The sequence below is a fragment of the Noviherbaspirillum malthae genome (assembly GCF_015352985.1).
In the GTDB taxonomy this organism is placed as follows: domain Bacteria; phylum Pseudomonadota; class Gammaproteobacteria; order Burkholderiales; family Burkholderiaceae_D; genus Noviherbaspirillum; species Noviherbaspirillum malthae.
In genome coordinates this window covers 1-50,922 of sequence record NZ_JACYXF010000044.1, presented here as the reverse complement: position 1 = coordinate 50,922, position 50,922 = coordinate 1, and the positions used below count along the sequence as shown (strand labels likewise).

The 50,922-nt window shown below is 56.5% G+C and carries 46 protein-coding genes, 1 rRNA gene, 2 pseudogenes and 1 riboswitch; of the genes and pseudogenes, 26 read left to right on the top strand and 23 right to left on the bottom strand.

What is annotated here, in order from left to right; translation table 11 throughout:
• Positions 1–117 (top strand): annotated as a pseudogene (locus IGW03_RS27620) (IS5/IS1182 family transposase); the annotation flags it as partial.
• Positions 118–918: 801 nt separating this feature from the next.
• The gene (locus tag IGW03_RS27615) at positions 919–1,212 is read left to right on the top strand and encodes a hypothetical protein (protein ID WP_194725736.1); all 294 of its coding nucleotides are present in this window, start codon (positions 919–921) and stop codon (positions 1,210–1,212) included.
• Positions 1,213–1,778: 566 nt separating this feature from the next.
• Here IGW03_RS27615 and IGW03_RS27610 read toward each other — a convergent pair.
• Positions 1,779–2,504, bottom strand: a complete 726-nt coding sequence (locus tag IGW03_RS27610; protein ID WP_194725735.1) for a Crp/Fnr family transcriptional regulator — start codon at positions 2,502–2,504, stop codon at positions 1,779–1,781.
• Positions 2,505–2,911: 407 nt separating this feature from the next.
• Between IGW03_RS27610 and IGW03_RS27605 the strand changes: the two genes are divergently transcribed.
• Positions 2,912–3,556 carry a Rossmann-fold NAD(P)-binding domain-containing protein gene (locus tag IGW03_RS27605; protein ID WP_194725734.1) on the top strand — a complete coding sequence of 215 codons (645 nt, stop codon included), beginning with the start codon at positions 2,912–2,914 and terminating at the stop codon, positions 3,554–3,556.
• Between the two features lie 14 nt (positions 3,557–3,570).
• Here the strand turns inward: IGW03_RS27605 and IGW03_RS27600 are convergent, their stop codons facing one another.
• Positions 3,571–3,822, bottom strand: a complete 252-nt coding sequence (locus tag IGW03_RS27600; protein ID WP_194725733.1) for a hypothetical protein — start codon at positions 3,820–3,822, stop codon at positions 3,571–3,573.
• A 110-nt stretch (positions 3,823–3,932) separates the two neighbouring features.
• Complete coding sequence (locus IGW03_RS27595) at positions 3,933–4,376, bottom strand: hypothetical protein (RefSeq protein WP_194725732.1); 444 nt, start codon at positions 4,374–4,376, stop codon at positions 3,933–3,935.
• Between the two features lie 575 nt (positions 4,377–4,951).
• Here IGW03_RS27595 and IGW03_RS39090 point away from each other — a divergent pair.
• The gene (locus IGW03_RS39090) at positions 4,952–5,107 is read left to right on the top strand and encodes a DUF4113 domain-containing protein (protein ID WP_194725731.1); all 156 of its coding nucleotides are present in this window, start codon (positions 4,952–4,954) and stop codon (positions 5,105–5,107) included.
• 692 nt (positions 5,108–5,799) lie between these two features.
• On the opposite strand, the gene IGW03_RS27580 is transcribed toward IGW03_RS39090, so the two are convergent.
• The 6 genes and pseudogenes from IGW03_RS27580 to IGW03_RS38340 all read right to left on the bottom strand — a co-directional run.
• Positions 5,800–6,435 carry a hypothetical protein gene (locus IGW03_RS27580; RefSeq protein ID WP_194725729.1) on the bottom strand — a complete coding sequence of 212 codons (636 nt, stop codon included), beginning with the start codon at positions 6,433–6,435 and terminating at the stop codon, positions 5,800–5,802.
• Between the two features lie 9 nt (positions 6,436–6,444).
• Positions 6,445–8,664: a hypothetical protein gene (locus tag IGW03_RS27575; RefSeq protein ID WP_194725728.1), complete on the bottom strand. Its 2,220-nt coding sequence runs from the start codon at positions 8,662–8,664 to the stop codon at positions 6,445–6,447.
• Positions 8,661–10,517 carry a phage integrase SAM-like domain-containing protein gene (locus IGW03_RS27570; RefSeq protein ID WP_194725727.1) on the bottom strand — a complete coding sequence of 619 codons (1,857 nt, stop codon included), beginning with the start codon at positions 10,515–10,517 and terminating at the stop codon, positions 8,661–8,663. The genes IGW03_RS27575 and IGW03_RS27570 overlap by 4 nt, the downstream gene beginning before the upstream one ends.
• The gene (locus IGW03_RS27565; RefSeq protein WP_228536133.1) at positions 10,489–11,652 is read right to left on the bottom strand and encodes a tyrosine-type recombinase/integrase; all 1,164 of its coding nucleotides are present in this window, start codon (positions 11,650–11,652) and stop codon (positions 10,489–10,491) included. Before IGW03_RS27565 ends, IGW03_RS27570 begins: the two co-directional genes overlap by 29 nt.
• Before the next feature lie 522 nt (positions 11,653–12,174).
• Complete coding sequence (locus IGW03_RS27560) at positions 12,175–12,465, bottom strand: hypothetical protein (protein WP_194725725.1); 291 nt, start codon at positions 12,463–12,465, stop codon at positions 12,175–12,177.
• A gap of 572 nt (positions 12,466–13,037) precedes the next feature.
• Positions 13,038–13,322: pseudogene (locus tag IGW03_RS38340) on the bottom strand (PA0069 family radical SAM protein); the annotation flags it as partial.
• 354 nt (positions 13,323–13,676) lie between these two features.
• Between IGW03_RS38340 and IGW03_RS27555 the strand changes: the two are divergent.
• The 3 genes from IGW03_RS27555 (at position 13,677) to IGW03_RS27545 (ending at position 18,129) form a co-directional block, all read left to right on the top strand.
• Positions 13,677–15,380: a YsnF/AvaK domain-containing protein gene (locus IGW03_RS27555; protein ID WP_228536132.1), complete on the top strand. Its 1,704-nt coding sequence runs from the start codon at positions 13,677–13,679 to the stop codon at positions 15,378–15,380.
• Positions 15,381–15,584: 204 nt separating this feature from the next.
• Positions 15,585–16,007 carry an NUDIX hydrolase gene (locus IGW03_RS27550; protein WP_194725724.1) on the top strand — a complete coding sequence of 141 codons (423 nt, stop codon included), beginning with the start codon at positions 15,585–15,587 and terminating at the stop codon, positions 16,005–16,007.
• Positions 16,008–16,380: 373 nt separating this feature from the next.
• A complete protein-coding gene (locus IGW03_RS27545) occupies positions 16,381–18,129 on the top strand; it encodes a methyl-accepting chemotaxis protein (protein ID WP_194725723.1) in 1,749 nt (582 codons plus the stop codon).
• A 124-nt stretch (positions 18,130–18,253) separates the two neighbouring features.
• Here the strand turns inward: IGW03_RS27545 and IGW03_RS27540 are convergent, their stop codons facing one another.
• Positions 18,254–18,622, bottom strand: coding sequence for a hypothetical protein (locus tag IGW03_RS27540; protein ID WP_194725722.1), 369 nt, complete (start codon positions 18,620–18,622; stop codon positions 18,254–18,256).
• Positions 18,623–18,775: 153 nt separating this feature from the next.
• On the opposite strand from IGW03_RS27540, the gene IGW03_RS27535 reads away from it, so the two are divergent.
• From IGW03_RS27535 to IGW03_RS27505, 7 genes are all read left to right on the top strand, one after another.
• A complete protein-coding gene (locus IGW03_RS27535) occupies positions 18,776–19,108 on the top strand; it encodes a thioredoxin family protein (RefSeq protein WP_194725721.1) in 333 nt (110 codons plus the stop codon).
• A gap of 247 nt (positions 19,109–19,355) precedes the next feature.
• Positions 19,356–20,669: a solute carrier family 23 protein gene (locus IGW03_RS27530; protein ID WP_194725720.1), complete on the top strand. Its 1,314-nt coding sequence runs from the start codon at positions 19,356–19,358 to the stop codon at positions 20,667–20,669.
• A gap of 84 nt (positions 20,670–20,753) precedes the next feature.
• The gene (locus IGW03_RS27525) at positions 20,754–21,782 is read left to right on the top strand and encodes a DUF2272 domain-containing protein (protein WP_194725719.1); all 1,029 of its coding nucleotides are present in this window, start codon (positions 20,754–20,756) and stop codon (positions 21,780–21,782) included.
• 91 nt (positions 21,783–21,873) lie between these two features.
• Positions 21,874–22,176 carry a hypothetical protein gene (locus tag IGW03_RS27520; protein ID WP_194725718.1) on the top strand — a complete coding sequence of 101 codons (303 nt, stop codon included), beginning with the start codon at positions 21,874–21,876 and terminating at the stop codon, positions 22,174–22,176.
• Between the two features lie 231 nt (positions 22,177–22,407).
• Positions 22,408–24,039 (top strand): carboxylesterase/lipase family protein, encoded by a 1,632-nt coding sequence (locus IGW03_RS27515; protein ID WP_194725717.1) that lies wholly within the window; start codon positions 22,408–22,410, stop codon positions 24,037–24,039.
• 86 nt (positions 24,040–24,125) lie between these two features.
• Positions 24,126–25,346 (top strand): ABC transporter substrate-binding protein, encoded by a 1,221-nt coding sequence (locus tag IGW03_RS27510; RefSeq protein ID WP_228536131.1) that lies wholly within the window; start codon positions 24,126–24,128, stop codon positions 25,344–25,346.
• Between the two features lie 3 nt (positions 25,347–25,349).
• Positions 25,350–28,226, top strand: a complete 2,877-nt coding sequence (locus tag IGW03_RS27505) for an ATP-binding protein (RefSeq protein ID WP_194725716.1) — start codon at positions 25,350–25,352, stop codon at positions 28,224–28,226.
• A gap of 56 nt (positions 28,227–28,282) precedes the next feature.
• Here the strand turns inward: IGW03_RS27505 and IGW03_RS27500 are convergent, their stop codons facing one another.
• On the bottom strand, positions 28,283–29,476 hold the full coding sequence (locus IGW03_RS27500) for a pyridoxal-phosphate-dependent aminotransferase family protein (RefSeq protein WP_194725715.1): 1,194 nt from the start codon (positions 29,474–29,476) through the stop codon (positions 28,283–28,285).
• A gap of 250 nt (positions 29,477–29,726) precedes the next feature.
• Between IGW03_RS27500 and IGW03_RS27495 the strand changes: the two genes are divergently transcribed.
• The 3 genes from IGW03_RS27495 (at position 29,727) to IGW03_RS27485 (ending at position 31,380) form a co-directional block, all read left to right on the top strand.
• Entirely contained in the window at positions 29,727–30,389 is a 663-nt protein-coding gene (locus tag IGW03_RS27495; protein ID WP_194725714.1) for a tRNA-uridine aminocarboxypropyltransferase, read from the top strand.
• Between the two features lie 120 nt (positions 30,390–30,509).
• The gene (locus IGW03_RS27490) at positions 30,510–30,737 is read left to right on the top strand and encodes a hypothetical protein (RefSeq protein ID WP_194725713.1); all 228 of its coding nucleotides are present in this window, start codon (positions 30,510–30,512) and stop codon (positions 30,735–30,737) included.
• Between the two features lie 94 nt (positions 30,738–30,831).
• Positions 30,832–31,380 (top strand): hypothetical protein, encoded by a 549-nt coding sequence (locus tag IGW03_RS27485; RefSeq protein ID WP_194725712.1) that lies wholly within the window; start codon positions 30,832–30,834, stop codon positions 31,378–31,380.
• 39 nt (positions 31,381–31,419) lie between these two features.
• Here IGW03_RS27485 and IGW03_RS27480 read toward each other — a convergent pair whose 3' ends face one another.
• Positions 31,420–31,689, bottom strand: a complete 270-nt coding sequence (locus IGW03_RS27480) for a hypothetical protein (protein ID WP_194725711.1) — start codon at positions 31,687–31,689, stop codon at positions 31,420–31,422.
• 275 nt (positions 31,690–31,964) lie between these two features.
• Here IGW03_RS27480 and IGW03_RS27475 point away from each other — a divergent pair, with 275 nt between their 5' ends.
• On the top strand, positions 31,965–32,243 hold the full coding sequence (locus IGW03_RS27475) for a hypothetical protein (RefSeq protein ID WP_194725710.1): 279 nt from the start codon (positions 31,965–31,967) through the stop codon (positions 32,241–32,243).
• A gap of 83 nt (positions 32,244–32,326) precedes the next feature.
• On the opposite strand, the gene IGW03_RS27470 is transcribed toward IGW03_RS27475, so the two are convergent.
• Complete coding sequence (locus tag IGW03_RS27470) at positions 32,327–34,042, bottom strand: MBL fold metallo-hydrolase (protein ID WP_194725709.1); 1,716 nt, start codon at positions 34,040–34,042, stop codon at positions 32,327–32,329.
• A 118-nt stretch (positions 34,043–34,160) separates the two neighbouring features.
• Here IGW03_RS27470 and IGW03_RS27465 point away from each other — a divergent pair, with 118 nt between their 5' ends.
• Positions 34,161–34,304, top strand: coding sequence for a hypothetical protein (locus tag IGW03_RS27465; protein WP_194725708.1), 144 nt, complete (start codon positions 34,161–34,163; stop codon positions 34,302–34,304).
• 50 nt (positions 34,305–34,354) lie between these two features.
• Here the strand turns inward: IGW03_RS27465 and IGW03_RS27460 are convergent, their stop codons facing one another.
• Both IGW03_RS27460 and upp read right to left on the bottom strand, forming a co-directional pair.
• On the bottom strand, positions 34,355–34,555 hold the full coding sequence (locus IGW03_RS27460) for a hypothetical protein (RefSeq protein ID WP_194725707.1): 201 nt from the start codon (positions 34,553–34,555) through the stop codon (positions 34,355–34,357).
• A gap of 125 nt (positions 34,556–34,680) precedes the next feature.
• A complete protein-coding gene (gene upp / locus IGW03_RS27455) occupies positions 34,681–35,331 on the bottom strand; it encodes a uracil phosphoribosyltransferase (RefSeq protein ID WP_194725706.1) in 651 nt (216 codons plus the stop codon).
• Positions 35,332–35,575: 244 nt separating this feature from the next.
• Positions 35,576–35,660, top strand: a riboswitch (cyclic di-GMP riboswitch).
• A gap of 415 nt (positions 35,661–36,075) precedes the next feature.
• Between upp and IGW03_RS27450 the strand changes: the two genes are divergently transcribed.
• The gene (locus tag IGW03_RS27450) at positions 36,076–36,567 is read left to right on the top strand and encodes a lytic transglycosylase domain-containing protein (RefSeq protein WP_194725705.1); all 492 of its coding nucleotides are present in this window, start codon (positions 36,076–36,078) and stop codon (positions 36,565–36,567) included.
• Here the strand turns inward: IGW03_RS27450 and IGW03_RS27445 are convergent.
• From IGW03_RS27445 to IGW03_RS27430, 4 genes are all read right to left on the bottom strand, one after another.
• On the bottom strand, positions 36,533–37,786 hold the full coding sequence (locus IGW03_RS27445; protein WP_228536130.1) for a YihY/virulence factor BrkB family protein: 1,254 nt from the start codon (positions 37,784–37,786) through the stop codon (positions 36,533–36,535). The genes IGW03_RS27450 and IGW03_RS27445 overlap by 35 nt on opposite strands.
• A gap of 492 nt (positions 37,787–38,278) precedes the next feature.
• Positions 38,279–38,710: a thrombospondin type 3 repeat-containing protein gene (locus IGW03_RS27440; protein ID WP_194725704.1), complete on the bottom strand. Its 432-nt coding sequence runs from the start codon at positions 38,708–38,710 to the stop codon at positions 38,279–38,281.
• 105 nt (positions 38,711–38,815) lie between these two features.
• Positions 38,816–42,106, bottom strand: a complete 3,291-nt coding sequence (locus IGW03_RS27435) for a DUF748 domain-containing protein (RefSeq protein ID WP_194725703.1) — start codon at positions 42,104–42,106, stop codon at positions 38,816–38,818.
• A 112-nt stretch (positions 42,107–42,218) separates the two neighbouring features.
• Positions 42,219–42,677, bottom strand: a complete 459-nt coding sequence (locus tag IGW03_RS27430) for a response regulator (RefSeq protein ID WP_194725702.1) — start codon at positions 42,675–42,677, stop codon at positions 42,219–42,221.
• 224 nt (positions 42,678–42,901) lie between these two features.
• On the opposite strand from IGW03_RS27430, the gene IGW03_RS27425 reads away from it, so the two are divergent.
• The gene (locus IGW03_RS27425; RefSeq protein WP_194725701.1) at positions 42,902–43,234 is read left to right on the top strand and encodes an ArsR/SmtB family transcription factor; all 333 of its coding nucleotides are present in this window, start codon (positions 42,902–42,904) and stop codon (positions 43,232–43,234) included.
• Positions 43,235–43,289: 55 nt separating this feature from the next.
• The gene (locus tag IGW03_RS27420) at positions 43,290–44,360 is read left to right on the top strand and encodes an alkene reductase (protein WP_194725700.1); all 1,071 of its coding nucleotides are present in this window, start codon (positions 43,290–43,292) and stop codon (positions 44,358–44,360) included.
• A 49-nt stretch (positions 44,361–44,409) separates the two neighbouring features.
• Here IGW03_RS27420 and IGW03_RS27415 read toward each other — a convergent pair whose 3' ends face one another.
• Positions 44,410–45,048: a nuclear transport factor 2 family protein gene (locus tag IGW03_RS27415; protein ID WP_194725699.1), complete on the bottom strand. Its 639-nt coding sequence runs from the start codon at positions 45,046–45,048 to the stop codon at positions 44,410–44,412.
• A gap of 90 nt (positions 45,049–45,138) precedes the next feature.
• On the opposite strand from IGW03_RS27415, the gene IGW03_RS27410 reads away from it, so the two are divergent.
• Both IGW03_RS27410 and IGW03_RS27405 read left to right on the top strand, forming a co-directional pair.
• Positions 45,139–45,372, top strand: coding sequence for a hypothetical protein (locus IGW03_RS27410; protein ID WP_194725698.1), 234 nt, complete (start codon positions 45,139–45,141; stop codon positions 45,370–45,372).
• Positions 45,373–45,485: 113 nt separating this feature from the next.
• On the top strand, positions 45,486–46,589 hold the full coding sequence (locus tag IGW03_RS27405; RefSeq protein ID WP_194725697.1) for a GGDEF domain-containing protein: 1,104 nt from the start codon (positions 45,486–45,488) through the stop codon (positions 46,587–46,589).
• A gap of 22 nt (positions 46,590–46,611) precedes the next feature.
• Here IGW03_RS27405 and IGW03_RS27400 read toward each other — a convergent pair whose 3' ends face one another.
• Positions 46,612–47,661: a tyrosine-type recombinase/integrase gene (locus tag IGW03_RS27400; protein ID WP_194725696.1), complete on the bottom strand. Its 1,050-nt coding sequence runs from the start codon at positions 47,659–47,661 to the stop codon at positions 46,612–46,614.
• A gap of 418 nt (positions 47,662–48,079) precedes the next feature.
• Positions 48,080–48,550, bottom strand: a complete 471-nt coding sequence (locus IGW03_RS27395) for a hypothetical protein (RefSeq protein ID WP_194725695.1) — start codon at positions 48,548–48,550, stop codon at positions 48,080–48,082.
• Between the two features lie 78 nt (positions 48,551–48,628).
• On the opposite strand from IGW03_RS27395, the gene IGW03_RS27390 reads away from it, so the two are divergent.
• The gene (locus IGW03_RS27390; RefSeq protein ID WP_194725694.1) at positions 48,629–48,865 is read left to right on the top strand and encodes a hypothetical protein; all 237 of its coding nucleotides are present in this window, start codon (positions 48,629–48,631) and stop codon (positions 48,863–48,865) included.
• Positions 48,866–48,930: 65 nt separating this feature from the next.
• Here the strand turns inward: IGW03_RS27390 and glf are convergent, their stop codons facing one another.
• Positions 48,931–50,082: a UDP-galactopyranose mutase gene (glf, locus tag IGW03_RS27385; RefSeq protein WP_323745035.1), complete on the bottom strand. Its 1,152-nt coding sequence runs from the start codon at positions 50,080–50,082 to the stop codon at positions 48,931–48,933.
• Positions 50,083–50,812: 730 nt separating this feature from the next.
• Between glf and IGW03_RS27380 the strand changes: the two genes are divergently transcribed.
• Positions 50,813–50,922 (top strand): 16S ribosomal RNA (locus IGW03_RS27380); the annotation flags it as partial.

Sequence of the window (50,922 nt, the reverse complement as noted above, 5' to 3'; positions counted from 1 at the left end):
TTCCGAAGATTGGCACGCGATTATGAACGCATGGCACAGACATTGGCGGGGCTTCACTATGTCGCCTTCGTCTGTCTCATGCTTAGCAAAACCATGTCCATCTTCTTTAGTTCATAACAGGCTCTAGGAAAAATTCCTCCCTGCATTCACGAGATTGCTAAGGTGTGTGAAATATCATTTTTTTGCTTTTATGTGTTTGCTATGTGACTGAATGCCGCATCGGTAAAGAGGATAATTTGTCTTTTAGTTATCTAAGGTGCAACATTATGTCGGAGTCACGGAAGACTAATGAGCATCCATGGTTCATAGGTCCGTTCGCGATGTATGCGCGTAGTTTCGAGGATGCGAAAAAGGTATATGAGCACATCAAAGATGAGGATGCATTTGTAGAGCCCTTCGGTACTGTTTCTTTGACGTCGGGCGAAGAAATCGACTGGATAAATATAGGCTACATACGCTCGGGTATTGCTTGCCCAAGCCGCTTGTACTGAATTTTAGTTCGACTGCCAGCCATGCCATGATTTATTAGATAGGGCACTCCTCCCTGCAATCATGGTTGCCCGCTTCCGTAAAGGAGGCGGGCTTTTTAACAAGTCTGGCTGTAGCACGGTATTAATTGAATCGTCACTAATCCAATGTAAGCACTATGCGTATAACGGACAGTATGATTGATGCAGCGTTACGAAAGGCTACTGAGGCGGGATTGCTTCCACGGCGCTGCACTGATTATGAGAGAGAAGTCAACCGCGACCTCTTGAGAATTGTGATTGAAGCTGCACTACAGTCATCAAGTAGGAATCAGTTTGCTGCAATAGCCTATCGACAGGTAGGTCTTGAAGATAAGGGTTTCTCTGAAACGGCATAAAACTTAGAAGGGCCAGAAAGTATGCAGCCGCACTCCAACAACAGGAGAACGACATGGATAGAACTAAGGCAGTACGACCTACTTCAGACGGCGTAGCCTTCATAGTCAAAGCCGGCGAATCGGTAAGAGATTGCTTCATGTCGCGAGAAGCAATTAACACGCTTTCAAGGCTAAAAAATATTGATGGTTCAGACGCAGAGCCAATAGAACTTTTTACTGTACTGGAGCCATTCGTTCGCCCTTTGGCGCAATCTCGTTGTATTAGGACAGGGACCGATTCTCCCATTCACATTACTCCAGAAGACATAAGTTCCGCTTTTGAAATGATGCCTTCCCAGGTGACATAAAGGTATGAACATTTAGCTGCCAGCGTACCTTTCGAAGGCAAAGGTAACGCACCCAAAATCACTGGTGACTAAGCTTGACGGCTCGAATGAACGATTCAGCCCCATCAGCAAGAAGGAGAAAGCATTGGGCTGCTTAGGGCTAAAACATGCAACCTTGTTAAAACTGTGTTTTGGCTGGTCGCAAGCAGGTGCTCATCCTACAGCGCCGTCTGGGTCCGTAGTGACCATGTGCTCATACTCTTTCAGGAGCCTAATGTCGCCAATCATATCCAACACCTGGAGAAGTGATTCAACTATGCCGACCAGAACGCCTTGTCGGTAAAGATGGAAAGGTGGGTACTCTTTTCCCTCTTCGATGACCTCATCCTCGGGCAATGAAATATCCCATTCAGGCGCTTCACTCCGTAGCCAGTAGCGGAATGCTTGCAGATGGCTGAGTGCTACGGGTGACAGAAATTGAGGCACGGGCAAGCCCTTCGCCGAAACCAGTTAGTGGCCTTACTGTATCGGAAGTTCATAGTGTCGAGTGCGCTGCTGCTCAAGTCAGCTGGCAACAGCTTGCATCTCTAGCCGTAAGGAATGTTTAGTACGCGTTTGAACTGTGCTTGAACACAGGCATAGCATTCGCAGGAAATAGCTTCCAGCCTACCGCGGTCCAGTATTTTCATCTGGCCGCGTGTGTACTGGATAAGACCATCGTTCTGGAACACCGCTGCCACTATACTGACACTGGGGCGATGTACGCCCAGCATGTCGGCCAGAAACTCCTGGGTCAGAACAAAGTCACGTCCCTGCACTCGGTCATGTGTTGCTAGCAACCAGCGTGCAAGACGGGCTTCCAGAGAATGCTTGCGATTGCATGCTGCTGTTTGGGACACATGTGCCAGGTAGCCCTGCATATAACACTCGCTGACATGGCGTAGGGGTGTATTGCCATCAATAGCTTGCAGGTAGTCCTGCGCTGTCATTCGCAGACTATGGCCTTCTATCTGGCACACCGAGGTTTCCGTGGCAGCCGAGGCCCGAGCAAGCAGCTCCACGGCATTAAATCCCTCATTGCCAACAGTGCCAACTTCTACAGCGGAACCGTCTTCGAAATACACCATGTTGGAGAGGGTGGCATTGCAGGGAAAGTAGACATGAGAAATGGGATGATTGCGCTGATGCAGCACTTGTTTGAGGCGGGTTTCAACGCGGTCGAGCTTGATGCAAAGCGGTTCAAATTGCTCATCGGAGAGACGAGCGAGCATATGGTTGCCGCATAGGCGCGCCTCGGCGAGGGTAACGGACATGGTGCTTCCTTGCATGGTATGGCAACGACAATCAGAAACAAGCGGAGGCCAAAGGAGAGGCCGGCGAGAATTTCAACCAGGAGCAGGTCTTAACAGGAAGGAAAGCAGAGTTAGATGTCTGCGTTGGGTACTGGGAAGGAACAAGCAACATCGTCAGCGATGGTGCACTGCACTGCTACATACGTGATACGACAGATAAGCGGCGAATATGTTCAATGATAAAGAAGACGGTTTTCATATGTCGTCTTCCGGTTAAGCAGGGGTACCAATTCTGACTGCTGTGCGGTAGCGCCGCGTTTGGTCCGTTCCGCTAGGCCAATATAAGATGGAGAGCGTCATCTATCGAACATATAAAGGGCGCTATAGCGAAACCGAAGATTTGCATACTGTTCGGACAGAGAATATTCATGATAACTCGAAGCGTTGTGCTGGCCGGAGCAACCGGCCTTGTAGGCAGGGAGATATTGAGCGGGCTGTTGGCCGATGCCTCGATAGGAACCGTCCATGCACTCGTGAGACGCCCATTAGAGCTTCAGCATCCAAAGCTTACTACGCATGTAGTGAGCTTCTCTGCGCTGCCACGGCTCCCCGCGGTCGACGAGGCCTATCTGGCCCTTGGTACCACCATCAAGGTGGCTGGTAGCCAGGCGGCATTCCGGGCTGTGGACTTTGATGCCAACCTGGCCGTTGCCCAAGCCGCATGGGAAGCAGGGGCAAGGTGCGTCGGATTGGTGAGCGCCATGGGTGCCAATACGCACTCAAGCATCTTCTACAACCGCGTAAAGGAAGAGCTCGAGGAAGCGTTGAAGCTTCTTCGCTTTGACGCCCTGGTGATAGCTCGGCCCTCGCTCTTGACTGGCAAGAGGGAGGCCCTGGGCCAACCACCGCGAGCGGGGGAGAAACTGGGCATGGTTGCTGGCAGCTTGCTAAGGCCGTTTATTCCAGTGAACTATCGGCCGATTGCAGCAACCGACGTTGCCCGCGCAATTCTTAAGCGTGTGCCAACCGCCCAAGGCGTCGAAGTTTTACTTTCGGGCGCTATGCAGCGCTGAAGTTAGCATCTAAATCAATCGGCATCGTCCTGCAAGCAGAGCGGACTGCCGACCGTGAGCGTTTCTCTTGCGTCCTTTTCCTGCGCGGATAAAGTACGCATCAGTCCACTGTTGAATTTGACAGTCACCGCATCGCTTTCGACCGAAGTTACATCAGCCAAGAACGCGCCGTTACAGGCATCGACGTTATCTTTGTATTTTGACTCTGCAAAAGTCATGGTTGTAAAGCAGGTGAAGGCTAGACCTACAACAAGCTGGTTTTTCACGGTAAGTACTCCGAAAGGATAATTTTTCGATTTCAGTGGTGCGGTACCTTGTCCCGAACGACTGCGGTTGAATTCACATCGCTATTGCAAGCCAAGACCCAAAGAAGATTTCATAAGGACCGCCTGAATTCACGGTCAGCGAGCATTCCGAGAAACGTGGGAAGGGACTTGACCGCTTCTGTGGGTGAAATTTCCGGCATCCTTACCAAGGCGTGTTGGCCAATGTTGACTTTCGCAATTCGGACGACAGGGACCTGCATAGAGATAGGTATCGGATACTGCGTTACCTCGACATCCAAAATTCGGTGGTCCGAGAGGCCTAAGCAAAGTTGTCTGTAAGCTGCGAGGGTCCGCCATTCTTTCGCACATGCCGCTTTGTTCGCTTCCGTATTGGCATCTTTGATATTCAGGACTTTCACCATCCTGACTTGCCTGCCGTCGAAGACGTACGGGAAGTCGCTCTTACTTAGGCGCGCGTTATACAAGCGATATTGACTATCGACGAAGGTTGCATTCGCCGTGGCAATTGCCGAGATGACCAGTGCGACGGACATCGAAAGAATGCTATGTATTTTCATCCGCTTATCTGGGCCAATACCATAGTGAGTTATATGAAGCAAAGTCAGTAATTAGCGTATTACGGCTTCCGACTTTTCCCATACCATGGCTGTGGCACAAAGGTGACCCGATAGGAAGATAAGGGAAGCCACCAGCGGCGCATTTGCTTTGGCTGGTCTTTTGCAATCAATTTGCTGTGGTGCAATATTAACTTATAGTCGTTATTGTTCGAATACCACGATTATGGTATTGGTCGCTTTTTTGCTACAAACCGTCCCTTGAACGAATGCGTATTTGGATAAGCTGGAGGGGCTGCAGATTTTTTGTGATGACAGATTGGTTTCGAACTGAAGGTCAAAGTACTCCAAGGGCAATGTCATCGCTTCGTCCAATCACCGAGTAACCCCGCGACTTCTTCGAGGCACCCTTATTTGGGCTCAGGGCTATGTATCGCCGCGGCTACTTGTACAAGAAGACCGGGACGATGTTGCGGGATTGGGCTCCTGCTGGTCACGGGTAGGCGTCGCTGTTTGACCCGCTGGAAGAGCAGCGGAAGTATTCAGATACGCCGATGGCTACGCTTGACGGCTTGAACAAGCGGTTTGGCTGTGACACTTTATGTGTGGCAGTATCCGGAACGACAAGGCAGTGGGCGGCGAAAGCTGAAAACAAGACGCCTTCCTACACGACCAGGTGGAGCGAGTTACCGCGGGCGTTTGCGCGATGACTATAGGCTTGTTCTGTCATGCTGCAGGGTCGTCGAAGTCTACGGCGGACATTCGCTCATACCTTTTCAGGAGCTCGCTGTCACCATTCAACTCCAACGCCTGGACTGGTGATTCGACCACGCCGACCGAGACACCTTCTCGGTAAAGATGGAAAGGAGGATACTCCTTTCCATCTTCGATGATTTCATCCCACTTGGGCAATGAAATATCCCATTTCGGCGCTTCGTCGCGTGGCCAATAGCAGAATGCTTTCAGAGAACTGATTGTAACGGGTGACACAAACTAACCATGGTGAGGCTACGCTTGAAAGCGGTTAGTGGCCTTGTTGCTCCTAAAGTTTGTAGCAACGGCTACGCTGTTGCCCAAGTCAGAAGGCGCGGCCTGCACATTTGGTGTTAGACAATGCTGAGCATACGCTTGAACAGGATTTGAATACCGACAGAGCATTCGCAGGAGACTAGTTCGAGCTTGCCAAGGCGGGTCTTCACCTGAGCAGGCGTTTCAGACATTCAGCATCTAAAGCTCACTGTACACGTAGTGAACTTTACTGCAATGCTAAAATTCTCTGCGGTTGACGAGACCTATCTGACCCTTGGCGCCACCATAAAAGTGGCCGGTAGTCAGGCGGCCTTTCGGGCAATGGACTTTGACGCTAACTTAGACGTCGGTCGGGCCGCAAAGGACGCTAGAATCAAAGTTTTCCAACAACCGTAAGTGCTCGTAACCGGTCCTCATATGTATCTGCTTTCATGATTTTTCCATCAACACCGATACGTGATTCGTAATAGCGAATCTTCAAGAGCATATTTGCGCTGTCACTATCTAGCTGAGTAATCAGCCCCTTTAATTGCAATTTTTCACGTCGCAAACTCTTGACGGTCTCTGTCCTTGTATGCTTTGTATCCATTGGTTCGATTTTTTGCGTTGGCTTAGGTGTGTCTGAAGTAGGTTGCTTCACGCTGATAGAGTGGATATTCAAATATTTCTGAAGTCTTGACCGAATAATCTGATTTGTCGATTTTCGACCTTTAAGTTGGGCTTGGAGGTTAGTAATATCTGATTGGAGGTCAACGATTGTTGTGTCAGCGGCACGTTTTCCATCTATTTTTCCTAAAATAGCATTATAAACGTCTGAATACTTGCACCTTGGATAGCCAATAAGGGTGCGTGAGCAGGATGCTTCAAGAGATACTGCTGAGACACTAAGTTTAAGTTTTCCAGCCGCAGCCTTCTTCTGATTCTCGGGATGCGTAGGACAACCATTCTCAATACGGTCGTAGGCATCCCATATTTCACGGTGTTTTTCATTAAGGACTTTTCTTATCATAATTTGCTATTAGCCAATCAGCGAGGTCTTAATGGATTTAACGATTTTAATTGACTGTTCTGCGCGCAACTTAATAACGCGATATTCGGTGTCTCGGCCTGCTGCCTTTGCCTTCTTGAGGACTTCGGACATTTCTTTTGCGCGTGCTTCCCAATAAGGCAGATGCGACGAATCCGTGCCAAAGCATCTACAGCCCGAGCACAATCCGGGAGAACGATTCGAAAAATTAGGCGATACTTTGTGCCAGCTAGCTCCGCCGGAAACTTCGTGGCAACGAGACTCCAAAGGCATACATCTTATGAAGCATTTTCCATGGTCTGAGAAGAAGATTCGTAAATCATGCATGTAGACGAGTTTTTCAACCTTACGTTCCAATTCCGCCATGTCGTCGATTTCCTTAAAGCCCGCTTCTGAAAAGTACTTATCTACGACCTCAGCCATCTTGCCGGTAATACGCAATCCAGTAATTATGCTAACCATGTATGAAACGGTTTCGCTATAGATGATGTTCTCGCGTTCGGATGTGTATTTACTCGTATGAGAAAAATATGCATTCTCTGTCGTAGTTAGTGTGAGATGTTTAAAATGCTCACTAACCGCCCTGAGGTGACTTGAGCGAGTTTCAAGAACGTAGGCAGAAAAAGTTTTTCTTCCTTGATGCGTCTTTATGCAATAACCTTTAGTGTCACGATACATAGATAGGTCTTCGCCTCGAGCGTTCCTATCAGGCAGTTTAGATAAATCAACTTCATAATAGATAAAGTTTTTAATTTCACGGAGAAGTTGGTATGAACTAACTTCGCTAACCGAGTCTCTGAACCTTGGCAATCCTCTTCGGTTAGTAAAACCCACAATCATGTCTGTACTATGAGCGAGGGTTCTCCAAGGACTCAGAAGTTTATCAAGAAGCTTCAATGCAATGACGGTAAGAGGTAAGTGAGAAGAACCAACTGGACGTGCACCGATTACCCATTTTTCGTCTACAGGTGTTGGAACTCCTTTCGACAACTTTGCTTTCAACTTAAAGACTTCCATTAGACCGCTTTTCGTCAGTTCTATATCAATGCAAGACGGTAGTTTTGTTATGGAATTAATCCCCGCTTTGGTTGAACACACTTCACTTATCCGAAGGCCGGACATATACTGTATTACTATCACACATGCAGCAACGGTTCTCATGACTTCGTGGCGTAGTACCTGTGTCGCGACTAGCTCGGAAGGTCCCATCTCGGGTGTGTCGACTTTTACCGATACGATTTTCTCTCGCCATGGCCTTCGTTCCCCTGGAATAATAGAGAATTCAAAGTTCTCAATTATTGCATTTAGTCCAGAATATAGTTCATCACTGTTGAAATTCGATAAATCATATTTGCTTCTGAATTCGATGAACTGTGTCTGAAGACGTACGATGTCCTCGCCTTTGTGGCAAATACGCTTGATTGCTTCGGTGAGCAACGGAGTCGCAACTTCATCTGGTAAGGGAGGGATTCGGCGGATAGTGAATGATGTAACTTGATTGACCACTTTGCTAGTCTTAAGACCATCAAATGGTGGCGCTTGTATAGCTGGAATACCTTGCTCATTTAGCGTATTCAATTGACTGTATATATAGTTAAAGGTATTTATACGTATTTCAACTCTTGAATAGGGAAGGTTGTCGTCATCGTTTATCCTGTCATCAGGGTCAGATTTTGAATTTTCCGCAGTGGCTGTTTTGGTTGCAGTAATTTCTTCATCTGAAATAGCTTCTTCAATTACATCCTCAACTAGGCTCATTGAAAGAGCAGGGGTCGAGTAAAATTCAACTGGATTTGCTAAGAGAATTGGTAGCTCAGACAAATACCTTTGTTGTACTGAACTATCCAAGTCGAAAAATGAGCGGTACCCGCGAAAAACCATCCACCTGAATAACTCTTTTATTCCAACCCCTATTCTCGGAATGCTGCCAATACTTAGTGGTTTGCCGTAGTATCCCGTATTATTGATTAGTCCCCAAAATACTTCTTGGAAGCTTCTAAGCAGGAGCCGATGTTGCGAGTCGGTAGATAAAGTCCCATCTGGAAGGGGAAACTGCCATCCTATTGAAATTATTCTTTTGCCAGATGTTGAGTGTTTGAAACGCCAAGTCAGATGTGGCCATAGGCTCTCAGCAGAAACTCTGTGCTCGCTCCTATCGATTAGCTTCGCACTGGTATCGGATGTATCAGTATTCTTCTTAATATGTTTCATTCTAACCTCGCCAACGGGGGTAAGTTGATATTCTTTGCAGCGTCCCATATCTCCTTGGTAGTGAAGTTGGGAAGCCATAAAAACAATAGTTTTTCGAGTACTCTGCTATAGGTTGCCTGCCATCGGTCCCGGTCCAAGTATGTTTGCGCTTGCTTGACTTCTTCGGTTAACTGTAGCGTTCGAGCTAACGAATACGGTGATTCGAAATCTAACTCAGCATGAGGGCAAGAAGGACATTGGCCGTAAGCATTGCATAGTCGATTTTTTACTTGACCAGAAATCGGCGAATCATATGCGTCTTTGCACTGCCACCCAGGTGTCGCGGCAGAGGTATCCCCATCTTTCGGAATCGTTCGAGTATCAATTTTGCCTCCGGTTTCTGCCCAACGCTCTATTGAGTGAAATCCAGGTATTAAGGCCTCTTCACGTCGCGCCTTAGCAGCCGCCGAGTTGTAATGTAACTCCACAACTGCCTTACTCTTTTGACCTCCAGCTTGTTTTTGCATAAGTATGTCTTCATCAAAAATTTGAGACACCGTGTCAAGTCCAGTAACTCTGATGATTTGCTGAGTTATCCAAGGAAGATTATGCTTTTTTATGAAGTTTCTTATCGCGTGGTTCCATGAGCTATCAGAGTCTCTCCCGTCGAATTTAGAAGATTGGAAACCGCGTACCTCGCCATGTTCGTTCCTAAATATGAAAACATGCTGATGATAAATGCCGGCATGAAGACGAATTCTTGAAGTCCAATATATCAGGAACTCATAAAGAGAAGACGGAGAGGTTAAATCTGAGTCATCAACGGTGAACGAACGGTCATAGCTGCTATGAGAGCGCGGTTTCTCGATTGTAAATATAATGCGCTCATCCATTACAGTCTCACGGGCGACATTAGGTATTAATAGCGTACGCAAAGGGCCAGTATTAGCATGGATATAAATTCCAAAAAGCAATACGAATGGGACGATTGCTTCTACGTTAGGGTAAAAACAAATTAAGTATTTGACTACGCCGCCGAGTTCATGTTGAAAGGCGTCTGCGAGGTTCCTGTCATGCTCTTTAAATTCTTTATAATCCGGAAACAGTTTCGGTGGGGGATAAAGGGTGCCTAACCGATACAGTGCTGCACGCCAGTCGCCATACATGCCACGGCCACGGCGCCTTTTATCTGGTCCGATTGGCGGGCCTTCAACGATATTTCGATACGTAGTTACAAGATTGATAGTCTCAAGCACATCGCTCTTACAAGCGACATAAAGCTGGACCCAGTCTTTATCATTCAAAGATGGTGTTTTTCCGGTCCGAGCAGCTTTTGTAGAGAATGCGTGTTGTTTAAATACTAGGTTGGGCGACGAGTAATGTTTAGTCGTTGGATGCGTTGCTATGGATTTTAGTAAAGTAACACCTAACCTATAGTATCTCCGTTGTGTCTCGTCCGATAATGGATTATCTTTATCTGTACGGGCATTTTTCCTTAACCAAAACTCAAAGCCGTTTACAAAATCTGTATCTATCTCGTTGAATGTTATCGATGTTCTGTTGGTACTTACTATATAGGCAAAGAGTCCATTTTTGAACTGAGAATAGGCAGTATCGTAAGTTCTGAGTGAGTTTCGCTCTTCGACTTCATTCGACCAACGGATGAAAGCTGCGATTATGTAATCGCCAATCTTGAGTGCGTTGCATAATGTTTTAAACTTTTCTAATGCTTTCTGGAAAAAGCGATGTTGTTCATCACTTCCAATGAAAGAATTCGTCTTTTCACTCACTATGATGTTGTTCTCATTCCTACTTAACGCTTCTTTTTGCTCATCGCTAAGCAAGTTATACCGGGATAGTTTTCGCTTTGCCATTCATGTACTCTATTAATTTGTCGCCAACCATGGATTCAATTCTGTCAATACTACTCAGATAAGTGTTCGTAGTAACTTCTCTATCAGCGTGTCCAAGCATTTTTTGTATGTATTCAATTGGGTCCGGGTCGGGTGAGGTAGGTGAGTACTTTCGCAAAAAGTATGTAGTAATCGCAAATGTGTGCCTCAGGTCGTGAAAGACAAATAGCGGTTGTGTTACGTTAATGACAGAAGTTTGAAGTTCACCATCTTCAGTAAGTTCGTACCTTTTTAGTGGTTCAATTTTGCAGAGTCCTGATGAGATACACGCGGCTGAAAACGCCCGTTCCAATGAACGAGGAGTAGATTTGTTACCTGCGAATCTCCGGCTACTAATCGGGTTAACAAGGATGAAGCCGTGGTCGTGTTTTCCGCATGAGGCAAATACCTCAGCTCGTTCATGCTGTGTGTACATCCGAATTTGGGCAATTATCCAACCGCTAAAATCAACATCTCGTCTTTTCCGTCCTTTTCCAAGTATTGAAATCGAGTATTTTTCTAATGGTGAGGGTTCGGACGGTACATGTGTGAAGTCTGCTAGGCGTAAGCTGCATGTTTCTGAAATCCGGAGCCCTGTGAATAACGAAATTATTGTCGCTAGCAGGTTTCTACTGATATGTTGGTTTAAATTTAGAGCCAAAGTTTGCACTTGATTGTTGTATAATTCACCGCCTTTTCTAAGGTTTGCAGAAACTAAGTTATTGGTTTCCTTTCCAAGCGAGCTTAATACTTTGGCGCGCTGTGGTATATCTAAGTAAGATATGTGCTGTTTTTCAGTATCTAAAGGTTCGACCTCGATTTTTGCAATATCGCTATTGATAAGGGTGTCTGTATTTACTTCTGATATGTGCAGCTTTGCTCCGGCTGCCCACTTATAAAATTGAGCAATCGTTTGAACCCGGCGTATTATCGTTTTCGTGTTGTAGCCTTTTCCCGTCAAAGGCGAGTTTGTACTGCGCATTATCCGCGCAAACTTTGCTAAATCATCATTGGTCGCATTTGGCCATGCGACCTTGAACTCTTCGAGATAGCGGCACCATTCTTTCAGGTCATTTGCGTATGCTGTTACAGTGTTATATTTAAAGGTGCCAATCATTGGCTTCACGAAGACTTCATATAGAAACAATAGTACTGGCTCAAATATTGTTCCACTTATAACATCAACGATTATTGGAAATCTATCTGGGAGAAGGCTCGGTGTGACGCTTGATGATATGGAACTAATTTCCCAAGAAAATATGACCATATCGGCTTCATGTTTATCGTGAGTTTGCATCGTTGCCGTATATTAAAGCTGTGCTAATGAGGGCCCATTGCTTACGTCATTACGTACGAAGTACCAGCATACATCACGGTTTTAAAGTTGTCAAACTGTTAATTAACGCTATATTAATCGATACTGTGTGTGGTTATTAAAATTGTATTGGGCTTTGACTAAAGCTGTAATTATTTGTATGTATTAGCATATCCATCACTTGCTAAAGTGACATAAACTAGTGTCGAGAGTTGCAGCCTGTAGGGAGCACAGGACAAGATTTGCCCTTATCTGAAAGGATGCTGATTTCTGCAACCCTCATGCTTTGCGTTAGGCTGCAGTGGTTCCCGTAGAAGTGCTTCGCTACCCTTGGTTTAGAAAGAGAGTAACCGTTGGAAATAGTGACGTTTCTACATCTTCGCCGAAGGTGGCAAGCAATATTCCTTCAGCAAAGACAAGCATTTGGGCATCAAGAAGAGTGATGCAATATGAACGGAACATGACATCGGTCTCAAGACGAAGCTTTGGCAAGGCATAGGCAGGGCGTGGTGAAAGTGCTTGCTTGGCTGCTTGAGGGTGGCGACGCAGAAATGTGTTGTTGCTACCGGCACCCTGGGAAGACAGAACGAAGTAGAGGTCATCACCGGAGTTCAACGGCGTAGAAGCCGCACTTCAGTACAGAAACTGAAACAGTAAGAAAGGGCATAAAACCAGGTATATCGGTACCCTAGGTCGCGAGCGAAGCCGACGTCATTGCCAGTCGGACGATTCATTGGCGCAAAGTCTATACGGAACGAGCGTTGGCAGTAGCAGGTGCCAACGAATCTTGCAAACTCCGCGTTATTGCCGTAGTACGACTAGTGAGCACATAGTGATACGTAGAAGATGGGATAGAAGGGCCACTTTGGCCAAAGTTACCTAACTTAAATATTATATTTATTACAATTATGCTTGCTTCTGTATTAGTTCCTACCAGTCCTAGTTTCAGCTAAGCCCTGATGCGAGGAAATAGGCACTACTTGCCTACGGTCCCTAGGTTACTCAGATAGTGTCGATATCCTTGGCAGTCTAGTTTATTCAATAGCTGATGTTCCTCCGTCCTAGAGCAACCATTGAATCTGACGGAGGGCTCCGCTTCGCTACGCCCTGTCAAAATCCTCGTCGTCCCATTCCACTTCCTAGAAAGCAGTACAGATATATTCTGAACATATTCCATGTCGCATAACGTGCTCGCAGCCGCGGTAAGGATTGAGCGAAACGTTGAAGGGTATGTCAGGCGACGCATTGCGCGTGAGGATGGTTTTCGCCTGTTCGTCGAAGACCCTCGTCTTCGGCGCACCGGGCTGCAGGGCCGAGTCGTCCTCGCCCCATCCGTCATCGAAAGCGGTACGCAGCTGCCCCTCGTAACGACCCTGCATGTTTGATACCGCGCCGCGTCCCTTGCGTGCCGTCGGGAGCTGCACTCGCACAGGCAAGACATCCGCATTGTCGTCAGTATTCCGCTCGGGCATGGCAATAAAATGACTGTATAAAAATACAGCATATTACGCATGCCTTTACATGCAGGCAAGGATGAAATGGCCGCGTCTGGCTGATTATTCATGCCGCCGCCGACGCGGCTGCAATGTCAAGCACCATACGGAACTATCAGGGCTTTTGCGCTTCTTACATGACCTTGCGGTTTTATCAATGTGCTTCACGTGCTTCAGCTTGCCGCAGGCTTTGCGTGCTCATGTGCATGCAGCGAGATGCAGTCGACCCGCGCAATCCTTGCAAGGCATTCTGCGCCGGGCCTGCCTCTGCCGACAGCCGATCCCTCATTGCAAGTTGAACGCGACGTACGTAACCTGAAAAGGAGATACACAATGGCAATCACGTCGAAAGATAATTCGGGCATGCTGACCGGCCTGTTCCGGGACCGCGAAAGCGCAGAGCGTGCCTATCAAGGACTTTCATCGCGCGGCTATACCAAGGACGACATCAATGTCGTCATGTCAGACGAGGCAAGAAAGAAACACTTCTCGGGCGATACCACCACTACCGAACTGGGCAACAAGGCGGCCGAGGGCGCTGGGGTCGGCGGCGCCGTGGGCGGCACGCTGGGCGCGACGCTGGCGGCGCTCACTGCCACCGGCACCAGCCTTGCCTTGCCGGGCCTCGGCCTCGTGATCGCCGGTCCGCTCGCAGCGGCAGCTGCCGGCGCCGGCGCGGGGGCCGCCACCGGCGGTCTCCTCGGCGCGCTGATCGGCTGGGGCATCCCCGAAGAGCGTGTCAAGCATTATGAAAGCGGCCTGCAGGAGGGCGGCATTCTGATGGGCGTGAATCCGCGCTCCGACGACGACGCTACTTACATCGAGAACCACTGGCGCAGCAACCAGGGCGAACACATCTACCGTCCGAGCAGCAACTGGAAGAGCAGCGGCGATACGGTGGTCGGTGTTTACGACAACTATGCCGATGCGCAAAGCGCCATTCAGGCGCTGGAGGCCGCAGGTTTCCCGCGTTCCCGCGTGCAGCTCAATCCCGAGAACGACATCGACACCGCGGATACGACAACCGACACTTCCCACAGCTCGGGCGGCATCGGCGGATTCTTCCGCTCGCTGTTCGGCGGCAACGACGACTACAAGGAGCATCACGACGTCTATGCCGAATCGGTGCGCCGTGGCAGCTATGTGCTGACCGTCGATGTCAACAGCCAGGAAGAAACCGACCGCGCCGCCGACATCATGAATCGCTTCAGTGCGGTGGATGTCGATGAACGCACCAGTCACTGGAAGAAGCAGGGCTGGACCGGATACGACGAGAGTGCGCCGCGTTATACCCGTGATCAGATCACGAGCGAGCGCAGCGCCTACGCGTCTTCCGCCGCACTGGGCACGACGCCATCGACGGGAGCTGCAAAAACGACTGCAACCACCGGAGAATCGCGCATTCCGGTCATCGAGGAAGAACTCAAGGTCGGCAAGCGCGAAGTGCAGCGTGGCGGCGTGCGCGTATTCCAGCGCGTGCGCGAGACTCCGGTGAATGAATCCGTGCAGCTGCGCGAGGAGCACGTGAAGGTGGAGCGCCATCCGGTCGACAAGCCGGCGACCGCCGCCGATCTGGCGGCGTTCAAGGAAGGTTCAGTCGAATTGCGCGAGACCGCCGAAGAAGCCGTGGTTTCCAAGACTGCGCGCGTGGTCGAGGAAGTCGTGGTCGGCAAGGAAGTGTCGCAGCGCACCGAGCAGATCAATGACACGGTGCGGCGCACCGATGTCGAGGTCGAACAGCTCGGCGCATCGCGCACCGGCACAGGCACTGCGCTGACCGATGACGACAGCGACTTCCGCCGCCATTGGCAGAGCGCCTACGGCACTTCGGGCGACCGGTATGAAGACTATGATGACGCGTATCGCTATGGCTCCACGATGGCCGGCACCGAGCGCTACAAGAACTATCGCTGGGAAGACGCAGAACCCCAGCTGCGCAGCGACTGGGAAAGCAACCACCCTGGCAGCACCTGGGACAAGGTGAAGGACGCAGTGCGCTATGGCGCGGAACGCGTGAAAGGTTCGCACCGGCACTGACTGCACGGGTAGCTCCGCATCGAGATGAGCAGCACCGCATCTTGCGGTGCTGCGGAACCGGATTGCCGGAGCGACAGGATGTCGCAGGACGAGAGGCTGTATGCTGTCGGGCATACAGCCTTTTTTATTGAGGCCAGACACACGGCGGCCCGCGGTGCGAGCGCGGCGAATGCACTGCGAGGGCAGGGACGGCAAGGGGATCGAATGGCAATAGCGACATCGTGCGGCACGTTGGTCATCAAGAAGCGAGGCACCATCCTGCTGTGCCACGTCACCGGCACTCAGCACTGGGATATACCGAAAGGACTGCTGGATCCGGGCGAGACGGCGCTGGAGGCCGCGGTGCGCGAGTTGCGGGAGGAGACCGGACTCGAATTCTCCGAAGACCGCTTCATCGACCTCGGCCTGTTCTCCTACCGCAGGGACAAGCGGCTGCACCTGTTCCGGGTTGACGCGCCGGACGATCTCGACGATCTCGGTCATCTGATCTGCACCAGCCACTTCATGCATCATGTCACCGGCGAACCTACGCCGGAAATGGACGGCTTCTGCTGGGCGATGCGCGATGAACTCAGGACGCTCTGCTGGCCGCGCATGGCAGGAGTGCTGCTCGGGCTCGACTGGTAGCATCCGGGTAATCGGCGCGGCCGGTGCCCGACTCGCCGGGGAGCCGACATGCTGCAAAAGACATATCCGCCAGTTCACGCCGGTTGTCGCAGTGAACACACAGACATGGCTGCAATTTCGACCAATCCCGATACTGAGGGAGGGAATATATTGTTTCCGTGAGGAAATAGTGGAATAATTCTCCTCAATGAAGAGAGTCGTTGTCGTCGGTTCCGATCTTCATCTCGAGGAATCCCATTCTGTAACCCATTCCAGGCGCAGATTACCCGGCAATCACCTCTGCCTGCGACAACGCGCTCTGATCGTGAATGGCCGCATCTGCGCGTTTGTTCGCATGCGGCCGCATATCAATCGGTCTCCAGGAGAAATTCTCATGAAACTGTCCAACTTGAACGTGGGCACCCGTCTGGCCATGGCATTCGGCCTCGTGCTCGTCCTGATGGCATTCCTCGTGGTCGTAGGCCTGACCCGCTTCGGCAGCATAGGTGCCACCAGCGCGCAGCTTGTCGAATCGGATTGGGTCAAGGCCGAAGCAGCGAGCGTGATCACCGCGACCACGCGCGCGAATGCGCGCCGCACGATGGAGCTGCTGATTGTCAACGACAAAAATCAGCGCGAGCGAGTCAAGCAGAGAATCGAAGACAACAAGAAAACCATCACCGAGGCAATTGAACGCCTCGACCGTCTGGTCAAGCTCCCGGAAGGAAAGGCATTGCTGGCCAAGATCAAGGAACAGCGCAAGGTATTCGTCGCCAGCATGGGCCGCGTTGCCGCCCTGGTGGACGAAACGGATTATTCGGAAGCGCGCAACCTGATGCTTAGCGAAACGCTGCCGGCGCTCGATACGCTGCAGGGAAGCGTTGATACGCTCAATGCATTGCAGAAGAAAGTGGTCGAGCAGAGCGGCGCCGAGGTGATCGAGACGGTCCGTTTCAGCCAGCTGCTTTTCATCGGGATCGGCATTGGCGCGCTGCTGGTAGGGATCGCGTTTGCGGTGATGCTGAGCCGCTCGATCACCCGTCCGCTCAACCACGCGGTTGATATTGCGCGCACCGTTGCCAGCGGCGACCTGACCAGCCGCATCGAAGTCAAGACCAAGGATGAAACCGGCCGTCTGCTGCAGGCGCTCAAGGACATGAACGACAGCCTGGTGCGTATCGTGGCGCAGGTACGTACGGGGACCGATACCATCGCGGGCGCATCGACCCAGATCGCCGCCGGCAATCTCGATCTGTCGTCGCGCACGGAGGAGCAGGCCAGCACGCTGGAAGAGACTGCTTCGTCGATGGAAGAACTGACCTCGACCGTCAAGCAGAATGCCGACAATGCACGCCAGGCCGACCAGCTGGCGCAGTCGGCTTCCGAAGTGGCCAACCGCGGCGGCATGGTGGTGTCGCAGGTGGTCGAAACAATGGGTTCGATCAATGAATCGTCGAAGAAGATTTCCGACATCATCAGCGTCATCGACGGCATCGCCTTCCAGACCAACATCCTGGCATTGAACGCTGCCGTCGAAGCGGCACGCGCCGGCGAACAGGGCAGGGGCTTCGCGGTGGTGGCGACCGAGGTGCGCAATCTGGCACAGCGCTCCGCCGCGGCGGCCAAGGAGATCAAGTCCCTGATCGACGACTCGGTGGAAAAGGTCGCGGCGGGTACGAAACTGGTCGATCAGGCAGGTGCCACGATGTCGGAAATCGTGGGCAGCGTGCAGCGCGTCACCGACATCATGGCAGAGATCACGGCTGCGAGCGACGAGCAGTCGGCCGGCATCGAGCAGATCAACTTGGCAATCACGCAGATGGACGAAGTCACCCAGCAGAATGCTTCGCTCGTCGAAGAGGCAGCCGCGGCAGCCGACGCGATGCAGGATCAGGCGCGCGGCCTGCAGCAGGTGGTCGGCACGTTCCGGATCGATAGCAGCGCTGCGCATGCAGCCTCGGCTGCGTCAGCCACGTCGGCCGCGCAGCCCAGAGCGGCGAAGCCGGCACCTGCGCCCAAGTCTGCGGCACGGCAGGAGCCGCGTCTGGCAAGCAAGCCGGCTGCGCAATCACGCAGCCTGATCGCCGGCAATACTGCGAAACGCCCGCAGCATACCGCAGCCGACGACTGGGAAGAGTTCTGATGAATACTCTCGGCCTGCCGTCCGCAGGACAGCAGGCCGGCAAACGTTGACGATTCAGCCAGTTCAATCTGCACGCCATCCCCGCGCCGAAGCAGGCGCCGGGATGGCGTAATCGTTTCAGCCCTCAGCCGGCATCATCCGATTTCGGCACCGCGCGGTCCATGGATTTCTCCAGCCGCTCCGGCGCTCCGCCTTCTGCATTCTTCCCGGTCGATTGGGCAAGCGCGTCGGTTGGCTTCACTCCGGAAAGCCCGATGCCTTCGTCTCCCTGCATCTGCCCCACATGTCTTGCCTGATCGGACTGCTGATCGAAATTCTGCTCTTCGGCGACGGAAAAACGGCCGTCGTCCGCGTCGTCATCCGAAGACCGGGAAAGAGAAGGGGAGGATTGCATGGATTGATCTTCCGGTTCCGACTGCATGTCCTGCGGCTGTCCCGCAAATCTGCCTGCAGGGTTCTTTGCCGGGCCTTGTGAGGATTGGCTGTTTGCCATGATGAATCTCCTTTTCCACTTGATGTCTGATGAACATGGATGACAAGCTTTCAACATCTGAGCCCCTGATCCCGCATTAGTTGCAGGCGAGGCGACCTGTGCTCCGTGCGGATCGGGGATAATCGGCATTTCGATATCAAGAAGGAAACACACATGGCGATGACCCGTACATTCGCGGCGGTAGAACCGCCGCGCAAGGAGATTGATGCCCTGCAGGAGCCGACCGTCATCGAGTTCGGCACCGACTGGTGCGGATTCTGCCGCGCCGCCCAGCCCTTGCTTGAAACGGCATTTGCAGGCCACTCCGCCGTTAATCACATCAAGGTCGAGGACGGCCCGGGACGTCCGCTGGGCCGCTCGTTCCGCGTCAAGCTCTGGCCGACCCTGGTCTTTATGAAGAACGGCGCCGAAGTGGCGCGCGTGGTCCGCCCGGCGGACGCGAACGAGATCCGGCAGGCGCTGGAGCAGATCGACGCCGGAGCTTAGCCCGCCTGGGATGGTTGCCGGCTCGGGGTTGCTTAAGCCGGCATCAAGCCGGGACCTGCACTGCCTCGGCATGCATCTTTTGTTTTTTGTCCGCGCAGGTTGCGGTGCAAGCACATCAATGGTTGTGATTTACGCAGCCGATGAATAAACTTGCATCCTTGAAATATTTCCTTAATTTTCACCTGCGCGGCCACTTTCCAGGCAAGCCATGCCCGGAGCTGCCGCGACGGCTCAACCGGAGTATCCGATGGCAGAATCCTTTTTCCCTAAATGGCGGCTCAGGCAAGGCACCTCAGACGGCCTTGGCCCGGTAATCAATATCGACGAGCGCCTGCCTTGGCCGCAGATGTTCGCCATGGGACTGCAGCATGTGGTCGCCATGTTCGGCGCCACGGTGCTGGCTCCGCTGCTGATGGGCTTCGATCCGAATCTCGCCATCTTCATGTCGGGCATCGGCACGCTGCTGTTCTTCGTGTTCGTCGGCGGGCGCGTGCCGAGTTACCTCGGGTCGAGCTTTGCATTCATCGGCCTCGTCATCGCGGTGACCGGCTACGGCGGCAGCGGCCCCAATCCCAACATGGGCGTTGCGCTCGGCGGCATCATTGCCTGCGGCGCGCTTTACACGCTGATCGGCCTGCTGGTGACGGCAGTCGGCACGAACTGGATCGAAAGGCTGATGCCGCCGGTCGTGACCGGCGCCGTGGTGGCGGTCATCGGGCTCAACCTCGCGCCCATCGCGGTCAAGGGCGTGGTGGCCAACAATTTCGACGCATGGATGGCATTGATCACCATCCTCTGCGTCGGCGGCGTGGCGGTTTTCACGCGCGGCATGATGCAGCGGCTGCTGATCCTCATCGGCCTGCTGCTGGCCTATGTCATCTATGCGGTGCTGACCAACGGCGCCGGCCTCGGCAAGCCGATCGATTTCGGCATCGTCGCCAATGCGCCGTGGTTCGGCATGCCGAAATTCGTGGCCCCGGTATTCAAGGCTGACGCGATGAGTTTGCTGGCGCCGATCGCCATCATCCTGGTCGCGGAAAACCTCGGCCACATCAAGGCCGTCAGCGCCATGACCGGCAAGAACCTCGACCGCTACATGGGCCGCGCTTTCATCGGCGACGGCGTCGCCACCATGATTTCCGGCTCCGCCGGCGGCACCGGCGTGACAACCTATGCCGAGAACATCGGCGTCATGGCCGTTACCCGCATCTATTCGACGCTGGTCTTCGTGATCGCCGCCGTCGTCGCTCTCGTGCTCGGCTTCTCGCCGAAATTCGGCGCGGTCATCCAGACCATCCCCGGCCCGGTGCTCGGCGGCGTGTCCATCGTTGTCTTCGGCCTGATTGCGGTAGCCGGTGCACGCATCTGGGTGGAAAACAAGGTGGACTTTTCCGACAACCGCAACCTGATCGTTGCGGCAGTCACGCTGGTGCTCGGCGCCGGCGACTTCACCCTGAAGCTCGGCCAGTTCTCGCTGGGCGGCATCGGCACCGCCACCTTCGGCGCCATCATCCTGTACGCGATCCTTTCCGCGGCAGGCGACCGCAAGGCGCGCGGCTGACGCCGGGCACGCCTGTCCGGGCCGCGACGGCATCGGGCAGGCATGCTATGCTCATCGGCCATCATGGTCTTGCCGATGCAGCCTATGCGCAATCTGTCTCTTCCGCGTTTCGCTCTTGCCTCCGCCGTCGCATTCCTGCTCCATTGTCTTCCCGTGCACGCGCATGCGCAGACATGCGCACATCCCGGCAGGCCTTCCGCGCTGGCGCTTGGGCTGGCCGGCATCGCCGACGGCGAATACCGCGAGTTCAACGGGCACCGCATCGATGACGACGGCACGCTGCTGCGCTTCGGTTCCATGGAGTCCGAAACCGAACTGCTCCACGATCCCGATACCGGCGCAAGCACGCGAGATCGTCCCGGCCGGTTCGCCTGGCGCCGGGTCTGGGAATACTGGCTGGCTCTCGGCGAGCATGTCCAGGGCGAGCCCGGGAACCGCAAGCTGATATTCGTGCCCGGCCTGCTGGACGATGCGCAGACCGGCGCACGCCCAAAGGAATTGCGGCTGCGCAGCCTGATACCGGAAACTGCTGAAGTTGCGGAAGGTATGGAATCGTACGATGCGCAGACCGCGCTGCGGGAGGCGCTGGTGCGCGCCGCGCTGAACGATTCGCCGTGGTCGGCGACATTCATTTCCTACCTCATGCACAAGGCCGGATTGAGCGATGCGCAATTCCGGTATTCGGCGACGCATTCCGATTACATCAAGGCGGCCTTCGACGACGACCGGGCCTATGCCTACCGCGCCTGCGACCCCGAGCAGACCGTCCCGCGCGTCGGCGACCTGCTGTGCTATTCCCGCGGCGGCAAACCGCTCAAGCGTTTCTCCGAATGGCGGGAGGCGATTCGCGCGGAACACTTCATCACTGCCTCGCACTGCGAACTGGTGGTCGACGTGGACCGGGCCGCGCGCAAGATCGACACCATCGGCGGCAATGTGCTGCAGTCCGTGGTGCGCCGCAGGCTGCGTTTGAACGAGGCAAATGTCCTGTCCGGCAACCACAGTCCCCTGCTGTTCGCACCCGAGGATGACGCGGCTTGCCTGCTGCAAAAGCATTGCCGGCGGCAGAATGTCAACCTGCAGTACTGGAGCGTGCTGCTGCAGCTCAAATGAACCGACTGTCCGTAACGCGATGTGCGCAATGCCGAGCGGCGGTATTGTGCCGCCTCATGGCCTTCATCAACCAGACCTCCATACTGTGACCATGAACATCAACAAACTGGTTCAGGACGTGCTTAGCGAAGCGGCGCTCGAGCTGCTCGACACGCTGGCTGCGCACACCATCGTGGCGTCGCCTCAGCAGCGTTCATCCCTGACCCTGATGCCGGTCGATGCCGACGACTGGAATGCCACCATGGTGCTCATGCGCGAGATCTTTGAAGCGGAGATCCTGCTGTCCGGCGAAACCGAATGGCTGGGCTTTCGCATCCTGCAGGCATTCGGCGTGCGGGACGGTCAGCTCGCTTACCAGTTCACCCCTGTCTTTGCACAGGCGCTCTCCACGTAATGCGCATACGCCTGCAATAAAAATTTTTCCCGAGGCATTTCGCCATTGCGGCTTATTTTCCGCGGTGTTGCCGTCATGTTCGCGGTTGTTGCTGCAGTGCTTTTCCGGGATGCAATCTTGCCCTGTAGTTCCGAGCCTTTCGCGCTGAAATCATGACGGAATCAGTCTTAAAATAGCGACCGATGCTGTCGACCGACAACATGGTCACAAATAAAAACGGAGACAACACCCATGGACAACAATAAGTTCTTTATTCCTCAACTGTTCTTCGCGGCACTTGCCGCCGTGGCCGTATCCGGCTGCAGCACTGCAGCCAAGACATCCGCATCGGCGTGCAGTACCGCCGGCCCGGAGACCATCTGCACTGAACAGGGCGCGGTCCGAGGCGCAGTGCAGAATGACCTGGTCACATTCAAGGGCATTCCTTATGCTGCGCCGCCGGTCGGCGAGCTGCGCTTCCATCCGCCTGTTGCCCCTGCTGCCTGGCAGGGAGTACGGGATGCGTCCGCGTTCGGACCGGTATGTCCCCAGATCGACGGCAAGGAGGTGATCGGCGACGAGGATTGCCTGAGCTTGAACATCTGGAAACCCAGGCAGGCCGCAGCCGGATCGCTGCCCGTCATGGTCTTTCTGACAGGCGGCGGCAATCACGCATTCTCGGGCCAGGGTTCGTCAGGCTTCGGCGGCGTCAATTACAACGGCGAGAAACTCGTCCCCGAAGGTGTAGTGTATGTGAGCTTCAATGCTCGCCTTGGCGCGCTCGGCTATCTCGCGCATCCGGCGCTGGACGCGGAACGCAGCGAAAAGGTATCCGGCAATTATGGCAGCCTTGATCACATTGCCATGCTCAAGTGGCTGCGGCAGAACATTGCGGCCTTCGGAGGCGATCCCAGGCGTATCTTTCTCTTCGGCACCTCGGCCGGCGGCGGCAACCTGTGCGCGCTGATGACGTCGCCGCAGGCCCGCGGCCTGTTCCATGGCGCCTCGCTGCAGAGCAGCGTGCCTACAGGCTGCGAGATGCAGACCCTGGCTGACGCCGAGCAGGGCACCGGCCAGCGAATCGCGCAGCTGACCGGCTGCGACAAAGCCGGAAACAAAGCAAGCGATGTCGCCGCCTGCCTGCGCGGCAAGAGCGCGAAGGACATCGTGCAGGCGCTGCCGGGCACCTTCGGCGTATTGCCGCGCCTCTACGGTCCGAATGTGGACGGCTTTGTCTTTCCGCGTCAGCCCATCGACATCATTCGCGAGCGCGGCCATGCGGCTATGCCTGTCATCATCGGCAATTCGAGCGAAGAAACAATGTTGTTCGTCAATGCCGTCGGCCCCGTAACCGATGCATCAAGCTATGCGGCAGGCATCGAAAAGGTCTTCGGCAAAGGCAATGTCGACGCTGTCGCGGCACGCTATCCGCTCCAGGCATACCCGACGCCGCGCGCCGCCTTTGTCAGGCTGACCACGGATGCCTTGTTCACCTGCCAGAGCCGCCGTGTCGCACGCACGCTCACCGAGGCCGGCAACCCGCCGGTGTACCGCTACCTGTTCACGCACACGCTGCAGAACGATGCGCAGCAGAAGGCGCTCGGCGCGGTGCACACCATCGAGCATGCATTCCTGTTTCCATGGCAGGGCAGCTATCGGCCGACGCCGGATGACCTGAAAGTGCAGAATGCCATGATTGCCTACTGGACCTCGATGGCCAGGAACGGTATCCCGGGAAGCGCGGACGGCGTTGCCTGGAAGCCGTACACAAAGGCACAGGATGCCTATCTCGACATTGCGCCGGCGCTGTCGCTGAAGAACGGCGCGCAGGATGCGCAGTGCGATTTCTGGGATGGCGTGAAGCTGCCCTGGCCGCACCTCTGATTGAAGTTATTGCAAGGCACTCGGTAACGCGAATCGTGTCAATATACGCTGCTGCTACGCAGTTCATAAGCAAATCTGGAGCTGACATGCACTATTCTCGTTTGCAACCCGTTTCCAAGCGCAGGCAGCTGCTTGCGCTCGGACTTCTTTCGGGGCTGCTTTCGCCGTTCGCTTCGGGCGCTGCCGACACGGCCGGCAAGGCGTCCATCGTCGTCGGCATCGACGGCGAGTTCGGCTTGGCCAACAGTACTTCGGCACAGGCGGTGGAACTGGGCGTGCGCGCCGCCGCAACTGAAATCAATGCAGCCGGCGGCCTGCTCGGCGGCAGGCCGATTGAAGTCATCACCCGCGATCACCGCTCCATGCCGGCGCGCGGCATTCGCAACATCCAGGAGTTCGCAGCCATGCCGAACGTGGTTGCGGTATTCGGAGGACGCTTCAGCCCCGTCATCATCGAGCAGCTGCCCAAGCTGAAGGAAACCAAGCTGCTTTTCCTGGCGGTCTGGTCCTCGGCCGATATCATCGTCGACAACGGCATGAATCCGAACTTCATCTATCGTCTTTCGCTGCGCGACAGCCTGGCGATGCCGACGATGCTGAAAAATGCGCGGCAGCGCAAGCTCAAGAAGGTCGGCCTGCTGCTGACCAATACTTCCTGGGGCAGGAGCAACCTCGCGGCGGCGGAGAAATTCGCCGATACTGCGAGCGATATCAGCATCGTGCGTACCACCTGGTACAACTGGCGCGACACCACGCTGGTCGACAAGTACCTCAAGCTGCTTGATGCCGGCGCCGATGCGGTGCTGCTGGTGGCAAACGACGACGAAGCGGCAGTGCTGGTCAAGGAAGTGGCGGCGTTGCCGAAGGAAAAGCGCATTCCCATTCTCAGCCACTGGGGCATCACCGGCGGCGAGTTCGTCAAGCAGGCCGGGCCTGCCTTGCACCAAGTGGACTTCAGCGTCATCCAGACCTTCAGTTTTTTCAATGCTGCGAAGCAGCCGCTGGAGAAATTCATGCGCACGCTGTCGACCATTTCGGACATCCGCAGGATAGAAGACATACAGGCGCCGGTAGGGGTAGCGCATGCTTATGACATGATGCACATCCTGGCGCGTGCGATTGCTCTTGCGGGCACCACCGACCGGCCGGCCGTGCGCGATGCGCTGGAAAAGGTGCGCGAATATCGCGGGCTGGTCAAGCATTACAAGCCTCCGTTCACGGCGACGCGGCATGAGGCGCTCGGTCCCGATGAATTGCTGATGGCCCGCTTCCGGGAAGACGGCGTGCTTGTTCCGATAAAGAAGTGATGCATGATTCATCAACGCACCGCCGCCAGTAGCCTGACGCGACGCTTCGCCGTCACCAGCGCGGCGCTGGCGGCATTCGCGCTGTTGCTCACGGTGATGTCGTCCTGGTGGCTGGTCAGCCAGCAGCACATCACCGCGATGCGCATCGTTTCGAAGAAGGAAGCGGATTTTCATGCCGCAACCGTAAGCGCTACCTTGCACTCAGCAGCGTCGCGCATGAATGAGGCTGCCAACAGCAGCATTCTTGCGACAGGCCTGGTCGACAGCGCCGGAAGGGAAACCTATCTTGCGCCGTATCTTTCCAGCATCCGCCAGATCAACGGTGTTCCCATCTACATCCTGTTCACGGATTTCTCCGGTGCCGAGATCTCCAGCAACGGGCTCGGCCGCTTCAGCGAAAAGGAAATGTCCTGGCTGCGAAAGCAGCTTGAAACAGGAAGGGAAGCCGCCGAAATCATCGAATCGGACCGCGGGCCGGAGTTGATTGCCGTCGAGATGCTGAGCTATTCGCGCACGGAGACTCCCGAAGGCGCGCTGATCTACAAGATGGTGCTGGCCGACTTGCGGCCGAACGACATGGCGCAGCTGGCATGGGCGGGCCAGCCGCTGCCTGCAAGAGAGAATGAGGACATGGTCACCGTTCCGGTGAATATGCCCGAATCGCTCAAGCACCTGCGGTTTCAGGTCATCGAGCCGCTGCAGCCGACATCGGCGAGGGAGCTGGCGCCGAGATTTGCCGTCATCGCCATTATCGCTATGGCGCTCGCGGGAACGGTGCTGGTGCTCGGAGCGCGCCTCGCGCTCCGGCTGACGCAGGATCTGCGCAGGCTGGAATCGTTTTCCCGCAGCGTTGTCGACGGCGGTCTGGGAACGCAGCGCGCTCCGATTGAAGGCAGCATCGAAGTGTCCAGCCTCGCCGGATCGATCAATCACATGCTCGACCGCATTTACGAGCAGCATGCGCAACTGCAGGAAGAACGGGAACGTTTTCTGCAGCTTGCCAACACCATTCCCCAGCTGGCCTGGGTCGCCGGGCCGGATGGAAAAATACACTGGTTCAACGACCGCTGGTACGAGTACACCGGCACGACGCCGCAGCAGATGAAGGAATTCGGCTGGCGCATCGTCCACCATCCGGCGATGCAGGATTCGGTGTTCGAGCGCATCAGGGAACACATCGAGCAGGGCCAGCCGTTCCAGATGACCTTTCCGCTGCGCGGTGCCGACGGCGAATTCAGGCCGTTCTTCGCCTCTGCGGCGCCCCTGCGCGACGGCAGCGGACGCATCGTGCAGTGGTTCGGCACCAATACCGATGTGTCGCAGATCGAACAGGCGGAGCGGGCGGTTCGCGAAAGCGAGGAGCGGCTGCGCGAAGGACTGGTCGCGGCGAGAATGGCGGTATGGGACTGGGATCTGTCCAGCGACGCCATCCGTTTTTCGCCGAACGCACCCGACATCTTCGGTGAGGTCTGGGACTCGGGAACCGATGCCTGGAGCGCCGTGCATCACGACGACCGGCAGCGATTCCAGCGTGCGGTGGAAAAGGCCGTCGCGGAGCGCAGCCAGTTCAACCAGGTAGTGCGCATGATCCGTCCCGACAATGACAACATGGTCTGGATAGAATCCCGCGGCAGGGTGATCAGCGATCAGGGCGGGCAGGCACGCGCCATTCGGGGCATTTCAATCGACGTGACGGTGCGCAAGAATGCCGAGGAGGCGCTGCGCATGGCGAATCAGCGCAAGGACGAATTCCTTGCCATGCTGGCGCACGAGCTGCGCAATCCGCTGGCGCCGATCAGCACGGCTGCCGAAATCCTCAAGCTGACCGGACCGGACGCCGAGCGCCTGCGCCAGACCAGCGAGATCATCACGCGCCAGGTCGACCACATGACCAGCCTGATCAACGATCTTCTCGATGTTTCCAGGGTGACGCGCGGCCTCGTCAAGGTGGAGAAGGAGCCGGTGCGGATGGCCGACGTCGTGGCCGGCGCGGTGGAGCAGGTCAAGCCCCTGATCGAGGCGCGGCGGCATCGCCTCACGGTGCAGCCGGTACCGCCGCAGGCATGCGTGCTTGGCGACCGCAAGCGGCTGGTGCAGATCGTGACCAATCTGCTCAACAATGCCGCGAAATATACCGGCGAGGGCGGCGAGATCGTATTGATGGTCGCGGCCGATGCAGACAAGGTGGAGCTCAGCGTGCGCGACACCGGCATCGGCATTTCTCCCGCGCTGCTTCCTCACGTGTTCGAACTGTTCACACAGGCCGAGCGCACGCCTGATCGTTCACAAGGAGGCCTGGGCCTGGGCCTGGCCCTGGTGCGCAGCCTCGTGGAACTGCATGACGGCGTCGTGGAAGCCTACAGCGAGGGTACGGACAAGGGCAGTCTCTTCACGGTGCGGCTGCCGCGGCTGGACATGGAAATCATCGACCCGGATGCCTCGCCCGTCGCGCCGCCGGCGCAGGAACGCGCCGGCATGCATGTCATGATTGTCGACGACAACGTCGACGCGGCACACAGCCTCGCGGTCCTGATGGAAGCGGAAGGGTATCGTGTCAGCGTAGAGCATCGCGCCGACACCGCGCTGGAGCGTGCTATCGCAGATCCTCCAGATGCCTTCCTGCTGGATATCGGCTTGCCGGAAATCGATGGTTATACCTTGGCGCGCCAGCTGAGAGCGGTTCCTGCCACGGCGCATGCGCTGCTGGTGGCCGTGACCGGCTACGGACGCAAGGAAGACCTCGACCGCTCAGAGGCCGCGGGATTCGACCATCATCTCGTCAAGCCGGCCACCAGGCAGGCACTGGCGGACGCTCTCGCGCGTTCCCGCCCGACGTCAGGCAAAGCGCCCGGATCGGATGAACCGGCCGCAATGCAGTAGAAGTAGATCAATGGTCAATAGACATTGACCTGCATCTCCCTGGCAAGGCCGTGCGGTCAGCTTCCCGACAAGCCCTTTTCAAGCTCGGCAATGCCCGACGGCAGATCGACCGCGGCGCCGGCATACTGCATGCTCGTGCCCAGCGCGTGCAGGGTACGGAAGAGATTGTGCGCGCGGCTCTGCTCGCCCATCTGGCCGATGCGCACGATGTTGGCGCCGAAGGAGCCGGAAATTTCGACCTTGTGCACGCGCGACATGTGAGTCCGCACCGCATCCCCCGACACGCCGTCCGGCACGGTGATCCCGACCACCGAATTGAGCCTGACGTCGGCAGGTACCGGCAGCTCCAGTCCCATGGCTTCAATGCCACGCTGCAGCGCCAGCGAACACAGCGCATGCCGCTCGAAGCGGCGCGGCAGGGTTTCTTCGCAAACCAGGCGCAGGGCTTCATGCAGCGCGAGGATGCCCGACACCGGGGCCGTATAGTGATAGGACTTCTGGTTCCAGAACTTGTCGGCCAGCAGGGCATCCAGGCACCAGTGGGACAGGGTATGCCTGCGTGCGGAGATGCGGCTCCACGCATTTTCGGAAAACGCCAGCAGCGACACGCCGGGAATCGACGACAGGCCTTTCTGCCCGCCGGTGATGACCGCATCGATCTTCCACCTGTCCATTTCCAGCGGCATGGTGCTCAGCGTGCAGACCGCATCGACGATCACCATGCATCCGTAGCGGTGCGCCAGGCGGGAAATCGATTCGAGATGGCGGTTGAACACGGTGTTCGACGTTTCGCCCTGCACAATGGTGAGCGTGCGGAAATCGCCCTGCTTCAGATAGCGCTCGACTTCGTCCGGGTCGGCGGCCCGGTTCGATTCCACTTCCAGCGTGACCACTTCGCCGCCGACGCGGGCCGCCATGTCGGCCATGCGGCGGCTGAAGTAGCCGTTGCATACCGCGAGCACCTTGCTGCCCGGTTCGACCAGATTGACGATCGCCATTTCCATTGCCGCGGAACCCGGACCGGCGACGCCGAGCACATGGCGCGATGAAGTCTGGAACACGTAGGCGCCCATTTCCTTTACCTGTTCGATCACCTTGTTCATGGTTTCACCAAGATGATTGATGACGATCGAGTTGGCGTAGGCAACCTTGTGCGGAATGGGAACCGGGCCCGCGCCCATCATCAGCAAGGGCTCTTGCGGCAGCAGGTGATCGAGGGAAGAGACGTTCGGTGCTTGCAGGGTTTCCATGTGGGGCCAGTCGTGTAAGGGTGTAAGAAAGCGGCAGGGATACACATCAGCTTAACGGTGCTTTCCGGCATGAGGCCAATACACTTTGGCAAATAGTTGCATCCTCTGGCCCGGGCGGTTTTCCGGTACAGTGGCAGGAAACGTTCGCCTTGATTGACGGGGCCGGCTCGAGGGCCTGCCGTTCGAATGTGCTCGGATGGTATAGTCGTCGCGTTTTTCGTCGCAGCAGCATCCACTCAGTCCATTTTGCATGACGCCGACCGATCCCCTTCATTTCATCTCCGACAGGCCCCGCCGCATCTTGTGCGAGCGCTGCCGGCGTCCGCAGTCCGCCTGCATCTGCCGCTGGATCACGCCGGTCGAACCGGTTCCCCAAGTGCTGATCCTCCAGCATCCGATGGAAAGCCGCGAGGCGAAGGGCAGCGCGATGCTGCTGCATCTGAGCCTGAAAGGCAGCCGCCTGGTGGCGGGAGAGAAATTCGAGTCCGAAGCGCTGCAGCGCCTACTGCATGCGCCCCTCGAAACCGGGAGGGAATGCATTTCTCCGGTATTGCTCTACCCGGACGCCCCCGGAACCGCGCCGTCGTCCGAACGAGACCGTCCTGCCGGCATTCCAACCGATCCGGCCCGCCTGCGCCTGGTGGTGCTGGACGGCACCTGGCGCAAGAGCCGCAAGCAGCTGTTCCTCAATCCCATGCTGCAGACATTGCCAAGGATGTCCTTGCAGGAGGTCAGTCCGTCGCGCTACCGCATCCGGAAGGCGCATGCGCCCGATCAGCTTTCCACGCTGGAAGCCGTTTGCCAGGCATTGATGCAGCTTGAAAATGACGAATCAAAATACCTGCCGCTGCTGCAGGCGTTCGACGGCTTCGTCGACGAACAGTTGGCCCGCATGCCTTCTGCAAGCCGCTGAGTGGAGCGCACGCTGCACATCGGCCATGCATCGCTGCTTATCCCGCCTGTCTTTCCGCATGCAGGCACGGCTTTCGCTTCTCGTTCTTTCCCAACAAGACATTCCAGGAAAGGAGCGGACATGAGTCGGATCAAGGCGGCAATCAATGATGATGGCCAGGAAAGCTCCGTCGAATTCTCACTCGACGAAGTGATCGCGCATCACCACCACGGGACCGCATGGAGGGACATGAATGACGACGACCGCATGTCGGTGATCAAGGATTATGCGGCATGGCTCTACTCGCGGCAGAACGGCAGGGCCGGTGATCTGAGCGTGAGCGTCAGTCCCGGCGCGCTCAACAGCTGAGCGTCATTTTCCCCCTTCCCATCGGTAGTTTTTACCGCGGGCGCGCAAGCATGTCATGCGCGCCCGCGGTCCCGCCCATGCAACAGGAGAGCGTATGACCCCAGAAGTACTGGAAGTCGGCAAGACCTATGGCGGTACCTTGCTCGACAGCGATTCGGCCGTCTTCGAGTTTTCCAAGTCGGGCCCCGAACTGCGATTGTTTTTTGCGGATGTGCCCGACGAGCTGGTGCGCGCCGTGAGCGAGGATGACGTTCGCATCGGCGTGATGCAAGTCCAGGACATCGCGGTGGTGCCATGGCAGATCGGCGACAGGATGACCGGCGATGCGCAATTCCATGTATTTCTCTATCCGCCGGAAACGCGTCCCGTACCCGAGGCCTTGACCAAGGACAGCCGTTACATGCTGTGCGTGAGCCTTATCGACCGGCGCAGCCGGGAGATCAAGGCCGTACGCAGGTTATGGCTGTCGGTGCCCCTGAGCGACAAGCTCAACGAAATCATTGCCTATCAGCACGGCAATCATATCGGGAGGGAAGAGTACGATGCGCAGGTCAGCATCTACCAGAACCGGTATGCCGACGTGAAGCAGGCCATCAGCGATGCAGGCATCTTCGAGGTCTTGCAGCCTGAGCACGGAGCGTAGGACGAGAAGTGATGGCGGCCACCAGGCGCGGCCGGCTCTTCAGCTCGACAGCCTTCCCGCGCCCAGTACGCGCATCAGCGCATCCTTGCCGTGCAGGCGCAGCTGGCGCTCCAGCTGCTCGCGCGCGGTGTGCTCGGTTCCCTGGGGGCCGCTGGTGATGCGCTTTCCGGAAGAACGTTCGGTGATGGCCCATCCGCCTTGCTTGTCATACAGCCAGGCATGCAGGATGAATTGCAGTTCCTCGAAATCCGGCACCACGATTTCTTCGCCGATCAATTCCTGCGCCTGCCCGAATTCGTTTCGAATCAAGAATTTTTCCATGGTCGAGTTCATTGGGTGAAGGCCTGTTATCTGGACAGAGTTCGCACAGGCTGCGCGGTTCCGCGTTCGCTTCCGGAAATGCATCAGGGAACTTGAGATTTCTCGAAGGCCAAACAGGAAGGCTTGCGACAATGGAAGTGCCTGCATTTGAGCGGTTTCGGCAGGCAAGAACAAACCTGCAGGACGCATAGTCCTATTGGATATCAGGCAACACGGTTTTTGACAATGTATGCAGCAGAAGACAGGATACAGGAGGCGTTGCAATGGAATTGAACAAGAAGGTGCCGACGACGGGACGAACGACACGTCTGCTCGGCAACAAGGGATTGCTGATCGGCCTGGCAGGCGGATTGGCCGCCGTGGCGTGGCTGTCGATGGGCCGTACGCAGCAGAAAGGAAGACGCTACTCCGACCATGGAGTTGACAGGCGCAACCCCATGCATTTCTTCCTGGCCGGGCGTTTCCCCCAGCGCCGCGCGATCGATCTTTCCCGCCAGCGTCCGCTGTTCGAGCGCAGGCAATCGGTTTACGACTCGTACTGAAGACTTCCGGATTCATCCGGCTGCGTCAGAAGTCAATAACGCTTTCTGACGCAGCCGGCATGGCGAGCATCACATCTGTAGCTTCAAGCCTGCGGCGCCGAGCCATTTCCGGAAGGGCGCCAAAGCACGCCAGACAGCACGGCGCGTCCGTCCGCCTGCAACTTTTCCAGATGGGCCAGCAGCGAACGCGCTGCCATCGCATGCCGCTGCGGCGGCACGTCATCATAGGCGAGGGCAAGCAGCTGCTCGAGATTCGCCTCCTGCAGTCCGGCCAGCGCTTTCACGATTTTCTCTTCCCGCGCCATTCTGTGCGCAACGATGCGGTCGATGACCGCATGCGGATTCGCCATGAGGAAGCCATGGCCCGGAGCGAAATATTCGGCGTCAAGCGACTTCAGTCCCTGCAATGAAGCCAAGTAGGCATGCATGTTTCCGTCGGGCGGATTGATGACGACGGTCGAGCCTTGCATGACATGGTCGCCGGTCAGCAGGATCCGGTCTTCTTCCAGGAGATAGCAGAGATGGTTGGAAGCATGGCCAGGCGTGTGTATGACGCGCAGGGTGCAATCGCCGACATGGATCCGCATGCCGTCCTGCGGGACGACGTCGGGCATGAAGGACGAATCCTGATTGCCGTGCGCAGGCGCAGGCATCCCAAGCAGCTGGGCACCGGTTTCCGCCTTGACGAGCGCGGCGGCAGGCGAATGGTCGATATGGGTATGCGTGGTCAGTATCCAGCGGATGCGGCCGCCGGCATGGCGCAGCAGCGCGGCAACATGCTCTGCATCGGCCGGGCCGGGGTCGATCAGCGCGAGTTCCTCTCCTTCGCCAACCAAGTAGCTGTTGGTGCCGGGGCCGGTCATGAAACCGGGGTTGGGCGCGGTCACCCTGCGCAGGTAGCGCGACAGCACGGTGACTTCGCCCGGGGTGATATCGCTTGCGGCATGCCCCTTGCCTTCCGGGTCGAGCTTGCCGACTTCGGCATAGGCAGCGTCGCCCTGGATCAGAACCCGGCGTCCCTTGCTGCCGGTGGAGACCCTGGGCTGGTGCGTCGGCACGCTCGTCTGCGCCCGCGCGAAGTCCATCAATGCGGAGGTGCTGTCGAAACGCGCCAGCGTTTGCAGCGTGCGCACGGTGGCAAACATCATCTCGACTTCGCCGGCGCGGTGGCGCGCGAGCGCGTCTTCGGGACGCAGCCACATGCTGGCGATCGTCTCGCCGTTATCATGCGAGCCGCACTGATTGGCCGGTGCCACGCCGATGAAGAAACGCGTATCGAAACGGCGCGGCGCACCGACCGGCGTGATCCAGTGGGCAAAGTAGACGAGCTCTTCAAAGGCCGGCCGTGCACCCACGCTCCGGCACAGATCGGCAAAGGCCAGTTCGCCGGCTGCAACCTTGATTCGCGCTTCCTCGAGCGCTCCGCACAGCGAAGGCGCGCTCGCTTCTATCTGACGGCCCTGCCCATCGCTGGCCAGCAAGATACCGGCTTCCTCATAGCATTCGCGCACGGCCGCGGTCCAGTAGGCAAGGCCTCCCGCCAGCAGGCCGAGCCTGCGGCTGGCTTCCGCGTCGTCGAGGAGACCGGATGCAAAGAACGGATCGCTGTCGGCAGCATCGACGGCTCCGCCGGGAAACACATAACCGCCCGGCACAAAGGCCGCCTGATGCGTGCGCTGCAGCAGAAAGACTTCCAGGCCTTGCTCACCGTCGCGTACGAGGATCAGGGTTGCGGCGGGGCGGGGAGCGAGGGGCGGCTTGGCGGTCGAACCGGGAGTAAAAACAGGCGTGGCGGCCATGGGGAGCTTTCGATCGTTGGTCTCGAAGATCGATTGTAGTCGAGCTTGCCTTTGCGCACAGGGTGCAGTCGCCGATGCCCGTTCTGCAAGGCCGCATCGCGTTCCGAATGAGCCAAGAGTGAACGAAATGAGGCCGCATGCCTCAAAAATTCAAATTGCTGAATTGACAGGAAAGGTCAACAAGATGAAGCCTCCCATTCTCGTAGCCTTGCTGGTGCTTGCGATGCTGGTCGGTCTTGGCGTCATATTTGCCGTGATGTAGCGGCATGGAGAAAGCAGGTGGGGCAGCCCTGAACGGGCCGCCTCGCTACCTTACCGGGGGCTGCGCTTGGAAGGCGGAGCTTCGGATTCGTTCAATACCCGGTCCGAGCTGGGAATGTTGGAGCCGGGGTCGAAAATTTCCTCGTCGCTGACGTCCCGGCTGGGCGGTTCGACGAGATTGGCCAGCTTCTCGAGCGCGCCCTTGTCCTTGTCCTGCCTGCCGGTATTGGTGTCGCCGTGCGGTCGTGTCATGATCACCTCCAAAATCACTGCGACCACGCCGGTGCCCGCAATGTTCCGGTCATTTCCGGCAGGAGACGTTCTTCGCCGCCGGATGCTTGCCACCGCAGCCGGCACAAGACTTCACGGCGCCAAGATTACTTCGTGCCGAACAGACGGTCGCCGGCATCTCCCAAGCCGGGGACGATGTACGCGTGCTCATCCAGATGCGAATCCAGCGAGGCGACATAGACCTTCACGTCGGGATGCGCCTTCTGGAACACTTCGACGCCTTCCGGCGCCGCCACGAGCGCCATGAAGATGATCTGTTCGTCACTGACCGAGCGCTTCTTGAGCACATCGACTGCATGCACGGCCGAGTTGCCGGTGGCGAGCATCGGATCGCAGAGAATGAAAATCCGCTCCGCCAGATCGGGAAGCCGCACCAGGTACTCCACCGGGCGATGCGTATCGGGATCGCGATAGACGCCGATATGGCCGACGCGCGCCGACGGCACGAGTTCGAGCAGGCCGTCGCTCATGCCGATGCCGGCCCGCAGAACCGGCACCACCACCAGCTTTTTTCCGGCGATGACGGGCGCCTCGATCGTCTGCAGCGGCGTCTCGATGCTCACGGTCGTCAATGGCAGATTGCGCGTGATTTCATACCCCATCAGCAGCGTGATTTCCCGCAGCAGCTCGCGAAACGTGCGGGTCGACGTGTCGCGATCGCGCATATGCGTAAGCTTGTGCTGGATCAGCGGATGGTTGAGGATGTACAGATTGGGGAAGCGGGGATCTTGTGTCATGTCGTCGTCGGTGTAGAAGGGCATGCAGGCGTTGAACGGCATTGTCCATAAAAACGCCCGGCCGGCAAATCATGCAAGAGTATACGGCAACCTGAAGCCTGAATGCGGCGCAGCGCACGTCCATCGGTTCCGACGTAAAACTTCGGGATCCGCGGATCAGTCTCTGTGGTCCAAAATTGTGACAAAACGCATCATTCCTTTCCAGAAGGAAATGCGGCGGGCTATTCTCCTTCCACGAATCACCAAATCAATTCGGCAAACCCGTTGAAAGACGGGGACGCAAAGCTTCTGGTCTAAGGGCGTTTGCCTACGACAGCAGAGCTGCATTTTATGAACGGCATGGAAGCGACCGTCCGCACGGATGGCTCCGCTCCGCAAGCGCCTTACATCGCAGCAGAAGAAAGTTCCCGTCCCTGTCATCGTCCGTCCGCCCTTTCTGGTGCGGCGGCGCGCATCGCGGTCTTGCCACGGGAGGATGGAATGCCGCGCTATCGTTCAACATGGTCGCTGCTGTCAGTGATTTCTCAAGGCTCGGGTGCAGGACGGGGCTGGCTGCCTGCCCGGATGCTCGCGCTTGGATTGCTTGCTGGATGTGCCGGGCAGGCTGTGCAGCCAATGCAGGAAGATGTGCCGCCTGCAAAGTCGTCGCCGCGCGCAAGCCGGGCCACAAACGCTCAGGACATACTTGCGGAGTGGGGAACGTTTGGCGCGGATGGCGTACGTGGCCGGCCGTCGCGAAAAGCCATGAATGCGGCTTCCCGGGAAACCCTGCTGTCAGGACCGGATTACAGCCTGTCGGTCAACGAAATCGTGGCGAATGCGACCTGCCGCGCCTGCGAGGACAAGCCCTATCACCGGATGGTAGTAGCGGCGTCGAACCAGCACGGCGTGCCGGCCGGATTGATCCATGCGGTCATTCAGAAGGAGTCGGGATACAACCCGGGTGCCACCTCTCACAGGCAGGCGCGCGGCCTGATGCAGATCACGCCGGATACGGCACGCTTTGTCGGCGTGGGGCGCACGCACAATCTCTACGATCCGCAAACGAACATCAACGCGGGCACGGCTTATCTGAAGTACCTGATGCAGACCCATTTCACCTTCGACAGCCTACTGGCCGCCTATAACGCCGGGCCGGGCAATGTGCGCAAGTACAATGGCGTTCCGCCTTTTGCCGAAACCCGCCGCTATATACAGGACGTCAAGCGATACTATTCCGTGACGTCGCGGGACTAGGCTTGCCGTTGTTCGCCGGAAGCGGCTTGGCTTGCTGCGCATTGCTTGTTCCCGCGCGGCTGCCGACCTTCATTGCATACTCATGCGTGAACAGCGAACCGTAGAAGAAGATTTGCGCCGAATAGTAGATCCAGGTAATCAGGATGACCACCGAGCCGGCGGCGCCGTAGGACGAGCTGATATCGGCATTGGCGACATAGAGTCCGATCGCGAATTTGCCAAGGATGAACAGCACCGCCGTGATGAGCGCGCCGATGATCACGTCTTTCCAGGCGATCTTCGTCGCTGGAAGATACTTGAAGATGACCGCAAACAGGCCCGCGACCACCACAAATGAGACCGCATGCGAGATCACCATGGTGATGGTCTTCAGTACCGTGCCGGTGGCGCCGCCTCCGAACACGCCTTCCATCGTGGCGAGCGCAGTGCTGACCGCCAGGGTCATCAGCAGCATCAGTGCAAGCACCAGAATCAGACCGAACGACAGGATGCGTTCCTTCACGAAGCCCCACAGGCCCGATTGATTCGAAGGTGGCACTTCCCAGAGCTCGTCCAGGCTGTCCTTCAATTCGGCGAAAGCGCTGGTTGCGCTGACCAGTACCAGCGCAACCGAAACCAGTCCGGCAATCAGTCCGCCCGATTCGTTCCTGGCGCCGCCCAGAATGGTTTTCACTGCATCGGCGCCTTCCGTCCCCATCAGTTTCGACATCTGTTCCAGCAGATTCTGGCGAACCGTATCTTCACCGAAGAAGAAGCCGGCAATCGTCACCACCAGCAGCAGCATCGGCGCCAGCGAGAACAGCGTGTAAAGCGCCAGCGCAGCACCCTTGCTCGCAGCTCTGTGGGCCGACCATTCCTTGGCAGCCGAGATGGCAACGTGAAGAAGGGCCTTGGGCCGTGTCTCATGCCGCAAATCCTCATGCGGCTTTTGGTCAACCTGTGCGCCGCTCCCGGCTTCGTTCCTTTCCTTCATCTGCTCCTGCGCCTGTATCCGTTCTTGAGCCCCTGCTGCCAAGCCCCCGCGCTTGTCGACGCCTGTCTGCCGGGGAACGCGCCTTGGATTGAGAGCTGCGGCGCTGCTCGTGAAGGCCTGATGCTGCTGCTGCAGTTGCTTGCGCTGCGCCTGCTTGCGCAACTGCCAGAAAGAAAGTGCAGCGACCGTGACCTGCAATAGGCCGTGCACAATCTGTTCCTTGTCGATTTGGTTCGGGCCTCGCATGGATATCTTCCTTTATGGAGTACTTGCGGTGCAACAGAGAACCAGCCATGAACAGCGGCATCTGTTGGCAATTCTGCATCAATGCAATGACAATATGATGGATGTTTCGTAACTTTGTTCCGATGCAGCGTCTGCCAAGATTTGATACAGATAGGATGAGGAAGCTTGTAGCGGCGCACCATGCTCGTTAAGCAGGGCTTGGGGGGGAATGAATGACGAGGCTGGGCGCAGGAAGGATATTGCGCTGACAGTATTGCCAGTGCTGACCTGATCACGGCAGGAGCCGGCCTGCGTTCTCACGTCTTTTCAGTGATGGCGGAACAGATGGAAAACGCAAGGCGCCGGCTTGTGCGGCTGCCTTGCGTCAGCATTTCATGCTCCCTTGCCGGCATGCGCCGGACGTGGGACCTGATGATAAACGGTGAGTTGACCACACCTCGCACATGCAGGATTGCGGCTCACCTTCGCCATCGCGGAGGTATTTCAGCGGACTCAATAACGGTAAGGATTATTGGGCCGGCGGTCGTAGCGGTTGGCAACGCCGTCTCCATCGCGGTCGCGGTCCGCATAGTTGGGCACGCCGTCTCTGTCCTGATCCCACCGCCCCTGGTTCCAGTGGCGATGACGCGGGCCATGCCTGTCGACGTAGCGCGGTACTCCATAGACCGGCTGCGGCTGAACATACACGGGTGCCGGCTGAACATAGACCGGACGTGGCTGCACGTAGACCGGAGCCGGCTGCACGTAAACCGGACGCGGCTCCACATACACCGGCGCCGGCTGAACATAGACAGGTGCGGGCCGCACATACGGTCCAGGAATATCAATGTTGATGCCCACGTCGACCCTTGCATGGGCAACATTGGCCGATACCAGCAGCACCAGACCGGCCAGCGTGCCGAGGGCGCCTATGGTTTTGTTCATGATCCATCTCCTTGGTTGATGTTGATATTACATACCAAGGGCATAGTGTTATCCATCGATGTTGCGTAAGGAGTGTTACAAATTGTTTCCAGCGCTTGACGTGGATTATCGCAGTGCAAATTCCACGCGGCTGCCGCTAGGATTGTTGTCAGATTTGCCAATCCTCGGAGCAACGATGAAGAGTCTTTCCGGCGAAACATGGCCTTTATCCTGAAGCCAGGCCTTTGTATTCTGGGCACGCTGGTTGCCCAAGGAAATAAGATCGTCTTCATCGACCTCTGCATTGGCAATAATGAGCTTTTCCATTTCACCAACCGGAATGTTTTTGGACAGCCCAAGCACATTTCGCGGTTTGGGAAATTTCTCGTCGCGGTAGACGCGCGTCACGAGGTCAGCGTATTCTTCCGGCCGCACCGTGATTCCCGCAGCCTCGGCCGATCCCGCGCGAACGCCGGCATCGCGCAGTTTCAGCGATCTGACTCTGCGCTCCAGATAGGTGCGCTTCAGGCCTTCGCGATCGGCATCCGGATCGACCTGGCCGCCGATGTCAAGCCTGAGGTTGGGCCGTTCGCTCAAGGCCTTGGCCAGAGATTGGAGTTTGGCTTCGCCCGCGGAGGGTATGGAGGCTCTTCCCGGCTCATAGTCGATGGACGACAGCTCGGCGCCGCCGCCGAACAACGAACCCAGTACCGCGAAAGGCTGGGTGACCGCCTTGAGGATGACATTGCCGATGACCTTGAACAGAATGCCGCCGATCGAGAATTGCGGGTCGTCCAGCGAGCCGCCGATCGGCAGGTTCAGGTCGATCACGCCGTTGCGGTCGCGCAGCAGCGCCACGGCAAACTGCACCGGCAGAGTGGTGGCGTTCGGACTGTCGACTTTTTTGCCGAAGGTAAGCTGTTCAAGTATCAAACGGTTCTCAGCAGTCAGCTTGCGCTGATCGACATGGTAGGCAACTTCGAATGACAGCTTGCCTTTTTCAATGCCATAGCCTACGTAGCGCCCGGAGTAAGCCGAGAGCGGCGCCAATTCCATGCCGCGAACATTGGCCTTCAGATCCAGGAAAAGATCTCCCCGCAGCGGATTGATGCTGCCTGTAATGCCCAATGGAGCCCCGTTGACTTCCCCGCGCATGTCGACCTCGGCATTTGCGCCTGTCGTCGATGAAAGGCCGGTTACGCCGCCGCCGAAATTGGCCAGCGTCGCCGAATAGTTGGGACGAATGAAGTTGTCGGTAAACCTGACGCGTCCCCCCTGCAGCGTCAGCTTGCGGATGGTGACCGGCGGCAGTCCGGCGGACTTGCCGCTGCTTGCCTTGCTGCCGGAATCGGCCGCAGGATCTGCAGTCGCCTTGGCGAGGACCTTGCCGCTCTTGTTGGAGTCTCGTTCGGTCAGGCTCCTGCCGGCTTCCCTGTCTCCGCGCGCAATGTCCTGCAAGTTGATGCGGCCGTTGGGGTCGATGATCACGCGCGCAAAGAAGTCGCTCAACGCCACCTGCTCTGCCGTAAAGGCGAACGGCGAAAGTCGCACATCCATCCCGCCGACGAACAGGGATTTCCAGCGCAGGAAATCGTTGCCGCTCTGCTTGTCGACCGTCGCGAGATTGCCCAGCGTCAGATCGCCCTTGAAGCCTCCCTGCAGCGCATTGTCCTTCGTCGATGCCACTTGCAGCCGCCCCGACGCGGTAAGGTTGGCACGCGTGATCTTGAGATTGACGTGATCGGTGATGTACGGCTGCACCGGGAGCAAGTCGACACCTTTGATGTCGACGGTGAGGTCGGTCTGCATCGGCGCAATGCCGAGGCTTCCCTGCAGCGCAAGAAGTCCGCTCTGATTGATGTTTGCTTTCAGGGACACCGAACCCGGTGCCGCGCCGGGGGTGTTGGAAAGGCTTTTCAAGGACGCGCTGAGCGGAGAAATCGTTGTCACCGCCGGTTCGGCATGATTGCGGTCTTCGACGCGGGCCGACCAGTTCGCGATGTCGACTGCACCGATAGACACCTGCGGTCCGCCTCCGGCTTTTTCCTTGGGTTCAACAGGAGCGGATTTCGCCGTTTGCAATACGGCGGTCGTTGCCGAGACTTGCGGTTTTTCCTGCCGCAGCGCAAACACTGCGCTGTCCGAGCGCGCTTCGGCAACCTGAATCGCGTTGCGGCGCAGGTCGAGATCAACCTTCTTGAGCGTTAAGTTGAATTTTTCAACATCGGCTTGCATGGGGCGGGCCGCTGCTTCATCGGCAAAATGAACCGTGGCATTCGTCACCGCAATTTCGCCGACGGCGATGCGCGGCGATGCATCCGCTTTCGCAGCCGGCTCCGCGCTTGCCGGAGCGGTCGGGCCTGCTTCTGGCGCAGTCAACAACTTTTCGAGGTTGATGCTGCCGTCACTGCCGCGGCGCAAGCGGGTTTGGAATCCATCCAGTGCGATGCGGGCCACGCTGATGCGATCGGCGAACACCGGCGTGTCCTGCAAGTCGACCGCAAACCGGGCGAGCTTCACCAGCGATTTTCCGTCCGGCTCGTTGATCTGCAGCGATGTTACCTCCGTGCTGCCGCTGAGTGTAAGCGCGGCAGGCTTGCCTTCCGGCTGCTGAAAATTTGCCTGCATGTTCACGGTCAGCTTCGCGCTGGGTACCTTGATGCGTGCCTTGGTCGGCAGGTATTCGACGAACCGGGTCAGGTCGAAGTCTTTCAGGTTCAGGTCGACGATGGCGTCGCGGGTGCTTGCAAATGGACGCGCCTTTCCCTTGACCAGTACCGGCGTGCCGTTCACATTCGCGTCAAGCAGCGGCTCGACGAAAATCTCCACTTCGGAAGGCAGCGATGAGATGAAGGGTATTCCGAGACGCAGGTCGCCGACGACATGTCTGGCGCGCGTCGGCATGTCGTCGAACTCTATTCTTCCGCGTTCCAGGCGAATATTGTTGATGGAGAACCGTGCTGTTTCATCCGATGCCGGCTGTTCGGCAAGTGCGGCAATGATGTCATCGAAGTTGTAACGGTTCGCCTCCAGGCGGGCGATGCGCACCTGCGGCGCCGCAATGTAAAGCTCCTGGATTATCGGGGCGAGGCGGACCAGCGATTCGCCGGACAGATTCAGCGACAGTGCTTCGACCTCGGCGAAAATGTTCTTGCGGTCGGCTTCATACAGCCGGAAACCCCGCACATCCAGTTTCAGCGCGAACGGATTGAACCGGACTTCCTCGACGCTGGCCGGGCGCTTGAACTTCTCTTCGAATATCTTTCCCGTCTGTGATTTGATCACCATCGGCAGCAGCAGGAAGCCGGCAAGCGTGTACAAGCCCAGCAGGCCGGCCAAAGTCAGCGCCGCGCGGAAGAGAAGGCGTTGGCGGACCGTGGATGGCCGCCAGATTCGGGAGGTTAATTTTTTCAACATGGCATCGAAAGCGAAGTCTTTCGATTTTACCAGTCGTTTCCGCCCCGCCATGCAGCGGCGGGTTCACGTTACAGGTGGTTACCTTGCCGCTGCCGAACGGCTTGGCACGGCTTCAGGGCGAATGCGGCGGCAGTGCCGATATCTGCTGCAGTTTGTCCAGGCTCACCGGCTTTACCCAATGAAGATCGAAGCCCGCGGCATCCGCCAGCTGCTTGTCCTGTTCACCGCCCCAGCCAGTCATGGCCACCAGCACCAGCGCGTCCTGGCCCGGCGCGGTGCGCATCTGGCGGGCGACTTCATAGCCATCCATGTCGGGAAGGCTGATGTCGAGCAGCACCACATCCGGCTTGCAGCGCTCGCGCTCGGACAGCGCGGTGCTTCCCTGGTTTGCGACGAAGACCTCATGTCCGAGAAGGCGCAGCAGCTCGGCGGTAGATTGCGCGGCGTCGTCGTTATCGTCGACAACCAGCACGCGGCGGGACTTGGACGCAGACAAGCCGGCGGCGGTGCCTTCATTGTGACCTTGGGTCTGGCTTGCCAGTACGAAGGCGCTCGAGATGTCTTTCATCATGGCAGTGGGAAATGGATCCGTGGCGAGTAATAAATTGTTTTCAATAGTGTGCGTATCTTTTAACCGATCGCGCCGGGTCGGAGATTAAGATTGCGCAAACGTGCCGGTTATAGGGTCGCAAGCAAAGTTTTCTGATATATCGTAAATTAGCGATATGCGTGATTTCGGCATCTCTCCGAAGCGCTGATCAAACGGCTCTGCATTGAACATGCGCAACTTTTATCATGGACATCGACGTTATTCACAAGGCATTGGCCAACCCGGTTCGCCGCCAGATTCTTGAGTGGCTGAAGACGCCGGAGCAGTATTTCGCACATCAGGCGCATCCGCTCGCCCTGGGCGTATGCGCGGGGCTGATCGACCAGCGAACCGGGCTGTCGCAATCCACGGTATCTGCGCATCTTGCGGTTCTGCAAAGGGCTGGCCTGATTACCAGCGTGCGTGAGGGTCAATGGGTTTTCTTCAGGAGAAACGAAGCCGTGATCGAGGCTTTTCTCGAGTACATGAACGTTGCGCTATTGAGCAGTCCGCCGAATCCGCATGACGCGCCGGCATGATGCAGTTGCGTTTGCCACAGCCATCAAATACACAGACACACAGACAAGAGGTTTTATGACGACTTTGTTCGATCCGCTCCAGGCAGGTGACCTGAACCTGCCCAACCGCATCATCATGGCGCCGCTGACGCGTTCGCGCGCCGTAGGGGAAGGGCGCATTCCCAATGCGCTCATGGCCCAGTACTATGTACAGCGCGCTTCGGCAGGCCTGATCATTTCGGAAGCGACTGCAGTCACACCGCAGGGTGTCGGCTATGCCGATACGCCCGGCATCTGGTCCGACGAGCAGGTCGCCGGCTGGAAGAAGGTCACAGAAGCCGTGCATGCGGCCGGCGGACGCATCGTGCTGCAGCTCTGGCATGTCGGGCGCATTTCCGACCCGGTATTTCTCAACGGCGAATTGCCTGTTGCGCCGAGCGCGATCGCTGCATCGGGCCACGTCAGCCTGGTCCGTCCGAAGCGTGCCTACGTCACCCCGCGCGAACTGGCTCTTGATGAGATTCCGGGCATCGTTGCGGCCTATCGCAAGGGTGCGGAAAACGCCAAGCTGGCGGGATTCGACGGTGTTGAAATCCATGGCGCCAACGGCTATCTGCTGGACCAGTTCCTGCAGGACAGCACCAACAAGCGTACCGACGCCTATGGCGGAAGCATAGAAAACCGCGCTCGCCTGCTGCTCGAGATCACCGACGCATGCATCGAGGTCTGGGGCGCCGGCCGCGTCGGCATGCATCTGGCACCGCGCGGCGATGCGCACAGCATGGGAGATTCAAACCCTGCAGCGACTTTCGGATATGTGGCGCGCGAGCTGGGCAAGCGCAAGATTGCATTCATCTGCGCGCGCGAATCCCTTGGCGACAACCGGATCGGCCCTCAGCTCAAGGAGGCATTCGGCGGCGTGTATATCGCCAACGAAAAAATGACCCGGGAAAGTGCCGAGAGCCTGATTGCATCGGGAGAGGCCGACGCGGCCGCTTTCGGACAACTGTTCATCGCGAACCCCGACCTGCCGCGGCGCTTCCATATCGGCGCGCCGTTGAACGCGCCCAAGCCCGAGACTTTCTATCATCCTTCGCCCGAAGGCTACGTTGACTATCCGGCGTTAGCCGATACGGCTGCCGCCTGACTCCCATGCCGCTCCGCCCGGGACTACCTCTGCGGCGGAGCGGCTTGTGTCATGCTTCCTGCCGCGGCGAGTCGAAGTTCAGTTCGAAGTTGCAGCGGCGGGTTTCGTCGCCCGTCGTCGAAGGTCTGAACATGACGCCGGGGTTGAATTTGGTGTCCGGCCTGCTTACCGAGATCTTTGTGGGATCGTAGATCACCGTCAGTTTCTTGAATTTCTCCCGGCTCTCGCTGAATTCGAAAATGTCGACACCGTCAAACTCGGTGACCTGGCCGCAGGTGCTGATTCTCGTGTGATGATAATGTAGGGCAATGGACGGCCCCTGCGCGAGTGCCTCGAACACATGGCGGATGCGAACGATGGATGTTTCGCTATTGCCGAACAATTTGGGAAAGTAGGCACTGGCAGGCATAAGGCCATGTGCTGGCGACAGAATGGGCGCGTTTTCGGATTCAAACAAGGCAAGAACGTCGGCCAAGCTTGACGAATTGATGGCAGCGAGATAGCGCCGACACAAGTTCATGGACTCCATAACGATTCCCAGTAGTTGCGAGCCGTTGGTGATGTGAATGACTTGGTTTGCAGTCGTCTGGCATTTGCCACTCGTGGTTTTGCTTGCCCGCGCAAACGAGTATAGCGAGTAAGCCTTGGCGACTGATCCCATGGACATGGGAACGGTTAATCCAATCATGGGGAATCAGGCTTTGGCAGGCAGATTGCCGCACCAAGTTTGACGGGAATCAATGTCCGATAATTACCGGAAATTCACCTTGGAAAGGTCTTGAAAGAGCGCTTTCGGGTTGACTGTACTGTCGATGCCGGTCGATTTGCCAGCGGCACCGCGTTATGTGGGGACGCCGATTCCTCCTTGCCATGGCCCGGGGGCGCCGAGCTCGCCATGTCGCGTCACCACGCCTTGTTCCGCAGGCAAATCATCTCCGGCTCGCCGAGTCCAGTCAACCCGAAAGCTCTCTGGCAGGACATGTCAGCGAACAAGAGTGCGGAAAACAAATAAGAAGAACAAAAATTGCACAAAGAAATATGTTTTTATCCCCCTAGTTTATGGGAGGCGGTTCAAGGAGCTACCGCATAAAATCATTGCGCTTCGGCAAATTATTTGAGCTTGCAATGAATGCCTTGAATCGACCGCTGCCTATCCGAGCTTCCATTTCCGCCCTCAGCATCGAGAGCGGCCAGGCAGCATTTCGATTGCTCGCTGTCTGCATCTTCATGCTTTACGCACTCGTTGCCGTGTTCTATCTGCCGTCGAAGCCAAGCATACCGCTGCTGGTCCTGATCGGCGGCTATTTTTGTTTTGCCGTAGGCTGGATCGTTGTCTGCAGCCACGCCGTGCTCAGACTGAAAACCCGTCTGAATGTTTCCATCCTGGTGGATCAGGCTGCAATCGCATCAGCAATGCTGATCGGCGGAGAGTTCATGGCACCGGTGTTGTGGGCTCCGATCAGCGTATCCATCGGGTGCGGCCTGGTAGGTGGGATTTATTTCGCAAAAATCGCTTCCCTGACGGGTGCCGTGCTGGTCGCGGCAGCATGCATCCTGTCACCGTATTGGCAAAGCGTTCCGCTGCTCTCGATCGGGGTAGTACTTGCAATACTGGTCATTCCCTGGCAGGCGGCGCTGGTATCGGAACAGATTGCGCGCGGACGCAGGGAGCTGCAGCGCCGTGCGCAGGCCCTAGAAACGGCGTCCAAAACAGATTCGCTTACCGGCGTACTGAATCGTGTCGGTTTTGAGGAGGCACTGACACGCACGTCGGGAAACAGGCCCACCAATTGCGCGGTGATGCTGCTTGATCTTGATGGATTCAAGGCAGTGAACGACGCTGCTGGGCACAACGCCGGCGATGAACTTCTGCGGCAGGTGGCGAGGCACATCCGAAAGTCCTTGCGTGAATCCGACAGCATTGCTCGCATCGGCGGCGATGAATTCGCAATCCTTGTCTCCGGGCTGCATGCCGCCGAAGAAGCGGAATGGATTGCGCGCAAAGTGCTGCAAGCCATCGGCGCTTTGCACATACCCGGACATCCGGATCTGCGCATCACGGGCAGTCTCGGTATTTGCATTCACTCCGGCGATGGCATGCTTTCGCCGGAATCCCTCCTGGAATGCGCAGATCAGCTCATGTACGATGCCAAGCGGGCCGGCAAGAATCAATATCGAACATCTTTCGAATCGACGCTGCCGCAGATGGCAGCAAGCGACGCGGCATGATTTCGCATGATTTCATTTCCTGCTACACCACATCCACTTGATTGGGAAGAACGTGCCGGTAGCGGGTCATGCTGTTGATGTCCAGTATTCCCAGCCAGCGCGCCACCTCCGCTTCTGTTTTTCCCTTTGCCAGCTGGCGCAGGGCAAAGGTATGGCGCAGCTTGAAAACCCCGCCGCTCTCGTCCCCCATGCCGGCTCCTGACAGCACCGCCTTGCACGATTCATAGCAACCGGTATGCGACCAAGGTTTGCCGGACCGGGTGGACGGGAAAACGAGCTCCCCGGCAATCCCTTGTGCATCCCTGACGGATAACCAGAGAGCCAGCTGGCGCCCAGCCCATTCGGCGACCGGTGTTTCTCGCGGCGGAGCATTGCCGTTGCCCGGCAGCGCAAGTTTCCATGGCACGCCGACCTTGCGCCCGCCAGCAATGGCAATACCATCCAAGGAAAGAACCCGTACGTCGCCCGGCGTAAGACCCGCACCAAGCATCAAGGCGACGGCTGTCCGGTCTCTCAGCTCTTTCCATGTGAGCGGACCTTCTGCCGACTCGGGATGTCTGACCTCGGTCAGGTAGCCAATGAGCCGCTTCGCTTGCGCTTCCGTGCAGTAGTCCGGCAAAGGATCGCGATGGCTAGCGTTCGCATAGCGGTATTCATTCAATTGCAGCAATTCGCTTGCGGCGCGATTAGGGGTTGCCCCATCGCGCTGCGCCTGGAAGCGCGTGACGCGGTCAATCAATGTCAGCATGCGCCACGCATAACGCGGGGAAAGTTCCTGCCCCTTGCTGCTCGGTCTGGGACGCCCATTCGCATTTCCTGCGCCGCGCAATGCAAGAAAAGTCTTGATATCCGCCGCTTCGATGCTGGGTGTATCTAGGTTCCGCGTTGCGCAATAAGCGGCAAACGCGTGCCACATCTCCTGGTAGACCGTCGCAGATTCGTCTTTCAACGGCCGTTCGCTGCGAGCCGTCGAGCCCGAGCGAGCCCGGTAATCGACCCATGCCCTAAAGTACTCGCGCAATTTTTCTTCGAGTGTCGCTTTATCCTGCTCTGGAAACAAGGGAATAGTCATGGAAGCCACTTCACGAGTCTGCTATGTCGGTAGAGGTATTGTCGCCAAAGTTCGCAGGTTTGGAAAGTGTTCTGAACTAACCGCGAACGGCTAGTTATGGAGCCGGCTGGTCGACCAATGCCGGATGAGTCAACATGAACCCTGAGTGCAAATTGAAAGCGACGGTTAGTTCGTTTTAAACGGTTGTAGCAATGCCAAATTAATGTATTAAAGGTGAGAGACAGTTTTCTTTATTGAAATTTTAGGAAGGACGGCGAAGGCGCGGATAAAGGTACCCAAGGACTTGAGACATCAAGTCGGATGCCCGCATTGACTATGGTCAGTCAAACGTTAAAACTGACGCGCGTGATCAGATGGCCTCGCCTTTCACGTCCACTGAATCATGGACGATGACAGAATCCTGCAGCAGAAAATCTGCTTAACGGCGACCGTGTCCCTCACTGTGCGTACCATGTGTGCTGTCTGCCATATGTTGTGCATGGTTCAATGAATAGTCTTCATCAGACATAGTGTATTCCTGCTCCGCTGCCGCTTGAGCGTCCTCGGGCAGTGATTCATGGCTGCGTGCCCGCTCCATCAAAATGGAGACGTTTTGAAGTTTTCGCTCGACCGTTTCCGAAAGCGTACCTAGCGTGAGAGGAGACGGGAGCATGAAGTCGCATTCTTTGGCTGCCTGAACATATTCGCTATCCTCATTCAAAGGCTGTTCCGGCGATCCGGATAAATTCTGCAAACGGGACTTCAGGGAACGCAGGCGTTCGGCAATTTCTTCCAACTGAGCGACTTGCATGGTCGATTCCTTCCAAAGTGCAAATAACATCGCAATACCGGTCAGACCGTAATACTGCAAAAGCAGTTCTCGCAATTCTCCCGCGGCACCAGACAGCATTGACTGGGATACAAAATGTCACAGTGACATTGTCACCCCGGTTCTATACTGCAATTTCTATCTTCTGGGAGAGAGCGGATGAGCAAGTGCCAAGTAATTCCTTTGCAAGGAAAGATTCGAGCGAAGTACGCCGAAACCAAAATTGCGTCGCTCTCTGCGATGCTCTCCGATGGTGTTGCAGACATGCTTCCTGAGCGGCAACGTGCCCGGATCTATGCTTTCCATCGCCCGGAGACGAGCGTAGCCAGAGACATGACCGATCCCATTCAACCAGATACTTCCGGACAGCACGGCTTGCCCCGGCAGGACAGCTAGGCTGGCACGAATGCATGAGCCGAGGCCCTGTTTCGGCTCATATCCATTGCTTTCGCTCGAAGCGGCTATCCCAATGGGTTGATGTTGAAGGCCGGCATCTGCTGATTACTTTGAGCTGCGGATAGGAACCGTTCCGCAACGTCCAGAGCTTCCGCGATCGTGACGTGCATGTCCAGATATCGGTATGTGCCCAGGCGTCCGACGAAAGTGATGTTGCGTTCCGCCTGAGCCAGTTCGATGTATTGCTTCAGCTGTGACTTATCCTTGACCAGCCTGATAGGATAATACGGTATATCGTTCTCTTCGCAGTAACGGCTGAATTCTTTGAAGATCACGGTTTTCTCATGTGACTCCCATGGCGAGAAGTGTTTGTGTTCTGAAATGCGGGTCCAGGGCACGTCTTCATCGCAGTAATTCAGAACGGCATTTCCTTGATAGTCGCCCGTATGGGTTTCAGCATGAAAATCCAGCGTGCGATACCCAAGGCGTCCCTGACTGTAGCCGAACCAGGTATCGATCGGACCGCTGTAAAAAACGTGATCGTAGTCCCCGGCTGCCGAACGCTCGAATGTCGTGTTCAGCTGCAGTTTGATATTTGGATGATCAAGCATTTTTTCGACGATGTAGGTGTAGCCGTTTTTCGGCATGCCCTGGTAAGTGCTCGCGTAATAGTTGTCGTCGTAATTAAAACGTACAGGCAGGCGCTTGAGAATGCTGGCGGGTAACTCCGAGGGATGAAGTCCCCATTGCTTGCTGGTGTAACCCTTGAAGAACGCCTCGTAGAGATCTTTTCCCACGAACCGCAGCGCCTGCTCCTCGAATGTCTGGGGCTCAGCAATGCTCTGATCGCCGATGGTTTTCATGAATTCTTCGGCTTCCTTCGGGTTGAAGGTCTTGCCGAAGAACTGGTTGATAGTAAGTAGATTTACCGGCAGCGAAAATACCTTGCCTTTGGTAATCGCCTTTACTCGGTTGGTAAAAGGCATGAATTCGTCGAAACGCTGCACGTACTCCCATACTTTTTCATTGCTGGTATGAAAAATGTGAGGCCCGTATGTATGGATCATGACACCGGTTTCCGGATCGCGGGCTGAATGGCAATTGCCCGCTACATGACTACGCGAATCGAAGACGCTGAGGTGGTAACCGGCTTTTGCAAGTTCATGAGCAATAACCGCCCCGGAAAATCCTGCTCCGACTATAGCAACGTTTTTCAATTGATTCCCTTTTCCGTCAGAGGTTGAAGAAGCTGGCGCTGCCTGCAGCAGCATATGCAGAATAGGATTCATATAAATTTTTTAAGTTTATGCAGCACCCCTGTCTCCCGCTTGATGCATAACAGGAAGCAAGCGATCAATGAGCACCGCTTGCCGTGTAGTACTTAAAAGTTTACGCAGTACAAAGGCACGGTGCAGAAGTGCAGCGGTCCTGCCAGGCTGCGGCTTAAATTGAGGTAACGCCGCAATCCCCTTGAGCACGCGGTCATGCGTCTATTCATGAGAAGTGAATTACTCTTATTGCAATCTTCACTGGCTGAAAGCCCATTTTTCTGTTGTATGCGAAAAAGTGCTTGGCAGATGCAGAGGGCTTTGCTATAGTTCGGCTCCCGTCGCGAAACGCAGCAAACAAAGCGCGAAGCGACAGGGAGCAACAAGGGCGGTAAAGGGCAGCAGATGTTTGACTGACTCTTGAAACCCGGCAGCCGCATCCTATATAGATAGGACGGCGACAGACACGACGCTCTGTCAGGCAAGGTTCTTTAACAACCAACAACCGATAAGTGTGGGCGCTCGATGAAGCGGGCCGGCAGCGCAAGCTGCATTGGCTCAAAGCATATGAAGTGCTCGCACAAGAAACAAGTAGGTCGGCATCGCAAGATGCCACCTGTCAGTATTTTGAGTGAGCGACACCTCTTATGAGGTTGCCCGAGAGGGCGCAACAGAGATTGAACTGAAGAGTTTGATCCTGGCTCAGATTGAACGCTGGCGGCATGCCTTACACATGCAAGTCGAACGGCAGCGCGGACTTCGGTCTGGCGGCGAGTGGCGAACGGGTGA

Bases quoted from the DNA above. Each gene is read 5' to 3' on its own strand.
- IGW03_RS27615 (WP_194725736.1), top strand. From the start codon at position 919: ATGGATAGAACTAAGGCAGTACGACCTACTTCAGACGGCGTAGCCTTC.
- IGW03_RS27610 (WP_194725735.1), bottom strand. From the start codon at position 2,504: ATGTCCGTTACCCTCGCCGAGGCGCGCCTATGCGGCAACCATATGCTC.
- IGW03_RS27605 (WP_194725734.1), top strand. From the start codon at position 2,912: ATGATAACTCGAAGCGTTGTGCTGGCCGGAGCAACCGGCCTTGTAGGC.
- IGW03_RS27595 (WP_194725732.1), bottom strand. From the start codon at position 4,376: ATGTCCGTCGCACTGGTCATCTCGGCAATTGCCACGGCGAATGCAACC.
- IGW03_RS39090 (WP_194725731.1), top strand. From the start codon at position 4,952: ATGGCTACGCTTGACGGCTTGAACAAGCGGTTTGGCTGTGACACTTTA.
- IGW03_RS27580 (WP_194725729.1), bottom strand. From the start codon at position 6,435: ATGATAAGAAAAGTCCTTAATGAAAAACACCGTGAAATATGGGATGCC.
- IGW03_RS27575 (WP_194725728.1), bottom strand. From the start codon at position 8,664: ATGAAACATATTAAGAAGAATACTGATACATCCGATACCAGTGCGAAG.
- IGW03_RS27570 (WP_194725727.1), bottom strand. From the start codon at position 10,517: ATGGCAAAGCGAAAACTATCCCGGTATAACTTGCTTAGCGATGAGCAA.
- IGW03_RS27565 (WP_228536133.1), bottom strand. From the start codon at position 11,652: ATGATTGGCACCTTTAAATATAACACTGTAACAGCATACGCAAATGAC.
- IGW03_RS27555 (WP_228536132.1), top strand. From the start codon at position 13,677: ATGGCAATCACGTCGAAAGATAATTCGGGCATGCTGACCGGCCTGTTC.
- IGW03_RS27550 (WP_194725724.1), top strand. From the start codon at position 15,585: ATGGCAATAGCGACATCGTGCGGCACGTTGGTCATCAAGAAGCGAGGC.
- IGW03_RS27545 (WP_194725723.1), top strand. From the start codon at position 16,381: ATGAAACTGTCCAACTTGAACGTGGGCACCCGTCTGGCCATGGCATTC.
- IGW03_RS27540 (WP_194725722.1), bottom strand. From the start codon at position 18,622: ATGGCAAACAGCCAATCCTCACAAGGCCCGGCAAAGAACCCTGCAGGC.
- IGW03_RS27535 (WP_194725721.1), top strand. From the start codon at position 18,776: ATGGCGATGACCCGTACATTCGCGGCGGTAGAACCGCCGCGCAAGGAG.
- IGW03_RS27530 (WP_194725720.1), top strand. From the start codon at position 19,356: ATGGCAGAATCCTTTTTCCCTAAATGGCGGCTCAGGCAAGGCACCTCA.
- IGW03_RS27525 (WP_194725719.1), top strand. From the start codon at position 20,754: ATGCGCAATCTGTCTCTTCCGCGTTTCGCTCTTGCCTCCGCCGTCGCA.
- IGW03_RS27520 (WP_194725718.1), top strand. From the start codon at position 21,874: ATGAACATCAACAAACTGGTTCAGGACGTGCTTAGCGAAGCGGCGCTC.
- IGW03_RS27515 (WP_194725717.1), top strand. From the start codon at position 22,408: ATGGACAACAATAAGTTCTTTATTCCTCAACTGTTCTTCGCGGCACTT.
- IGW03_RS27510 (WP_228536131.1), top strand. From the start codon at position 24,126: ATGCACTATTCTCGTTTGCAACCCGTTTCCAAGCGCAGGCAGCTGCTT.
- IGW03_RS27505 (WP_194725716.1), top strand. From the start codon at position 25,350: ATGATTCATCAACGCACCGCCGCCAGTAGCCTGACGCGACGCTTCGCC.
- IGW03_RS27500 (WP_194725715.1), bottom strand. From the start codon at position 29,476: ATGGAAACCCTGCAAGCACCGAACGTCTCTTCCCTCGATCACCTGCTG.
- IGW03_RS27495 (WP_194725714.1), top strand. From the start codon at position 29,727: ATGACGCCGACCGATCCCCTTCATTTCATCTCCGACAGGCCCCGCCGC.
- IGW03_RS27490 (WP_194725713.1), top strand. From the start codon at position 30,510: ATGAGTCGGATCAAGGCGGCAATCAATGATGATGGCCAGGAAAGCTCC.
- IGW03_RS27485 (WP_194725712.1), top strand. From the start codon at position 30,832: ATGACCCCAGAAGTACTGGAAGTCGGCAAGACCTATGGCGGTACCTTG.
- IGW03_RS27475 (WP_194725710.1), top strand. From the start codon at position 31,965: ATGGAATTGAACAAGAAGGTGCCGACGACGGGACGAACGACACGTCTG.
- IGW03_RS27470 (WP_194725709.1), bottom strand. From the start codon at position 34,042: ATGGCCGCCACGCCTGTTTTTACTCCCGGTTCGACCGCCAAGCCGCCC.
- IGW03_RS27460 (WP_194725707.1), bottom strand. From the start codon at position 34,555: ATGACACGACCGCACGGCGACACCAATACCGGCAGGCAGGACAAGGAC.
- upp (WP_194725706.1), bottom strand. From the start codon at position 35,331: ATGACACAAGATCCCCGCTTCCCCAATCTGTACATCCTCAACCATCCG.
- IGW03_RS27450 (WP_194725705.1), top strand. From the start codon at position 36,076: ATGAATGCGGCTTCCCGGGAAACCCTGCTGTCAGGACCGGATTACAGC.
- IGW03_RS27445 (WP_228536130.1), bottom strand. From the start codon at position 37,786: ATGCGAGGCCCGAACCAAATCGACAAGGAACAGATTGTGCACGGCCTA.
- IGW03_RS27440 (WP_194725704.1), bottom strand. From the start codon at position 38,710: ATGAACAAAACCATAGGCGCCCTCGGCACGCTGGCCGGTCTGGTGCTG.
- IGW03_RS27435 (WP_194725703.1), bottom strand. From the start codon at position 42,106: ATGTTGAAAAAATTAACCTCCCGAATCTGGCGGCCATCCACGGTCCGC.
- IGW03_RS27430 (WP_194725702.1), bottom strand. From the start codon at position 42,677: ATGATGAAAGACATCTCGAGCGCCTTCGTACTGGCAAGCCAGACCCAA.
- IGW03_RS27425 (WP_194725701.1), top strand. From the start codon at position 42,902: ATGGACATCGACGTTATTCACAAGGCATTGGCCAACCCGGTTCGCCGC.
- IGW03_RS27420 (WP_194725700.1), top strand. From the start codon at position 43,290: ATGACGACTTTGTTCGATCCGCTCCAGGCAGGTGACCTGAACCTGCCC.
- IGW03_RS27415 (WP_194725699.1), bottom strand. From the start codon at position 45,048: ATGATTGGATTAACCGTTCCCATGTCCATGGGATCAGTCGCCAAGGCT.
- IGW03_RS27405 (WP_194725697.1), top strand. From the start codon at position 45,486: ATGAATGCCTTGAATCGACCGCTGCCTATCCGAGCTTCCATTTCCGCC.
- IGW03_RS27400 (WP_194725696.1), bottom strand. From the start codon at position 47,661: ATGACTATTCCCTTGTTTCCAGAGCAGGATAAAGCGACACTCGAAGAA.
- IGW03_RS27395 (WP_194725695.1), bottom strand. From the start codon at position 48,550: ATGCTGTCTGGTGCCGCGGGAGAATTGCGAGAACTGCTTTTGCAGTAT.
- IGW03_RS27390 (WP_194725694.1), top strand. From the start codon at position 48,629: ATGAGCAAGTGCCAAGTAATTCCTTTGCAAGGAAAGATTCGAGCGAAG.